The organism is Rathayibacter sp. AY1F2 (assembly GCF_002930885.1).
GTDB lineage: Bacteria > Actinomycetota > Actinomycetes > Actinomycetales > Microbacteriaceae > Rathayibacter.
In genome coordinates this window covers 1-55771 of record NZ_PSVG01000009.1, presented here as the reverse complement: position 1 = coordinate 55771, position 55771 = coordinate 1, and the positions used below count along the sequence as shown (strand labels likewise).

Here is a 55771-nt window from a genome sequence, read left to right as displayed (position 1 = left end):
GATCCGTCACGGACGGCCCGTGTGCCCCCGCCTCACGGGCCCCGGGTGACGGATCGGTCCGCCGGAGCGAGGGCCCCGTCGACGAGTCCGACGACGCGGTCGGCGTCGGCCAGCACGGCGGGGTCGTGCGAGACGCAGACCACCGTCGCGCCGCGGTCCGCCTCCGCGCGCAGGACCGACCGGATCCGCTCCGCACTCGCTGAATCGAGACCGGTGGTGGGCTCGTCCAGGAGCAGCAGGCCGGCCCCGCGGGCGAGCCCCTGGGCGAGGAGCGCCCGCTGCCGCTGACCGCCGGAGAGCACCGCGAAGGGCTCCCGGGCGAGCGCGGCGATCTCCATCCGCTCGAGCGCGGTGGCGATCGCGTCCGCCGCGCGCGCGTCGCTGCGGCGGAGGCGGCCGAGCCGACCCCAGGTGCCCACGGCGACCACGTCGCGCACCGTCACCGGGAGGCGGTCCGGGATCGACGCCCGCTGCGGCACGAAGGCGATCGCTCCGGTGACGTCCCGCGTGCCGGACGTCAGTGGACGCACTCCCGCGATCACCTCCAGAAGCGTCGACTTGCCGGCGCCGTTCGGCCCGGCGATCACGGTCAGCGAGCGCGCGGCGACGTCGAGATCGACCCCCGCGAGAGCGCGGCGGGAGCCGAAGTCGACGTGAGCGCCTCGGAGGCGGGCCGGGGGCTCGGGCAGGGGTGAGACGTCCATCCCGACGAGCGTACAGGAGTGATAACTGTTCTCATTATCGTGTACGGTCGGGCACCATGCCCAGCCTCCTCGCCGGAATCCTCGAGCCGTTCGCTCTCGACTTCCTCCAGCGCGCCCTCCTCGGCGGCGTCCTCGTCGCGGTCCTCTGCGGCGTCGTCGGCACCTGGGTGGTCCTCCGCGGGATGGCCTTCCTCGGCGAGGCGCTCGCCCACGGGATGCTCCCCGGCGTCGCCCTCGCGACGGTGCTCGGCGCGCCCGTCCTCGTGGGCGGCGCAGCCAGCGCGGTGCTGATGAGCCTCGGCATCGCGGCCCTGCAGCGGCGCGGACGACTGTCCTACGACACCAGCATCGGCCTGCTCTTCGTCGCCATGCTGGCGCTGGGGGTCATCGTGATCTCGCACTCGGGCAGCTTCGCCACGGACGCGACCTCGATCCTCTTCGGCGACATCCTCGCGATCACCCCCGTCGACATCGGGCTGCTCGCCGCCGCCGCCGGAGCCGGCCTCCTCGTCGCAGCGGCCTTCCACCGCCCGCTCGTCGCCCTGGCGCTGGATCCGCGCATCGCCGCGGTGCTCGGCCTCGGTCCGCGCTCGGCTCAGGCCGCGCTGGTCGGCCTGGTGACCCTCGCCGTCGTCGCCTCCTACCAGGCGGTCGGCTCGCTCCTCGTCGTCGGGCTCCTGCTGGCTCCCGCGGTGGCCGCCGGTCACTGGACCACGCGCATCCCGACCCGGATGCTGCTCGCGTCGATCCTCGGCGCGGCCTCCGTGCTCGTCGGCCTGCTCGTCTCCTGGCACGCGGCCACGGCCGCGGGCGCCTCGGTCGCCGGCACGGCCATCGCGGTCGCCGCGGTGTCCTGGGCGGTCCGCTCGGCCGCGTCGGCCCTCGCGTCCCGGTCGGGCCCTCAGCCGGTCGCCGCATGAGGCCCTGCCGGCACCGCTCCTCCCCCGCTCACCCTCGAAAGGACTCCGTGCACTCCCGAACCACCGCTTCCACCGTCCTCCTGGGCGCTCTCGCGCTGGGCCTGGCCGCCTGCTCGACCGATGCCTCCGCGCCGGCCGCGGACGACACGGGCTCCGGCCACGGCGCCGTCGCGAACGCCGCCGAGCTCGCCGAGCCGCGCCTGGGGCTGACGTCGATCGACCCGTCGGGCGCCGTGTCGCACCTCGACCTCCTCGACGAGACGGTCACCGGCCTCGGCACCATCGGCGCACCGAGCGCGATGACGACCGACGGCCGCTACCTCTTCGCCCAGACCGATGCGGGCGTCGAGATCGTCGACAGCGGCGTGTGGACCTGGGACCACGTCGACCACTTCCACTACTACCGCGCGGACCCCCGCCTGATCGGCACGGTCGAGGGCTCCGGGACGGCCGTCGTCGCCACGACGAACCTCTCGACCACCGGCGGAACCGGACTCTTCTTCCCCGACTCCGGCGAGGCGGTCCTCCTCGACACCGAGGCGCTGTCGAAGGGGGCGATCGTCGAGCGGTTCCGGAAGGACGTCGAGCCCGGACCCGGGATGGTCGTGCCCGTCGGCTCGTCCGCACTGGTGACCGAGGGGTCCGGATCCGGAGCGGCCGTCGCCGGCTACGACTCGGACGGCGAGCCGACGGGTCTCCGCGAGGCCTGCCCCGACCCCGCCGGGACGATCACCACCCGCGTCGGCGCCGTCATCGGCTGCTCCGACGGCGCACTCCTGGCGTCGATCGAGGACGAGGAGCTCATCGTCGAGCGGATCCCCTACCCCGCCGGCACCACCGCGCCACCCGCCGCCTCCTTCGACAACCGCGAGGGCCGCCCCACGGTCGCCGGCCTCGCCGGCGACGCGGGCATCTGGCTCCTCGACACCCGGGAGCGCTCCTGGAGCCTCCTCCCCTCTCCCGCCCCGCTGGCGCAGGTCACCGCGGTGGACGACGCGGACGAGACCGTCCTCGCCCTCGCCGCCGACGGCCGCGTGCTGGTTCTCGACGGCTCCGACGGTGCGGTCCTCGCCGAGACCGCGCCCCTCGTCGCGGACACGACCGCGGACGGCTCGCGGCCCGTCCTGATCGCCGACCAGCAGCGGGCCTACCTCAGCGCGCCCGCCGAGCGGAAGCTGCACGAGATCGACTACGCGGACGGCGCGCGCCTCGCCCGCACCTTCGAGACCGCCACCGAGCCGGCCTTCACGGCGGAGACGGGCCGATGAGGCGCGGCTGGGCCCTCGCCTCCGCCGCGGCGGTCCTGCTCCTGTCGGGCTGCACGTCCGCGGAGGAGGACGAGAGGCCCCTCGTCATCGTCTCCACCAACATCCTCGGCGACGTCGTGGGCGAGCTCGTCGGCGACGAGGCGCAGGTCGTCACGCTGATGAAGCCCGACGCCGACCCGCACTCCTTCGAGATCTCGGCGCAGGAGGCGGCGCGCCTGCGCTCCGCCGACCTCGTCGTCTCGAACGGGCTCGGACTCGAGGAGGGCCTGCAGCAGCACCTCGACGAGGCCTCCGGTGAGGACGTCCCCGCGTTCGTCGCCGGCGACGCCGTCGACGTCCTCGACTACAGTGAGGGCGACGCGGAGGGGAGCCCGGACTCGCACTTCTGGACGGACCCCGGCCGGATGATCGACGTCGTCGACTCCCTCGGGCCCGTGCTCGCCGCGCTCGACGGCGTCGATCCGGCCACCGTCCGGGACCGGACGGCCGGCTACCGCGCCGAGCTCGAGCGGCTCGACTCCGAGATGGCCGCGGCGTTCGCCGCGATCCCCGCCGAGCGCCGCGCCCTCGTCACCAACCACCACGTCTTCGGGTACCTCGCCGACCGCTTCGACTTCGACGTCGTCGGCGCCGTCATCCCGGGAGGCACGACCCTCGCGGCGCCGTCCGCCTCCGACCTCGCCGATCTCGTCGACGCGGTCGAGCAGACCGGCGTCCCCACGATCTTCGCGGAGTCCTCGTCTCCCGACCGCCTGGTCCAGGCGCTGGCGAGCGAGGCCGACATCCGCGTGGAGGTGGTCGAGCTGTTCACGGAGTCCCTGACGGGGCCCGAGGGCGGCGCTCCCGACTACCTCGCCATGATGCGCGTCAACACGCAGCGCATCGCCACCGGGCTCTCCCCGTGAGCCCTCAGATCCACCACCAGGAAGAAGAAGCACCCATGCAGAATCCCCACGTCCGGCGGGCGGGCCTCGGCCTGATCGCCGCCTGCTCGATCACGGTCCTCGCGGCCTGCTCGTCGAGCTCGACCCCGGCCGCCGAGTCCTCCGCGTCCACCGCGCCGGCCACCGAGGCCGCGGCGGCCGCCGGCGCCCGCGTCGCCGTCGCCTACGAGGGCGGCATCCTCGTCCTCGACGGCGAGACCCTCGAGACCGTCGCGGACCTGGACTCCGAGGAGTTCACCCGCCTCAACCCCGCCGGCGACGACCGCCACGTCATGGTCACCATGAGCGAGGGGTTCCAGCTCCTCGACACCGCCGCCGGCACCGGCGGCGAGCCGGAGCTGACGGACATCGTCTTCCCCGCGGACACCCCGGGCCACGTCGTCCGGCACGCCGGGAAGACCGTCCTCTACGCCGACGGCACGAGCGACACGACCGTCCTCGAGACCGCCGACCTGGCGTCCTCGGACGGGATGCCCGAGACCGAGACCATCCCGGGCGTCGAGGCGCACCACGGCGTCTCGATCGTCCTCGAGGACGGCACCTTCCTCACCACGGTCGGTGACGCCGACGGGCGCACCGGCATCGAGGTGCGCGACGCCGCCGGCGCCGTGACGGCCACGAACGACCAGTGCCCCGGTGTCCACGGAGAGGGCACGGCCGAGAACGAGGTCGTCGTCTTCGGCTGTGAGAACGGCGCCCTGGTCTACGACGGCGGCGAGATCACGAAGCTCGAGGCGCCGGACCAGCCGTACGGCCGCATGGGCAACGCCTGGGTCAGCGAGACCAGCCCGATCATCGTCGGCGACTACAAGGACGACCGCGACGCCGAGGGCTACCTCCTGCACCGCGTGGCGCTGATCGACACCGAGGCGAAGACCCTCGACGTCGTCGACCTGCCCGAGGGCGTCGAGTACACCTTCCGCGGCGTCGCCCGCGGCCCCGACGACCTGGCGTACATGATCGCCTCGGACGGCGCGATCCACGTCCTCGACCCCCAGACCGGCGAGCTGACCGCCTCCTACCCCGTCGTCGACGCCTGGGAGAGCCCGGTCGAGTGGCAGGACCCGCACCCCGCGATCACGGTCGCCGGGGACATCGCCTACGTGACCGACCCGGCCGCCGACAGCATCCACGCCGTCGACCTCACCACGGGAGAGGTCGTCGCCACGGGCGAGCTCGACGTCACGCCGAACGAGATCGCCGTCGCCGCGAGCTGACCATCGGCACGGAGGAGGGGCGCGGGGCCGTGGGCTCCGTGCCCCTCCTGTTCACCTGGAGGGGCCAGGATCTCCGCATGACGACCGACTTCGATCTCGACCAGGTGGTGCGCGACGTGACCGCGAACGTGCGCAAGAAGTTCCCCGACCACTCCGAGGAGCAGGTCGCGCCGCTCGTGCGCGAGGAGCTCGCGGACCTGCAGGACCGGCCCGTGCAGGACTACCTGACGGTGCTGACGGAGCGAGCGGTCAAGCGCCGCCTCAAGCGCGAGGCGCGCGGGGAGTAGACCGGGTCAGGCGAGCGCCCGCTCGATCGACGCCCGCAGCGCCGGAGCCGGCCGGAGCGCACCCGCCTCCTCTCCTTCGAGGAGCGCCTGCGCGTCCGCCGGGCTGTGCTCGCGGTACCAGCGGTCGACCGGGACGCCGTGCCCGGGCCGGCTCAGCACCTCGACGGCGTCGCCCGCCTCCACCGATCCGCGGTGCAGCACCCGCAGGTACGCGCCGGTGCGCCCCTCGTCGGCGAAGCGCTTCACCCACTGGGGCTCTCCGAGGGCCCGCTGGAACGTCGCGCACGGCGTCCGCGGCATCGTCACCTCGACCTCGACCGCCTCGCCGATCCGCCAGCGCTCGCCGATCACGGCTCCGCTCACGTCGAGGCCCGCGATCCGCAGGTTCTCGCCGAACATTCCCGCGGCCACCGGCCGCCCCAGGCGCTCCGCCCACCAGACCGCGTCCTCGTCGGAGTAGGCGTAGAGCGCCTTGTCGAGGCCGCCGTGGTGCGCGCGATCGGCCTGCACGTCGCCGTAGAGGCCCAGGTCGCGCACTCCGACGGGACCCTCGACCGGCCGCTTGTCGATCGCGGTCACGCCGACCGTGCCGGAGTCGGGCAGGAGGCGGGCGACGCGGCACACGGCGAGCAGGCGGGGCATGCCGCCATGGTGCCAGCACTAGGCTCGCCGCGTGCGCGACGCGACCGCTCCTCCCCGGCTCGACCCCCTCCTCCTCGACGGCCTCGCCGAGGGGTACGCCGGGGACACGGGCGCCCGGGAGCACGCCGAAGGGCTGCGCTTCGCCGGCACCGACCTCACCGGCGCCGATCTCACCGCGGCCTCCTTCAGCGAGTGCGCGCTGGAGGGAGTGGTCCTGGACGGCGCCCAGCTGCGGGCCGCGTCGATCGCGGAGTCGCGGCTCGAGCGGCTGGACGTCCCCGGGCTCTCGGCGCCGCGGAGCCGGCTCCGATCCGTCGAGCTGCTCGCCTCGCGGCTGGGCTCGGCCGAGCTCTACGAGAGCACCTGGGAGCAGGTGCGCGTGGCCGACTGCAAGCTCGGCTACCTGAACCTCCGCGGAGCCGCGGTGCGCGACGTGCTGGTCGAGCGCTGCACGATCGACGAGCTCGACCTGGCGGGTGCGACCGGCACGCGGCTGCGCCTGGTCGACTGCGACGTCCGCTCCCTCGATCTCTCCCGGGCCCGGATCGAGCACCTCGATCTGCGCGGCGCCGAGCTGCACGTGCTCACCGGGCTGGACGGCCTCCGCGGCGCCACCCTCTCCGAGCTGCAGCTCAGCCTGCTGCTGCCGCTGTTCGCGGAGCACTTCGGGGTGCGGGTGGGCTGAGCCGCCGGTCCGCCTAGCGCCGGCGGGCGATCAGCCGCGTCAGAGCGCGGCGGCCGAGGAGGAACACGGCCAGCACGACGGCCGTCACGATCACGAAGCTCCACTGCACGCCCTGCCCGGAGGCGATCCGCAGGAGCATCCCGCCCGCGACGGTCACCGCCCAGACGACGAGCCCGGCGGGCACGATCCGGTCCGGGGAGCGCCACGAGCGCGTGACGACCCAGCCGAGCAGGAGCGCCGCCAGGAACGGCCAGAGCGTGGTGAGCAGGCCGATCAGCGCCGACCCCTCGTCGTGGCTCCCGCGGCCGATCAGCACGAAGACCAGGACGAGCACGGCGTCGAGGGCGAGGCCGAGGCCCGCGTGCCGGGTCATGCGGGCTCCGTCACGAAGTCGATGAGCTGCTCGACCCGGCCCAGCAGCGCCGGCTCCAGGTCCTGGAAGGTGCGCACCCGGCCGAGGATGCGCTGCCAGGCGCGCGCGATGTCGGCCTGCTCCTCGTGCGGCCAGCCGAGCGCCTCGCAGATCCCGTGCTTCCACTCGGTTCCGCGAGGGATCTCGGGCCAGCGCTCCAGGCCGATCCGGCCGGGCTTCACGGCCTGCCAGACGTCGATGTAGGGGTGGCCGACGACGAGGACGTGGGCGCCGTGCGGACCGGCGGCGACCTGCTCGGCGATCCGCGACTCCTTCGAGCCGCGCACCAGGTGGTCGACGAGCACGCCGATGCGGCGCCCCGGACCGGGCCGGAACTCGCGCACCAGCTCGTCGAGGTTGTCGACGCCCTCGATGTACTCGACGACGACGCCCTCGACCCGCAGGTCGTGGCCCCAGACCTTCTCGACCAGCTCGGCGTCGTGCCGTCCCTCGACGTAGATGCGGCTGGGCAGGGCGACCCGCGCCTTCGCGTCGGCGACGTGGAAGGAGCCGGAGGCGGAGCGCGCGCGACCGAGACCGGCGTCGCGCTTCAGCCCGGGCGCCTTGAGCGACACGGGCTTCCCCTCGAGGAGGAACCCGGGCCCCAGCGGGAACACGCGGACCTTGCCGAACCGGTCCTCCAGCCGCACCATCCGCAGCTCCACGCCGAGCACGGCACCCACGAAGCCGGAGGCGACCTCCTCGACCACCAGATCGCGCTCGGCCTCGACCACCGCCACCTCGACCCTGCCGCGGGCGCGCCAGTCGCCGGCGAGCACGTCCTGCCCGTACCTGTCCTCGTCCATCGCACCGAGGGTAGCCGGAGGCGCGCGGGGCGCCGCGCGGACACGGCGCATGCATCTCTGCTTACATGAGCAGATGACCGAGGACCTCGAACCCGCCGCCGAGCTCTTCAAGGTGCTGTCCTCCTCCTCCCGGCTGCGCCTGCTCCGGGCCCTCGCCGAGGAGACGTCGACGGTCGGGCGGCTGGCCGAGGTGACCGGGCTCTCGCAGCCGCTGGTCTCGCAGCACCTGCGGATGCTGCGCACCGCCGGGCTGGTCGCGGTCGAGCGCGTGGGCCGCGAGGCGCACTACTCCGTCGCCGACACCCACGTCACGCACATCGTCGACGACGCTGTCCGGCACGCCCTGGAGGGGTGACCTCCGTCCTTGTCGGGAACGATGATCGCTCTCGATTAGGCGCATCCATTGCAATGCGTTTATGGATCTGGTCGACTGGAGCCCGTCGCGTCCGCGGCCCCCGCATCCGGAAAGGCAGCACCATGAGCACCACCGATCTCCACGCCGAGCACCCCGTCACCGAGCACGAGCACGGCGAGGGCTGCGGCCATCCGGCCGTGCAGCACGAGGACCACGTCGACTACGTCCACGGCACGCACCACCACGCCCTGCACGGCGACCACTACGACGAGCACGAGTCGGAGGCCGAGCACTCGACCGCCGACCACGAGCACGGCGACGCCTGCGGCCACGAGACCGTGCAGCACGACGACCACGTGGACTTCGTCCACGACGGCCACAAGCACGCCGCTCACGCCGGCCACTACGACGAGCACTGAGGCCGTGCGCGACGGGAGGGCTCGCACCCTCCCGTCGGCACTCAGCCCTGACGGGCCTTGAAGCGCGGGTTCAGCTTGTTGATCACGAAGACGCGGCCCCGGCGGCGGACCACCTGCGAGCCGGGCTGCGCCTTCATCGACCTGAGGGAGTTGCGGACCTTCACGGATGCTCCTGTCGTTAATGAGAACTGTTATCGATAGAGTAGCGGTCCATGGAGCCCCACTACCCCGCACCCCCCGTCCTCGCCGTCACCCTCGTCAGCGCGACCGACCCCCAGGACGCCGGGCGGACCGCCGCGCTCCTCGCCGGCAGGCCCGAGTCCCGGATCGCCTTCGAGGTCGATCCGCCCGGCGCCGACGGTCCCGCTCTCGCCGAGGAGCTCCACCGGCGCCTCGCGGCCGACGCCGACGACGGCCACCGCGGTCACACGGTCGTCGCCCTCGATGGCCAGGCCGACCCGCTCGAGATCGGACTCGTGCTCGAGCACCTCTGCGCGCAGCGGCATCCCGCCGACACCCGCATCGCGATCCTCGACGTGGTCGCCGTGACGTCGACGGAGGAGATCCTGCGCGTGCTCTGCGGCGGCGCGGGCCCCTCCTTCGACTCGGCGGAGCGCCTCGCCGCCCGCCTGGAGTTCTCGAGCCTCGTCGCCCTCGCCGAGCCCCTCTCCGCGAGCGACCCCGAGCGGACCGCACTCGTCCGCGACCTCCTGCGAGCACTCGCCCCCACCGCCGATCTCCTCCCCGCCGGTGAGCTCCCGGCGGCGCCACGGAGGCTCCACCCCCGGCGCGCGCACGCGATCGCCTCCTCGATGGGCTGGCAGTGCGCCCTCAACGGGACCTCGCGGCGCCGCGCCTCGGGCACGACCGTCGAGGAGTTCGTGTTCCGCGATCCGCTGCCCTTCCACCCCGGCCGCCTGAGCACGGCGGTCCACGGGGAGCTGGTGGCGGAGAAGGTGGGCCGCATCCTCCGCTCCCGCGGCCTGGTGCGCCTGGCGACGCGCGCCGACCGGGTCGGCTCGTGGTCGGTCGCCGGCGACGTGCTGACGCTGGACCCGACCAGCCTGCTCAGCTGGGACGAGGACGCGCCTCTCGGCCAGGAGCTCGCCTTCTTCGGGACGGGCCTGGACACCGGGAGGCTGACCGCCGTCCTGCAGAGCTGCCTGCTCACCCCCGAGGAGCTGCTGGCCGGCCCCGCCGCCTGGGCGGAGTACGCGGACCCCTTCCCGCGCTGGGTGGACGAGCACCGGCACTGAGCCGGGCGTCCTTTGCCGCGCGGGACTCGACGAGCGCGACCCGGCCCCTGCGTCCGAGCGCCGCCCGCCCCGCGCCAGCCGACCGTGCGCCGGGAGTGTGACGCGCGGAGGCTCCCGCCGGGCGGCGGGTGGGTAGGCTGACCGGACAGCACGTGCTCCGGGGTCGGTGGGAATTCCGAACCGGCGGTCACAGTCCGCGAGCCGCAGCCCCTCGAGAGGGGCGGCGGTTGACCTGGTGGAACTCCAGGACCGACGGTGAAAGTCCGGAGGAGAGGCAGCACGAGCGTCGCGCATCACCGCGCGATGCTGAGCGACGGTGCCCGCGCACCGTCGATCGAGACCCCGGAGTTCGGCGACGAACGGAAGAACCGGGAATGACGATCGACTACGAGCACGCGATGCGCCGGGCGCTGGCGCTCGCCGAGCGCGGGCCCGCCCGCGGACCCAACCCGCGCGTGGGCTGCGTGATCCTCGCGCCCGACGGCACCGTCCTCGGCGAGGGCTGGCACCACGGAGCCGGCACCGCGCACGCCGAGGTCGACGCCCTGTCGCACGTCGCGCCGGGCGCCGCCGAGGGCGCGACGGCCGTCGTCTCGCTCGAGCCGTGCGACCACACCGGGCGCACGGGTCCCTGCAGCCGCGCCCTGATCGAGGCGGGCGTCTCCCGCGTCGTCTACGCCGTGCCGGACCCGGGCGAGCGCTCGGCCGGCGGCGGTCGCACCCTCCGCGAGGCCGGCGTCGAGGTGATCGAGGGCGTGCTCGCCGAGGAGGGAGAGCAGTTCCTCCACCCGTGGCTCACCGCGACCCGCCTGCACCGCCCCTTCGTCACGCTCAAGTGGGCCTCGACCCTCGACGGCCGCACCGCGGCGGCGGACGGCAGCAGCCGCTGGATCACCGGAGCGGCGGCCCGTCAGCGCGTGCACGAGCAGCGTGCCGCGCACGACGCGATCCTCGTCGGCACCGGGACCGTCCTCGCCGACGATCCCGCCCTCACCGCCCGCGGCGACGGAGGCGAACTCCTCGCCCACCAGCCGGTGCCCGTCGTCGTCGGCACGCGCCCCGTGCCGCCGGGCGCCCGCCTGCACGAGCACCCCCGCGCCGTCGTGGTCGAGCGCACCCGCGACCTCGCCGCGGTCCTCGCGCACCTCTACTCCGCCGAGATCCGCAGCGTCTACGTCGAGGCCGGACCGACCCTCGCCTCCGCGCTCGTCGCCGCCGGACTGGTCGACGAGTACCTCGTGTTCCTCGCGCCCGCGCTCCTCGGCGGCCCCCGCCTCGCGCTCGGCGACCTCGGCGTGGAGAGCATCGGCGGGGCCCGGCGCCTCTCCCTCCGCTCGGTCGAGATCCTCGGCGACGACCTCTTCGTGACCGCGCGCCCCGACGTCCTCCCCGCGGGCGGTGCCGGCACCCCGGCCCGCCTCCCCCACGCCCTGCAGATGGAGACCCACTGATGTTCACCGGAATCATCGAGGAGAAGGGCGTCGTGACCGCTGTCGAGGCGGGCGCCGACGCGATCCGCCTCAGCATCCGCGGGCCCCTCGCCGTCGAGGGCGTGCGGCACGGCGACTCGATCGCGGTCTCGGGCGTCTGCCTCACCGTGGTCGAGCACACCGACCAGGGCTTCACCGCCGACGTCATGGCGCAGACCCTGCGGATGTCGACCCTCGACACCGTGGGCGTCGGCGACCCCGTGAACCTCGAGCGCGCCGCGCTGGTCGGCGACCGGCTCGGCGGCCACATCGTCCAGGGCCACATCGACGGCACGGCGACGCTGCTCGCGATCGCACCGGGCGAGGCCTGGCGGGTGCTGCGGTTCTCGCTGCCGGCGGAGATCGCTCCGCTCGTCGTCGACAAGGGCTCGATCGCGGTCGACGGCGTCTCGCTGACCGTCTCGGCGATCAGCCCCGCCGCCGAGCCGGAGCAGTGGTTCGAGGTCTCGCTGATCCCCGAGACGCTCGCCGTCACCACGCTGGGCGCGCGCGCGATCGGCGATCGGGTCAACATCGAGACCGACGTCCTGGCCCGCCACGTCGAGCGGATGCTCGCACTGCGCTCGATCGCGGAGGCCCGCTCATGAGCCTCGCCACCATCCCCGAGGCCGTCGAGGCGCTGCGCGCCGGGCGCCCGATCATCGTCGCGGACGACGAGGGCCGCGAGAACGAGGGCGACGTCATCGTCTCGGCCCAGCTCGCCAGCCAGGAGACGATCGCCTGGATGGTCCGCCACTCCTCCGGGTTCATCTGCGCGCCGATGACCAACGAGATCGCCGACCGCCTCGCCCTGCCGCTGATGGTGGTCGAGAACGAGGACCCGCGCGGCACCGCCTACACGCTGTCCGTCGACGCGGCCGACCGGCTCTCCACCGGCATCAGCGCCTCCGACCGCGCGCACACCCTCCGCGTGCTGGCCGACCCCGAGGCGACCCCCTCCCGCCTGAACCGCCCCGGCCACATCCTGCCGCTGCGCGCCGTCGACGGCGGCGTGCGCGAGCGCGACGGGCACACGGAGGCGGCGGTCGACCTGATGAAGCTCGCCGGCCTGTACCCCGTGGGCGCGATCTCCGAGATCGTCGCCGAGGACGGCGAGATGATGCGGCTGCCCGGGCTGATCGCTCTCGGCGAGCGCGAGGGCGTGCCGGTGACCACGGTCGCGGCCCTCATCGCGTACCTGCAGGAGTTCCACTGCGACGCGGAGGTGCCCGTCACGGTCGCGGTCCCGGAGAGCGCGCGGGTGAGCTTCGAGGTCGAGACCACGGTGCCGACCACCCACGGCCCGTTCCGGATCCGCGCCTACCGCGACCGGCAGACCGGAGCGGATCACGTCGCGATCCTCGCGGGAGAGGTCGCCGCGGGGCGGCCCGCACTGGTGCGCGTGCACTCCGAGTGCCTGACCGGCGAGGCGTTCGGCTCGCTGAAGTGCGAGTGCGGACCCCAGCTCGACGCCGCCCTCGACACGATCCAGCGGGACGGCGGCGTCGTCGTCTACCTCCGCGGGCACGAGGGCCGGGGCATCGGCCTGATCAACAAGCTGCGCGCTTACCGCCTGCAGGAGGACGGACTCGACACCCTCGACGCGAACCTCGCCCTCGGGCTCCCCGCCGACGCGCGGGACTACGGAGCGGCGGTCGGGATCCTCGAGGACCTCGGCCTCACCGAGGTGCGCCTGCTCACCAACAACCCCGAGAAGGTCCGCCAGCTCACCGACCGCGGCATCGTCGTCGCCGAGCGCGTGCCGCTCGTCGTCGGAGTCGGCGCCTTCAACGAGGGCTACCTCGAGACCAAGCGCGACCGCATGGGCCACACCCTCGACAGCGTCCTCGACCACGACCCCCTCGACGCCGGGATCTCCGGCCTCGCCCTCGACGCCGGGATCGCCGGCGCCACCACGAAGGAGTAGCAATGGCCGGTAGCGGCGCCCCCACCACCTCCCCTCTCGACGGCGCGGGACTGCGCGTCGTCGTCATCGCGGGGACCTGGCACGAGCAGATCAGCGACGGTCTGATCGCCGGAGCGGGCCGAGCCCTCGACGAGGCCGGAGCGTCCTGGTCGCTCGTGCGCGTGCCCGGCTCGTTCGAGCTGCCCGTCGCCTCGAAGGCGGCCCTGGAGGCGGGGGCCGACGCGGTCGTCGCCCTCGGCGTGATCATCCGCGGCGGCACCCCGCACTTCGAGTACGTCTCGGACGCCGCCACCTCCGGGCTCACCACCGTCTCGATCCTGACGGGCAAGCCGGTCGGCTTCGGCGTGCTCACCCTCGACACCGAGCAGCAGGGCATCGATCGCGCGGGCCTTCCCGGCTCGAAGGAGGACAAGGGGCGCGAGGCGGCCGAGGCGGCGGTCTCGACCGCTCTGCTCCTCCGCTCGCTGCGCAGCTGAACCACTGCGGGCGGCCCCCGTCCTGGGGCCGCCCGCACACGAACCTGGGAGAACACGGAGTAAAGTGGTCGGGTCGTCACGAGCGACCCCTCTCTCCTCCCCCTCGCCCCAGCGGTCCGCGACGCCCGATCGACGCCCCGCCCCGCCGGCTCAGGGGGAGTCGCCGTCCACACGGAGCCCCTCCCTCATGTCCTCTCCCGCCGTCTCCGACGCGCCAGCAGCCGCCCCGCAGAACTCCCGCGGCCGCGTCATCCTCGCCAGCCTCATCGGCACCTCGATCGAGTTCTACGACTTCTACGCCTACGCGACCGCCGCCGTCCTGGTCTTCCCGTCGCTCTTCTTCGTCAACGAGGACCCGGCCACGGCCCTCCTCGCCTCCTTCGCCGTCTTCGGCGTCGCGTTCATCGCGCGCCCGATCGGGTCGATCATCTTCGGCCACTTCGGCGACCGCGTCGGCCGCAAGGGCACCCTCGTCGCCTCGCTGCTCACCATGGGCGTCGCGACCTTCCTGATCGGCTGCCTGCCCACCGCGCTCACGCCCGGCTGGGAGTTCCTCGCTCCGTTCCTGCTCGTCGTGATGCGCTTCTGCCAGGGCCTCGGCCTCGGCGGCGAGTGGTCCGGAGCCGCGCTGCTCGCGACCGAGAACGCACCGGCCGGCAAGCGCGCCATCTACGGCACCTTCCCGCAGCTGGGCGCACCGATCGGCTTCATCGTCGCCAACGTCCTGTTCCTGGTGCTCGCGAGCACGATGAGCGACGAGACGTTCGCGGCCTGGGGCTGGCGCGTGCCGTTCCTGGCGAGCGCCGTGCTCGTGATCATCGGGCTCTACGTGCGGTTCAAGCTCGTCGAGACGCCCGCGTTCCAGAAGGTCGTCGAGAAGGGCGAGGTCGCCAAGCTGCCCCTCGCCCGCGTCTTCGTCACCAGCTGGCGCCCGCTCATCCTGGGCACCTTCATCATGCTGGCGACCTACGTGCTCTTCTACCTCATGACCACGTTCACGCTGACCTACGGCACCTCGCCCGTCGACGGCGCGGTTCCGGGCCTCGGCTACACGCGCAACGACTTCCTCGTCATGCTGATCGTCGGCGTCGTGTTCTTCGGGATCTTCACGCTCGTCTCCGGCCCGCTCGCGGAGCGCTTCGGCCGCCGGCGCACGCTGCTCGTGGTGACCGCGGCGATCCTCGTCTTCGGCCTGCTCTTCGTGCCCCTGTTCAGCGCCGGCTTCGCGGGCGTCATGGCGGTCCTGATCCTCGGCTTCACGCTGATGGGCCTGACCTTCGGCCCGATGGGCGCCGTCCTCCCCGAGCTGTTCCCGACCAACGTCCGCTACACCGGCTCGGCGATGGCGTACAACCTCGCATCGATCCTCGGAGCGGCCCTCGCGCCGATCATCGCGGTCGCGCTGTGGAGGGCGGCGGGCGGCAGCACCGTGCTGGTCGGCCTCTACCTCAGCGCCGCGGCCGTGCTGACGCTGATCGCGCTCCTGCTCTCCAAGGAGACGAAGAACGCGTCGTACCACGACAACGTCTCGTAGGACTCCCTGCAGAGGACGGCCCGACGGGATCCCCCGGCGGGCCGTCCGCGTCTCCGCTCCCTCCCTGAGCACCGGGCCCGCCCTCTGGCGGCCTGCTCGCAGCGACGACGGGGCAGAATGGACGGCGATGAGCACCACCACCTCCCGGCGCGGCGGACGACGACCCTCCCGCGACGACGGACCCCGCGCCTCCTTCTCGCAGCTCGTGCCCTACCTGCTCGAGCACCGCGCCATCCTCTCGGTCGTCGTGGTCCTCAGTCTGTTCGGAGCGGCGGCGAGCCTCGGCCAGCCCCTGCTCGTCGGCCAGGTCATCACCCGGGTCCAGTCCGGTCTCGATCTCGGCCCGCTCGTGTGGGCCCTCGTCGGCCTGGTCGTGGCCTCCGGGCTCATCTCGGGCTTCGCGCACTACCTGCTCCAGCGCACCGGCGAGGGGATCGTGCTCTCGAGCCGCCGCCGCCTCGTCGCACGGCTGCTGCGCCTCCCCATCCGGGAGTTCGACGCGCGCCGCACCGGCGACCTCGTCTCGCGCGTCGGCTCCGACTCCACGCTCCTGCGCGCGGTGCTGACCCAGGGGCTCGTCGACTCGATCGCGGGCTCCCTCGTTTTCGTCGGCGCGATCATCGCGATGGCCGTCATCGACTGGGTGCTGCTGCTGATCATCGTGGCGGTGGTGGCGGTGGCCCTCGGGCTCGCGCTGACCCTCGGCCGCGGCATCCGCACCGCCAGCCGCAAGGCGCAGGAGAAGGTCGGCGATCTGGCCGCGGCCGTCGAGCGCGCCATCAGCGCCGTCCGGACGATCCGTGCCGCCGGAGCCACCGATCGCGAGATCGCGGTCGTCGACCAGCACGCGACGGAGGCGTACCGCCTCGGGATCCGCGTCGCGCACGTCTCGGCCCTCGTGGTGCCGGTGGCGGGGATCGCCATGCAGGTCGCCTTCCTCGCCGTCCTCGGCGTCGGCGGCTACCGCGTCGCATCCGGCGCGATCGACATCGCCCAGCTGGTCTCGTTCATCCTCTTCCTCTTCATGATGGTGATGCCGCTCGGCAACTTCATCGGCGCCATCACCTCGGTGAACTCGGCGCTGGGCGCCCTCGGCCGCATCCAGGAGATCATCGACCTGCCGATCGAGGGCGACGGCGACGCCTCCGCGGGCGGCCTCGGCGCCGGCGTGGCGGAGGAGGCCATCTCCTTCGAGGACGTGGTGTTCTCCTACGAGGAGGGCGCCGTGCCCGACGCGGCGGCCGTAGCGGACGAGCGCGACCGCACCGTCCTGCGCGGCGTCTCCTTCACCGTGCCGCGTGGCAAGCGCACCGCCCTGGTCGGGCCGTCGGGAGCGGGCAAGAGCACGATCCTCGCCCTCATCGAGCGGTTCTACGACCCGGAGGCCGGCGTCGTCCGACTCGGCGGTGTCGACATCACGGCCATCGACCGCGACGCGCTCCGCGCGCAGATCGGCTACGTCGAGCAGGACGCCCCGGTCCTGGCCGGCACCATCCGCGAGAACCTCGTCCTCGGCCGCCCCGACGCCGACGACGCCGACTGCCTCCGGGTGCTCGAGGCGGTGAACCTGACCGACGTGCTCGAGCGCAACCCGCTCGGCCTGCACGCGCCGGTGGGCGAGAGCGGAGTGATGCTCTCGGGCGGTGAGCGTCAGCGCCTCGCGATCGGCCGCGCGCTCCTGGCGGCCCCGCCGATCCTGCTGCTGGACGAGTCCACGTCGAGCCTCGACGGACTCAACGAGCAGCGCCTGCGCCTGGCGATCGACGCGGTCGCCGAGAACCGGACCCTGCTGGTGATCGCGCACCGCCTGTCGACGGTGGTCGATTCCGACCGCATCGTCGTGCTGCAGAAGGGCGAGGTCGTGGGAGTCGGCACCCACTCCGAGCTCGTCGAGTCGACGCCGCTGTACCGGGACCTCGCCAAGCACCAGCTGCTCGTCTGACGGACGCTGCAGCGGCGTCTCGCGACCGGCGCTGCCTCATGCCGGTCGACCAGCCGCGCAGCGGCGTCTCGAGACGCCCGCACGTCTCGACCAGCAGCCTGCGCCCGCTCGTCCCTCAGCGCGGCGGCAGCCGCAGGGCCCCGTCGAGCCGGATGGTCTCGCCGTTGATCATGGGGTTCTCGACGATGTGCCGCACCAGGGCCGCGAACTCCTCGGGGCGTCCGAGGCGGGCCGGATGCGGCGTCGCCGAGCCGAGCGCCTCGCGGGCCCTGTCCGGCAGCCCGGCGAGCAGGGGCGTGTCGAACGTGCCCGGTGCGATCGACACCACGCGCACGAGCCGGGCCGCGAGCTCGCGCGCGAGCGGCAGGGTCATCGCCGCCACGGCTCCCTTCGACGCGGCGTAGGCCGCCTGCCCGATCTGCCCCTCGAAGGCGGCGACGGAGGCGGTCGTGACGAGGACTCCCCGCTCCCCGTCGACCGGCTCCCGCTCGGCGATCGACGCCGCGGCGAGGCGCAGCACGTTGAGCGTCCCGGTCGTGTTGATCCGCAGCACCTGCTCGAACTGCTCGAGCGGCAGCGGCCCGTCGCGTCCGAGCAGCCGCCCGGGTGTGGCCACGCCCGCACAGCTCACGGCGACGCGCAGCTCCCCCGCCGCCTCCACGGCGCGCGAGACGGCGTCCGGATCGAGGACGTCCCCGGCGATCAGCTGCACGGAGGCGGGCAGACGCGCGGCCTCCACCGCGTGCGGCAGGTCGAGCACGACCACGTGCGCTCCTGCGGCGTCGAGCGCCGTCGCCGTCGCGGCTCCCAGTCCGGATGCTCCCCCCGCGATCAGCGCGGACGTCCCCTCGAGTCGCACGGTCAGCCCGCCGGAGCGGGGGTGGAGTCGGCGTCGGGCTCGTCGGTCGGCTCGCTGCCGGGCTCCCCCGTCGGATCACTGCTCGGCTCTCCGGACGCGAGCGCCTGCGCCGAGCAGTCGGTCAGGGTGGCGTCGTAGGCGTCACGGGCGCGCTGCGCCGCCAGGCGGACCTCCTCCTCCGCGAGCGGGCTCGCGAGCGGCGGCCGGTCGCTCAGGCCGTAGCGGGCGAGGCAGTCGCTGATCAGGCGGGTCATGCGCGCGCCGCTCTCGGGATCGGCTGTGCCGGTGGGCGCCGGGGCGGCGGTCGCGACGGAGCCCGAGTCGCGCACGGACCCGTCCGGCACCTCCGCGGCGGGACCGGAGCAGGCGGTGAGGCTCAGTGCGAGCGCGACTCCGACGAGCAGCGCGACGGGCGGGCGGAGCGTCGTGCGCAGGAGCATGGACGACCTCGTTCGTGACGGCTGCGGGCGGGAGTGCGGCCACGGTAGCGCAGTCGACGCTTCCGGCGAGCGCTGGGCGCGCTCTCACGCCTCAGTGGCACCCCAAACGGGGCGCAGTCGCACCTCTCAGGAGGGCTCGGCGAGCGCCCACATCGCGACCGCCGACGCCGCAGCGACGTTGAGCGAGTCGATCCCGTGCCGCATCGGGATCTGGACGGCGACATCGGCGGCGGCGAGCGCTTCGGCGGTGAGACCCTGCCCCTCGGTGCCGAGCACGAGGGCGATGCGCTCCGGAGCGCGGGCGGCGAAGTCCCGCAGGGGCACCGCCTCCGGGGTCAGAGCCATCGCCGCGATCGTGAAGCCCGCGCCGTGCAGGAGCCGCTGCGTCGACGGCCAGTCGCCCACGCGCGTCCAGGGCACCTGGAGGACCGTTCCCATGCTCACGCGGATGGCGCGGCGGTAGTACGGATCGGAGCAGCGCGGCGTCACCAGCACGGCATCGGCTCCGATGGCCCCGACGGAGCGGAAGATCGCGCCGACGTTCGTCGGGTCGACCACGTCCTCGAGCACGACGACGCGGCGCGCTCCCGCGAGCAGGTCGGACGGGTCGGGCAGCACGGGCCGGTCCATCGCCGCGATCAGGCCGCGGTGCAGGGTGTACCCGGTGAGCTCGGCCAGGAGCTCACCCGGGCCCGTGAAGACGGGGACGTCGAAGCGGCCGACCAGGCGCTCGGCCTCGCCTGCCGATCCGCCGAGGGCGAGCACCGAGCGCGGCCGGTGCCCGGCGGCGAGCGCACGCTCGAGCACGAGCGCCGACTCCGCGATGTACAGGCCGTGCGGGCCGCGGGCGTTCTTCAGCGCGACGTCCGTGGCGTGGGCGTAGTCGCGCAGCCTCGGGTCGTCGAGCGCGGTGACCTCGATCCGCTCCACAGGATCAGGCGAAGGGGTCGGGGGTGAGCGTGTACTTGGTGCTGAGGTACTCGTGGATCCCCTCGAGTCCGCCCTCGCGGCCGAGGCCCGACTGCTTCACCCCGCCGAAGGGCGCCGCCGCGTTCGACACCACGCCGACGTTGAGGCCCATCATCCCGGTGGCGAGCCGCTCGATCATCCGCTGACCGCGGGCGAGGTCGCGCGTGAAGACGTAGGACACCAGTCCGTACTCGGTGTCGTTGGCGAGCTCGACGGCGTCGTCCTCGTCGGTGAACGGCACGATCGCGAGCACCGGGCCGAAGATCTCCGTGCGCAGGATCTCGCTCTCCCGGTCGACCCCCGCGAGCACGGTCGGCCGGTAGAAGTGGCCGGCCCCCTCGATCCGATCGCCGCCGGTGAGCAGGCGCGCGCCGCGGGAGACGGCGTCCTTTACCAGCGCGGACGCCTTCTCGACCGCGCGCTCGTCGATCAGCGGGCCGATGGTCACCCCGTCCTCGGTGCCGCGGCCGACGCGCAGAGCGCGCACGCGCTCCACGATCCGCGCGGCGAACTCCTCGGCGATCGACTCGTGCACGAAGAAGCGGTTGGCGGCCGTGCAGGCCTGGCCGATGTTGCGGAACTTCGCGAGCATCGCGCCCTCGACCGCCCGGTCGAGGTCGGCGTCCTCGAACACGACGAAGGGCGCGTTGCCGCCCAGCTCCATCGAGGTCCGCAGCACGTTCTCGGACGCCTGCTGCAGCAGCGTGCGCCCGACGGGAGTGGAGCCGGTGAAGGACACCTTCCGCAGGCGGGGATCCGACAGGATCGGAGCCGACACGGCTCCCGCCGAGGACGTGGTGACCACGTTGAGTACGCCGTCGGGGAGCCCCGCCTCGGCGAGCAGCGCCGCGAAGGCGAGCGTGGTGAGCGGAGTGAGCTCGGCCGGCTTCACGACGACGGTGCAGCCCGCCGCCAGCGCCGGAGCGATCTTCCGCGTCGCCATCGCGAGCGGGAAGTTCCAGGGGGTGATCAGGTAGCAGGGGCCCACCGGGTGCTGCGAGACGATCATCCGGCCGCTGCCCTCGGGCGAGACACCGTAGCGTCCGCTGATGCGCACCGCCTCCTCGCTGAACCAGCGGAGGAACTCGCCGCCGTACACGACCTCGCCCCTCGCCTCCGCGACCGGCTTGCCCATCTCGAGCGCCATCAGGAGCGCGAACTCCTCGGTGCGCTCCTGCAGGAGGTCGAACGCCCGCCGGAGGATCTCGCCCCGCTTCCGCGGCGCCGTCGCGGCCCACGACGGACCGGCGGCGACGGCGGCGTCGAGCGCCCGGACCCCGTCCTCCGGAGTCGCGTCGGCGATCGAGACCAGGACCGCTCCGGTGGCCGGGTCCTCGACGTCGATCGAGCCGCCGCCGGAGGCGTCCACCCACTCACCGCCGATCAGCAGCTGCGTGGGGATGCGGGCGAGCAGAGCGGTCTCGGCGGCGCGGGACGCGACGGAATCAGTCACAGGAGGGAACCACTTCTTCGGATCGGAGCGCGCAGACCGCGCCGGGAGGAGCTTCTCGTCCTCCCAGTGTAGGACGGGCGATCGCTCCGGGGGCGGGGTCGCCGGGAGCCGCGAGGACCTGCGCCTCCGTGAGCCCTGTGGAGGGACGAGCCCTCAGACGGACCGCTCGACGCGGACTCCCGCCTCCGTCAGCTCGCGCAGCGCCGCGGCACTCGCCTCCTCGGAGACGCCTGCGACCAGGTCCTGGAGCACGCGGACCTCGAGCCCCGCCCGTCGCGCGTCGAGCGCCGAGGCGCGCACGCAGTGGTCGGTCGCGAGTCCCACGACGTCGAGCGCAGTGACGCCCCGCTCCGCGAGCACGGCGCCGAGCTCCTCGCCCGCCTCCGTCGTGCCCTCGAAGGCCGAGTAGGAGGGGCGGCCCTGCCCCTTGAGGATCTGCACGTCGATCAGAGCGGTGTCCAGGGCCGGGTGGAACCGCGCGCCGTCCGTGCCGGCGACGCAGTGGACGGGCCAGCTGTCGACGAAGTCCGGCTCCACCGCGAAGTGGCCGCCGTTGTCGGAATCGCCCTCGTGCCAGTCGCGGGAGGCCAGCACCGCGGAGTAGCGGTCGGCGTGCGCCGCCAGATGCTCGGTGATTCCCCGGGCGACGGCCGCGCCGCCTGTGACGGCGAGCGCGCCGCCCTCGGTGAAGTCGTTCTGCACGTCGACGATCAGGAGTGCGGTGGTCATCGTGGGCCTTCCGGGAGGAGGTGGCGAGGAGGAGCGGGAGGTCGACCCGCCCGGGTCAGGAGTCGGAGAGCGAGGATCCGCAGCGGTAGACGCCCGTCACGAGAGTGTCGATCGCGGTCTTCGCCGAGTCGGAGACGTCGCCGAGAGCGTAGACCGCGAAGGTCAGCTCGGTGCCGTCCGCCGCGGTGACCACGCCGGCCAGGGTGTAGCCGGTGTCGATCCAGCCCGTCTTCGCCCGCACCGCGCCGTCGGCCGCGGCGTTGTCGCCGGCGAAGCGGTCGGAGTAGGAAAGCGAGCCCGTCCGGCCCGACACCGGCAGGCCGTCCAGGAGGATCCCCAGCTGCCCCTCGCGGGCCTGCACCTTCCGGAGCAGCTCGGTGAAGTACGCCGGCGCGACCGCGTTGTCGTCGCTCAGGCCGGAGCCGTCGACGATCGCGATCCCGGACGTGTCGACGCCGTAACCGGCGAGCCCCTGCAGCACACCGGCCTGCTCGGCAGCGAAGTCGCTGCCCGCGCCGGTGCGGATCGCGACGAGTCGCGCGAGCATCTCGGCGATCGCATTGTCGGAGACGAGCAGCATCTGCTGCACGAGCGTGCCGACCGGGGCCGACTCCACCGTGCCGAGAACCGCCGCGCCCGCGGGAGCCGTCCCGGTGGAGACCACGGGCGAGCCGTCCAGCTCATCGGCGAACGCCCCTCCGGCCCGGCCGACCGGATCCGTGCCGCGCTCGGAGGTCGAGGCCGTGGGGTCCTCGCGATCGCCGTCCACCTGGAGCGCCGTGATCTCGGGCATGTAGCCGTCGACCTGCTCCTTGCGGTTCCAGCTCGGCTGCCAGGTCTCGCCCGAGTAGAGGGAGGAGTCGAGCACCAGCGACGTGATCGGCGTCCCGGCGGTGGAGGGGTCCGCCTCCCAGGCGCTCTCGACCTGCGCCGCGAGGTCGTCGAGGTGGGCCGCTCCGGCGTAGGTCGACTCCCGGCCGGTCGGGAGCCGGGTCAGGGTGAGGTCTCCACCGCCGACGAGGACGACGCTTCCGGGCTCGCTCCCGCGGACCACGGTGGTGGCGATGCGCGTGTCCGGGCCGAGGACCGCGAGCGCCGACGCGGCCGTGAGGATCTTGAGGGCGGAGGCGGTGCGGGACGCGGTCCCGCCCCCGCGGTCGAACAGGACCTCGCCCGTCGCGGCGTCGACCACATGCGCCTGCATCGAGCCCAGGCGCGGGTCGGCGGCGAGCCCCGCCACCGAGCAGGTGCGGAGCGCCTCGGCCGCCGCTTCGGCGGTGGGCCGCGCCGTGGCCGTCGGCGTCGGTGCGGGAGTCGCGGTGGCGGTCGGGGTCGAGACGACGGGCAGCGCCCCGGGCTCCGCGGCGCTGCCGAGAGCCGTCCCCACGCCGAAGGCACCGCCACCGAGCACGGCGGCCACGAGCACCGCGGCGACCACGAGGGTGCGGCGACGGCGGGGAGGAGGCGTGTCGGTCATCCGCAACAGGGTAGCGACGCGAGTTCGACGCGACCTGGACGCCGCGGATCCGGACGGGAACTCATGGATCCGGCTTGGACGTCGAGGATGACGGGAGAGGGAGCCGCCTGTGGGAATCGAACCCACGACCTTCTCATTACGAGTGAGACGCTCTGCCGACTGAGCTAAGGCGGCGTGCACGCGGGGCCTGAGCCCCGGACACGATTACACAGCATAGCCTGCTCGCGCCCCCGGGCGTGAATCAGGACGGCGCGGTCGAGCAGAGGCCCCGCGACGGCGGCGGCTACCGCTGCGCTCGGCTCAGGCGAGCGCGCCGCGGAGCTCCTCGAAGGAGCGGGCGATCCGTCCGGGCAGGGCCTCCCGGCCGTCGTGATCGACCCAGGCCGCCCAGGCGTGGCGGACGGCGGCGAGCCCGAGGAGCGTCAGCATCCGCGCCCGGCTGCGCACCCGCTCCGCGTCGTCGTCCTCCTGGCCGAGACGCTCGGCGACGAGCCCCTCGACCGCGAGCTCGAACTCGCGCATGCCCGCGATCTTCAGACCGACCAGATGCGGGTGCTCGCGGAAGAGCGCGCGGCGGAGGACGTGCAGCTCCCGGTCCTCCTCGAGCGGCTCCTCCATCGCGGCGACGAAGACCCGCTGCAGGTCCTCGAGCACGGCGCCCCGGCCCGTGACGAACGCCGCCGCCGTCTCGTCGGCGATGACCGGGAGCCCGCCGACCAGCGCGTCCTCCTTCGAGGCGAAGTAGTTGAAGAAGGTGCGCGTGGAGACGTCGGCGGCGCGCGAGACGTCCTCGATGGTCACCCGCTCCGGCCCGCGCTCGCTCGCCAGGCGGAGGACGGCGATCTCGATCGCCCGCCGCGTGGCCAGGCGCTTGCGCTCGCGGAGCCCGGGCTGCTGCTCGCGGGGCCGCTCCTGCTCGGTCAGCACTTCGGGTCCACCTCCGGGACGGTCCCCTCGAGCAGGTACGCGTCGACCGCGTCGTTCACGCAGGACGTCGACTTGTTGTAGGCCGTGTGGCCCTCGCCGTCGTAGGTGACCAGGTGACCGGCGGAGAGCTCGCCCGCGAGCGCCTGCGCCCATACGTAGGGCGTCGCGGGATCGTTCGTGGTGCCCACGACCAGGATGGGCGCCGAGCCCTCCGCGGTGATCGGCTCGCGGGAGCCCTCGAACGCCGCCGGCCACTCGCTGCAGAGGATGTCGCCGTAGGCCATGTAGCGGCCGATCGTCGGCGCGGCCTGCTCGAGAGCGGCCTCGTCGGCGCGCATCGAGGCGGTGTCGGCGTCGTAGGAGTAGTCGACGCAGTTGATCGCGAGGAACGCCTCGGTGGTGTTGTCCGCGTACCGGCCGTCCGCGTCGCGCCCGTTGTAGGCGTCCGCGTACTGGAACGCGACCGCGGGGTCGCCCCGGCGGACGCCGGCCAGCATCTCGCTCAGCGCTCCCCACGCCGTGGCGTCGTAGAGCGGGTAGACGATCGCGGTGAACAGCGTGCTCGCGCCGAGCTCACGGCCGTCGGCGGCCCGGATCGGCGAGGCGTCCACGTCCTCGAGCATGCGCTTCAGCTGGGCCATCCCCGCGTCGACGGTGCCGGTGAACGGGCAGTCGTCCGAGCGGAGGCAGTCGGAGAGGTAGGCGCGCAGTGCGCTCTCGAACCCCTTCGCCTGCTCGCGCACCACGTCGAACGAGGTGGCCGCCGGGTCGATCGCGCCGTCGAGGACGAGGCGGCCGACCCGGTCCGGGAACAGCCCGGCGTAGGTCGCTCCGAGGAACGTGCCGTAGGAGTAGCCGAGGTAGTGCAGCGTCTCGTCGCCGAGCGCCGCGCGCAGCACGTCGAGATCACGGGCGGCGCTCGGGGTGCCGACCTCGGGCAGCAGCGGCCCGCTACGCTCCTCGCAAGCGGCGGCGAACGCGGCAGCGGTCGTGCGCTGCGCCTGGATCCACTCGTCGCTGCCCCGCTCCCCCGGCGTGATGTCGTAGAGGTAGGAGTCGAGCCCCGCGGCGTCGAGGCAGGAGACCGCGGTGGAGGCGCCCACCCCGCGCGGATCGAAGCCGACGACGTCGTACCGGGCGGCGAGCGCGGAGTCGACCGCGTAGTCGGCGCTGTCGCGGACGAAGTCGACGCCCGACGCTCCCGGTCCGCCCGGATTCACGAGCAGGGAGCCGATCGCCGGGCCCTTCGTCGCGGGTCGGCGCACCAGAGCGATCGACGCGATCTCCCCCGAGGGGTCGTCCCAGTCGAGCGGGACGGTCGCGTCGGTGCAGAGAGCGCCGTCGCCGCAGTCGTCCCAGACCAGCACCTGCGAGTAGTAGCGCTCCAGGGAGTCGTCGACGGTCTGCGGATAGGGGGTGGAGGTCCGGTCGACGCTCGGGCCGGGCGCGAAGCAGCCGGTCAGGAGGGACGCGGCCGCGACGAGCGCGACGACGACGGCCGACCGGCGCCCCCGCCTCACGCGGCCACCGGGCGGCGCGCCGCGACGACGAGCAGCGCCTCGAGAGCGAGGACCGGGGAGACGTTCGCGTCGATCCGCTGCCGGGCGGTCGCGATCGCGTCGAGGACGGCGAGCGTGCGGTCGGGCGGAGTCGCGTCGGCGAGCGCGGTCATCTCGGTCCGGACCTCCTCGTTGATGACGCCGCCGGGCGCTCCGAGCTGGAGGCGCACCACGTCGCGGTAGAGGGAGAGCAGGTCGACGAGGATCCGGTCGAGGCCGTCGCGGAGGCTCCGCGTCGCGCGTCGCTTCTGATCCTCCTCGAGCGCCCGCAGCTGCGAGCGGAGCTGCGCGGGCACGGTGCCCCCGGGCTCGACGCCGAGCGAGCGCAGCGCCTGCTGCCGCTCGGCCTCGTCGCGCTCGAGGGTGATCGCCTTGGCGTCCTCGGTCGCGACCTCGATCATCCGCGCAGCGCCGAGGACCGCGTCCGAGACGCCGCGGAGGCGCAGGGCGATGCGGAGCGTCTCCTCGCGGCGCTCGCGCGCGTTCGCGTCGGTCGCCAGGCGGTGCGCCATCCCGATGTGGCTCTGAGCCTGGCGGGCGGCGCGCTCGGCGGTCTCGGGGTCGACCCCGTCGCGGCGCTCGAGGAGACCGGCGACGTCCTCGACGCTCGGCACGCGGAGCCGCACGGAGCGGACGCGGGAGCGGATGGTGGGGAGCAGATCGGCCTCGCTCGGGGCGCACAGGATCCAGACCGTGCGCTCCGGCGGCTCCTCGAGCGCCTTCAGCAGCACGTTGGACGTGCGCTCGCTCATCCGGTCGGCGTCCTCGATGACCATGACGCGGTAGCGCGACACCGAGGGCGAGTACTGCGAGCTGCTGACCAGCCGCCGCACCTCGTCGATCGAGATGATCACGCGCTCGGTCGTCAGCACGGCGAGGTCGGGATGGGAGCGGGCGGCGACCTGGCGGCAGTCGGGGCACTCCCCGCAGCCGCCGTGGCGGCAGAGCAGTGCGGAGGCGAACGCGTAGGCGAGGTTCGAGCGGCCGGACCCGGGAGGGCCGGTGATGAGCCAGGAGTGCGTCATCGACGACGACTCCCGGCCACGGTCGTCCCGGGGCGTCGAGGCGTCCTGCAGGGCGCCGATGGCGTGCTCCTGCCCGACGAGCTGGCTCCAGACGGTCATGCCACCAGGCTAACCGCGAGCACCGACAGCCGACGCGCCGTCGAGGAGGACGGCGACCCGCTCCCGCACCGCGGCCGCGATCTCCTCGACGGGGAGAGCGGCGTCCAGGACGAGGAAGCGCTCGGCGTCCGTCTCGGCGATCGCCAGGAACGCCTCGCGCACGCGCCCGTGGAACTCCGCCTTCTCGGCCTCCAGCCGGTCGAAGCGGGTGCGGGCCGCGTCGAGCCGGCCCCGCGCGACGGCGGGGTCGAGGTCGAGCAGGACGGTGAGGTCGGGCCTCAGGTCGTGGGTGGCCCACTCCGAGAGCCGCCGGACCTCGACGGCGTCGAGGACCCGCCCGGCTCCCTGGTAGGCGACGGAGGAGTCGATGTAGCGGTCCTGCACGACGACCTCGCCGCGCTCGAGCGCCGGTCGCACGAGCGTCCCGATGTGCTGGGCGCGGTCCGCCGCGTAGAGCAGGGCCTCGGCCCGCGGATCGATCTCGCCGCGGTGGTGCAGAACGATCTCGCGGATCTGCAGGCCCACCTCGGTGCCCCCGGGCTCGCGGGTGCGGACGACGGTCTCGCCCCGCGTGCCCAGCCACTCCTCGAGCAGCCGGGCCTGCGTGGTCTTGCCCGCGCCGTCCCCGCCCTCGAGGGTGACGAACAGCCCGGTCACGACTCGGTCGCGTCCGACGTCTCGGCGGCGGCCGCCGCGGCCGCGCGGCTCGCGGCGGTGGCGCGGGGCGTGGCGGGCTTCTTCGCTGCGGTCGTCTTCTTGGCGGCCGCGGCCGTCTTGGCCGCGGTCGTCTTGGCCGCCGTCGTCTTGGCCGCCGTCGTCTTGGCCGCCGTCGTCTTGGCCGCCGTCGTCTTGGCCGCCGTCGTCTTGGCCGCCGTGGTCTTGGCCGCGGTCGTCTTCGCCGCGGGCTTCCTGGCCGGCGCGCGCTTGGCCGGAGCCTTCTTGGCCGGGCCCTTCGCGCGCTTGTCGGCGAGCATCTGGACCGCCTGCTCGAAGTCGATCTCCTCGATCGTCAGGCCCTTGGAGATCGTGACGTTGGTCTCGCCGTCGGTCACGTAGGCGCCGAAGCGTCCGTCGCGGATCCGGATCGGCTTGCCGCTGACGGGGTCCGCCTCGAACTCCTTCAGCGCGCTCGACGCGCGTCGCGCCCCGTACTTCGGCTGAGCGAAGATCTCGAGCGCCGTCGGCAGGTCGACCTCGAAGATCTGGTCCTCGCTGGTGAGCGACCGGCTGTCGGTGCCCTTCTTGATGTACGGGCCGTACCGGCCGTTCTGAGCCGTGATCGGCTCGCCGCTCTCGGGGTCGTCACCGACCGTGCGCGGCAGGTCGAGCAGGCGCAGCGCCGTCGCCAGGTCGATCGACGCGACGTCCATGGACTTGAAGAGGGAGGAGGTGCGCGGCTTCACGACAGCGGGCTTCTTCGCGCCGCGCTTCGCGGGCGCGGGCTCGACGACCTCCCCGGTGGCGGGATCCGCCGTGGTCTCCGGCTCCGGATCGACCTCGGTCACGTAGGGGCCGAAGCGCCCGTCCTTGACGACGACGGTCTTGCCCGAGTCGGGGTTGCTTCCCAGCACGCGGTCGGTCTGCACCGGGGCGTCGACGAGCTCCTGCGCCTTGGCGGGCGTGAGCTCGTCGGGAGCCAGCTCGAGCGGCAGGTTGACGCGACGCGGCGTCTCCTGCCCCTCCTCCTGGGCCACCTCGAGGTAGGGGCCGTACTTGCCGATGCGCAGGGTGATGTCGTCGGTGATCCGGACGGAGTTGATGCTCTTCGCATCGATCTCGCCGAGGTTGTCCACGACGTGTCGGAGCCCGGGGTGCGTGCCTCCGCCGAAGTAGAAGCGGTTGAGCCAGGCGACGCGGTCCTCCTCGCCGCCGGCGATGCGGTCGAGGTCGCCCTCCATCTCGGCGGTGAAGTCGTACTCCACCAGGTCGGAGAAGAAGTCCTCGAGCAGCCGGACCACCGAGAAGGCGATCCAGTTGGGCACGAGGGCGGTGCCGCGCGGAGTGACGTAGCCGCGGTCGACGATGGTGGAGATGATCGACGCGTAGGTGGAGGGCCGGCCGATGCCGAGCTCCTCGAGCGCCTTGACCAGGCTCGCCTCCGTGTAGCGCGGGGGCGGCGAGGTCTCGTGGCCCTTGGCCTCGACCTCGGCGACGACCAGGCTCTGGCCGACCTCGAGCACCGGCAGCTTGGCGTCCTTCTCGTCGCGGGCGCCGTGACGCTCCTCGTCGCGCCCCTCCTCGTAGGCGAGGAGGAATCCGCGGAACGTGATGACGGTTCCGGAGGCGGTGAACTCGGCGGTCTTCGCGACGTCGCCGGCCGGCTCGGCGAGCAGCGTCACGGTGGCGGTCGAGCCCTTGGCGTCGGCCATCTGCGAGGCGACGGTGCGCTTCCAGATGAGCTCGTAGAGGCGGAGGTCGTTGCCGCGGAGGGTGCCCGAGAGCTGATCCGGGGTGCGGAAGGTCTCGCCCGCGGGCCGGATGGCCTCGTGCGCCTCCTGCGCGTTCTTGTTCTTGCCGGAGTACAGCCGGGGATTGTCCGGGACGGTCTCGGCTCCGTAGAGGGACGCGGCCTGGGTGCGTGCGGCGTTCAGCGCCTGCTGCGAGAGCCCGGGCGAGTCGGTCCTCATGTACGTGATGAAGCCGTTCTCGTAGAGCGACTGCGCGACGCTCATCGTCTGGCGCGCCGAGAAGCGGAGCTTGCGCGCCGCCTCCTGCTGGAGCGTGGACGTGGTGAACGGGGCGGCGGGGCGGCGCGAGTACGGCTTGGACTCGAGGTTCGAGACCCGGACCGTGGTGGCGGGGTCACGCAGGGCCTCGGCGAGGGCACCGGCGGTGGACTCGTCGAGGACGGTGACGTCGCCCTTCAGCTGACCGCGGTCGTCGAAGTCGCGGCCGCTTCCGATCCGCTTGCCGTCGAGCCGAGCCAGGCGGGCGTCGAAGCCCGCCGCGGCGTCCGACTCGGGCGCCAGCACGGTGGCGAGGTCCCAGTAGCTCGCCGACACGAACGCCAGGCGCTCCCGCTCGCGGTCGACCACCAGGCGGGTCGCGGCCGACTGCACCCGGCCGGCCGAGAGCCCGGGGCCGACCTTGCGCCACAGCACGGGCGAGATCTCGTAGCCGTAGAGGCGGTCGAGGATGCGGCGGGTCTCCTGGGCGTCGACCAGGGAGGTGTCGATGTCCCGGGTGTTGTCGCGCGCCTTCTGGATCGCGTCCTTCGTGATCTCGTGGAAGACCATGCGGTGCACGGGGACCTTGGGCTTGAGCTCCTCGAGGAGGTGCCACGCGATGGCCTCGCCCTCGCGGTCCTCATCAGTGGCGAGGTAGAGCTCGTCGGCGTTCTTCAGCGCGCGCTTGAGGTCGGCGACCGTCTTCTTCTTCTGGTCGGACACGACGTAGTAGGGCTCGAAGCCGTTGTCGACGTCGACGGAGAACTTGCCCAGCGGGCCCTTCTTCAGCTCCGGGGGGAGGTTCTTCGGCTCGATGAGGTCGCGGATGTGCCCGACGGAGGCGAGCACCTCGTAGCCGTCGCCCAGGTACTGGGCGATGGTCTTGGCTTTCGCCGGCGACTCGACGATCACCAGCTTCTTCGTGCCGGACACAGTTCTCCTCGATTGGTGCTGTCGGGTCGGACGACCAGTGGTCCGACGTCCCCTGCTGCGGGGAGACGGTGCGCGGCGACGTGGTGCGGGGAACGGCGACGCGTCCCCATCGGCGGGGGCGCCCGACAGGCACACCATACACACTGACCCCGGACGTGCTGCCCCCTCCCGAGGACACGGGGACCTCGGGAGGACGCTGGACACGGCCTCGGAGCCGCCTGCCCGGCCTGCCGTCGACGGGGGTGACGCGCGGCGCCGATCGGCGCATGATGAGGCATGGCAACGACGCACACCACCACGACCTCCGCCTACACGGCCAAGCTCCTCGACGGACCGCTGGAGGGCAAGACCCTCCGCCGGGGATACGGCGACGATCAGGCCCCCGCCGCACGCCTCGAGATCCCCGGGGCGAGGGCGGGCTCCCGCTACATCTACCTCCTCGCCGGCGGCCTCGAGCACGACGAGGGCGCGGGCGCCCTGCCGACCGCCGCCGCGTACCGGTACCAGCGACTCTCCTCCGACTGACGCGCTCCCGCGGCGTCGTCCGAACCTCGGTCCGGACGACGCCCGCTGCTGCCCCCGCCCTCAGGGCGGCGGGCCGGCCCTCGACCGCGCCGTGAGGGAGAGCGGACCCGCGGCGACGGCCGCCTCCGTTCTCGCGACGCCGCCGTCGACGTCGCAGAGGACGAGCTCGGCGCCGTTCGCGCGGGCCACGGCGGCGGCACGTCCGCACGGATCCCCGGCCAGCAGGCCGGAGGCGACGTCGGCCGCTGCCAGGGACGAGGCGTCCGCGGCGGCGACCGCTCGCTGGTGCCCGACGACTCCTGCGCAGCCGGCGAGCACGGCGGCCGTCACCAGGATCGTGCCCGCGACGACTCCGATCGCCACGACCGCGGCCGAGCCCTCCTCCCGGTCGCGGACAGCCCCGGGGAGTCGGCGGATCATCCGCCCCCGCCCAGCGCGCAGGACCGGACCGAGACCGGGAGCGACACCGCCGGGAGCGGGCGCAGCCGGGCCGCGACGTCGACGCAGACCAGTCCGTCCTGCTCCCCCGCCGTGAGCGACGCCCCCGTCACCCGGGCGAGCGGCGCGCGGGGGTCGTCGCCCCGGGCCGCGGACCGGGCCGCGTCGGCGGCCGCGTCGACGAGCCGGACGTGCTGCGCCGAGGCCGCCACCGACCCCAGGCACAGCGCCAGCACCGCGACCACCGCCGGGAGCACGAGCGCGAGCTCGGCAGTGGCCGAGCCCTCCTCCTGGACGAGCCGCCCGCGCAGCAGCGGAAGGCCTCTCATCCCGCCGCGGTGAGCGCGCGGGTCACCAGGTCGGTCAGGATGCTCCGCACCTCGTCGCCCTTGAGGATGACCACCAGCAGCCCGGCGAAACCGACCGCGGCCATCGTCGCGATCGCGTACTCCGCCGTCGCCGACCCCTCCTCGTCGCCCAGAGCGCCGAGACCTCCCCACCCGGGTCGGCGCCACTCGACGCGCCCCGCGGAGACGTCGATGCCCGTTCCTCCGCCGGACGCCGCACCTCCGCCGCTCCTCGAGCCCCGGCTCGTTCCGGGCACACCACTTCCCGCATCCCTGCTCCTACCGAGTCCTCGACTCCGGGAGACTCCCCCGCCGCTGATCGCCGTGTCACTTCTCATCCGTCCTGCTCCATTCCGCCCCGCTCCGTGCCCCTCCTCCGAGGATCGCTGACTCCCGATCCCACCGATCGACCCTCCGGCCGATCCGTGGAGACGCCTCCCGATCCCGCCCCTGTGGAGGAGCGGTCGACCGCGTCACGCCGCCACCGAGAACGTCGAGAGCAGCACCGAGACGACCATCGGAGCCACTCCGAGCAGCAGGAACGCCGGCAGCACGCAGATCCCGAGCGGCAGCATCAGGGTCACGCCGAGCCGAGCGGCTCGCTCCCGCGCCCCGGAGGACGCCCGTGCCCGGACCAGAGCCGCCTCGCTCCGGAGCAGGCGTCCGGCCGGCACGCCCGCCGCCGCGGAGAGGGCGAGCACCGGGTCCGCGTCGGAGAGCACGCGCTCGCCCGAGTCGAGCCCGCACTCGGCGAGCGCCGCCACGACCCGGGCGCGCGACGACTCGATCGAGCCGCCACCGGCCAGCGCCACCGAGAGGAGGTCGAGCGCGAGCCCGGGCGCCGGATCGGCCGGGGCCGCGCTTCGGACGAGGCGCCGCGTCCACGCGTGCGCGGCCGCCATCAACCCGGCTCCCCCGACCAGGCAGACCGCACCGGGCACCGTCCCGAGGAGCACGCCGACCACGTCGAAGCCCAGCAGTGCCCCCAGACCCAGCGCCGCCAGCGGCAGCGCGCTCACGACCCTCCCGGTGGCGGAGGGACCGGCCAGAGCCACCTCGATGTCCCGGCGGGCGCGCGCCAGCTCGCGCAGGGACTCCGCCAGCTCGCCGAGAGCGGCGGCGACCGGCGCGCCGGAGTCGGCGGCCACCCGCCACGCGGCGGCCAGCGCCGCCCACGCGGTCGCCTCACCGGTGTCCGGCGCTCGCCGTCGCGGCCGCTTCCGCTCCGAGCCGCTCCGCCGCGAAACCGGCGTCCCGCGCAGCAGCGCCTCCGTCACGTCGCCCCCGCGGCCGGCCTCCTCCGACACCGCCCGGAGCAGTCGCCGCCGCCGCGCGTCCCCGCTGTCCGCCCCCTCCGCCCCCGCGAGATGCCCGAGGGCCGACGCGGGAGCCACTCCCGCCGCGAGGAGGACGGCCAGTCGGTGCACGACGGCCGCGACCTCGTCCAGCCCGTCGCGGCCCGTCACGCGCTCGACCTCGAGGCGCTCGGGAGCGACCCGTCCTCGACCCTCAGGCGGCAGGCCGCGTCGAGCGCGAACGTCCCGAATGCCGCCAGCCGCCGCCGCCCGTCGCGGCGCTCGAGGTGGAGCACCAGGTCGATCGCGCTGACCGTCTGGCGGGCGATCGCCTCGGGCCCGAGTCCCGCGAGGACCCCGAGCGCCTCGAGACGCGCGGGCACGTCCTCGAGGGAGTTCGCGTGGAGGGTCCCCGCACCGCCGTCGTGCCCGGTGTTCAGCGCGGACAGCAGCTCGCGCAGCTCGACGCCGCGGCACTCGCCGAGGACCAGGCGGTCCGGACGCATCCGCAGCGCCTCCCGCACGAGCCGGTCCAGGCCCACGGCACCGGCGCCCTCGAGGTTGGGCTGCCGCGCCTCGAGCGAGACGACGTGCGGGTGCGCCGGCCGGAGCTCGCCGACGTCCTCGATGGCCACGATCCGCTCGGTCGGCGCCGCGCACCCGAGCAGGGCGCCGAGCAGGGTGGTCTTGCCTGATCCACCGGCTCCCGTGATCAGCAGGTTCCACCGCTCGCGGACCGCCCGGCGCAGAAGCCGCACTCCGTCGTCGTCCAGCATCCCGGCCGCCTGCAGCTCCCCGAGCGTCCAGGAGTCCGACCGCGGCACCCGCACCGACACGAGCGCTCCCCCGGTCGCCACCGGCGGCAGCACGACGTGCACGCGGACCCCGTGGCGGAGCCTGACGTCCACGCACGGGCTCGCCTCGTCGACGTGCCGTCCACCGGCCGCGACCAGCGCGACGGCCAGCCGCCGTGCTCCGGCGGCGTCGAGCGTCCACTCCGGAACCCGCTCCGCACCACCGCCCCGGTCGATCCAGAGGCCCGCGCCGCCGTTCACGAAGAGGTCGGTCACCGCGGGATCCGCGGCGTGCGGCGCGAGCAGCCCGAGACCGGCGGCGGCGGGCCGCACCGGCAGCGGGTCGCGGCGGTGCTCGGCGGGGACGAGGGGGACGAAGTCGCGGGTCATCCCGGCACGCTAGGAGCCCGTTCCGCGCGCCGGGGCGCTCCCTGCCCGATCGGAGGAGAGACGCCCGCGTCGGCGCCTGTGGAGGAACGACCCGGGCCGGACGCGCGCGCAGGGGCGGCCCGGAGCTCTCGGCAGGGAGCCGCTCCGAGGAGGGGCCCCACGGCGCAGAGAAGCCCAGTCGACGAGGAGACGTCCCGGCAACGCGGAAACGCCCCCGCGAGCAGGGCTCGAGCGGGGGCGTCCCTCCGCCGGATCCGGCGGGAAGAAGGGGGCGGCACCCATTGGGGGGAACAGGTGCCGCCTCGGCGGCGCTGGATTGGGGGGAATCACTTGCGCCGCTGGGCCGAAGTTCATTCGGCCGTATGCAACTGTAGGGGACGGATCGCGATTCGCCAAGCCCGGATCCTGTTCTCTGCGGACTCTTATCCGACACCCGCCCCGCACCCAGCTTGCGGCGCTCGGCGATCCCCGCTGGAGGCGGGCGCTACGGTGGTGCGACGCCGACCGCGCGGGCCGGCGAACGTCTCACTCGCGAAGGAGCGAATCGCAGATGTCCACTCCCCCCGACGCCCCGGCTGCCGACCGGAACGCCATCGACAACCTCCTCCACGAGACCCGCCGGTTCCCGCCGCCGGCCGATCTCGCCGCCGGAGCGGTCGCGACCGCCGCGCTCTACGACGAGGCCGCGGCCGACCGCCTCGCCTTCTGGGCCGACCGGAGCCGAGAGCTCCTGCACTGGCACCGACCGTTCACGCGCACCCTCGACTGGAGCGAGCCCCCGTTCGCGAAGTGGTTCGACGACGGTGAGCTGAACGTGGCCTACAACTGCCTCGACCGCCACGTCCTGGCCGGCCACGGCGACCGCGTCGCCCTGCACTGGGAGGGCGAGCCCGGCGACTCCCGCTCGATCACCTACGCCGAGCTCACCGCCGAGGTGAAGCGCGCCGCGAACCTGCTCACGAGCCTCGGCGTCCGCGCCGGCGACCGCGTCGCGATCTACCTGCCCATGATCCCCGAGGCGGTCATCGCGATGCTGGCCGTCGCCCGGCTGGGGGCGGTCCACTCCGTCGTCTTCGGCGGCTTCAGCGCCGAGAGCCTGCGCGCGCGCATCGACGACGCGGAGGCGACACTCGTCATCACCGCCGACGGCGGCTGGCGCAAGGGCGCCGTCTCGCCCCTGAAGCCGGCGGTCGACGCCGCGCTCGCCCTCGGCGGCGAGTCCAGCGTCCAGCACGTCCTGGTCGTGCGCCGCGGAGGCAACGAGGTCGCCTGGCACGAGGGGCGCGACCTCTGGTGGCACGAGGAGATCGTGGCGGTCGACGCCGACCACGTCGCGAAGCCGTTCCCCGCCGAGCAGCCCCTCTTCATCCTCTACACGAGCGGCACGACCGGGAAGCCCAAGGGCATCCTGCACACCAGCGGCGGATACCTCACCCAGGTCGCCTTCACGCACCGCGCGGTCTTCGACCTGCACCCCGAGTCGGACGTCTACTGGTCGACCGCGGACGTGGGCTGGATCACCGGGCACAGCTACGTCGTCTACGGCCCGCTCGCCAACGGCGCCACCCAGGTGATGTACGAGGGCACTCCCGACAGCCCGCATCCCGGCCGCTGGTGGGAGATCGTCGAGAAGCACGGCGTGACGATCCTCTACGCGGCTCCCACGGCGATCCGCTCCTTCATGAAGCTCGGCCGGCAGATCCCGCAGCGCTTCGACCTCTCGAGCCTGCGCCTGCTCGGATCGGTCGGCGAGCCGATCAACCCGGAGGCGTGGGTCTGGTACCGCGACGTCATCGGCGGCGGCCGCACCCCCATCGTCGACACGTGGTGGCAGACCGAGACCGGCGCGATGATGGTGTCCCCCCTGCCCGGGGTGACGACTCTCAAGCCCGGGTCCGCGCAGGTCGCTCTGCCGGGGATCTCGATCGACGTGGTCGACGACGCCGGGACGCCGGTCGGCGCCGACGAGGGCGGACTGCTCGTGATCACCGAGCCCTGGCCGGCGATGCTGCGCGGCATCTGGGGCGACCCGGAGCGCTACATCGAGACCTACTGGTCGAAGTTCGGCGACCGCTACTTCGCGGGTGACGGAGCGCGTCGCGACCAGGACGGCGACCTCTGGCTCCTGGGGCGCGTGGACGACGTGATGAACGTCTCCGGCCACCGCCTCTCGACCGCCGAGATCGAGTCGGCCCTCGTCTCCCACCCGGTCGTCGCCGAAGCGGCCGTCGTGGGAGCCGCGGACGAGACCACCGGCCAGGCCGTGGTCGCGTTCGTGATCGCGAAGGCGAGCCAGGCTGAGGCGCTGGCCCACGGACACGATGAGCTCGAGGCCACCCTGAAGGCGCACGTCGCCGAGCACATCGGCGCGATCGCCCGCCCGAAGCGGATCTTTGTGGTGCAGGAGCTGCCCAAGACCCGCTCGGGGAAGATCATGCGCCGGCTGCTGCGCGACGTTGCGGAGGGACGCGCCGTGGGCGACACGACGACGCTCGCGGACACGCAGGTCATGGCGGTGATCTCCTCCGCGATCGCCGCGGACTGACCGGGCGCCGCCCCCTCCCGCCGCGTGGGCCGGAGGGGGCGGTGCGTCAGTCGAAGGCGACGATCAGCTCGACCTCGACGGGAGCGCCGAGGGGCAGCTCCGCCACCCCGACGGCCGAGCGCGCGTGACGGCCGGGCTCGCCGAACACGTCGCCGAGCAGCTCCGAGGCGCCGTTGATCACGCCGGGCTGCCCGGTGAAGCCGGAGGCGGACGCGACGAAGCCGGTGAGCTTCACGATCCGCGTCACCCGGTCGAGCGATCCGATCGCGTCGGCGACGGCCGCGAGCGCGTTGAGGGCGCAGGTGCGGGCCAGCTCCTTCGCCTGCTCGGGCGACACCTCGTCGCCGACCTTGCCGACCAGCGGCAGAGCGCCGTCGACGAAGGGGATCTGCCCCGCCGTGTAGACGAGGCCGCCGTGCACGACGGCGGGGACGTAGGCGCCGGCGGGGACCGCGACCGCGGGCAGCTCGACGCCGAGCTCCGCGAGGCGCTCGGCGATCACGCGCCGGCCTCGGCGACGGGGCGCTTGAGGTACGCGACGAGGCCGCCCTCGGGACCGGTCACGATCTGGACCAGCTCCCAGCCCTCGGATCCCCAGGTGTTCAGGATCGCCGTGGTGTTGTGGATCATCAGCGGGGTGGTGATGTACTCCCAGCGCGGGACGGACATGGCTCTCCTCGGGTGCGGCCGGTGCGGGACGACTGCTGAGCGCCGCGCGTCGGCGGGATGAGCGCCGCGGCTCGTCCGAGCGCGGCGACTACGCTGATTCTATGTCGGGGCAGGGCGGGACCAGAGTCGTGAAGACCATCGGGGGCGCCGTCGGCGGTCTGATCGGCATCGTCGCCATGAGCGTCGTCGCGGGAGTTCTGGTGGCCGCCTCGGTGACGCCGGCGATCGCGCTGAGCGGCATGGCCGCCGGCAACACGGTGGAGATGTTCGACAACCTCCCCGAGTACCTCGAGATCGGCACGCTCGCCGAGAAGAGCGACGTGTACGCGAAGGACTCCTCCGGCGGCGACGTGCTGCTCGCCTCCTTCTACGCCCAGAACCGCGTCGAGGTGGGCTGGGACGAGATCTCGCCGTTCGTGAAGGACGCCGTGGTCGCCTCCGAGGACCCCCGCTTCTACGAGCACGGCGGCATCGATCTGCTCGGCACCGTCCGCGCGGCCGCGACGACGGCCATGGGCGGGGACGTCCAGGGCGGCTCCTCCATCACGCAGCAGTACGTCAAGAACGTGCTCGTGCAGAAGGCGGAGGCGCTCAGCGATCCGATCGAGCGCGACGCGGCCTACCGCGAGGCCACGGAGACCACTCCGGAGCGCAAGGTCGCCGAGATGCGCCTCGCCATCGGGCTCGAGAAGGAGTACCCGAAGAACGACATCCTGCTGGGCTACCTCAACATCGCCCTGTTCGGCGGCACCGTCTACGGCGTCGAGGCGGCCGCCCGCTACTACTTCGGAGTGAGCGCGAAGGACCTCTCGCTCGCGCAGTCCGCCGCGCTCGTCGCGATCGTGAACAACCCCGAGAAGTTCCGCTTCGACCGGCCCGGCGACCCGGCGAACCCCGCCGCGGAGGGCTACCCGCAGACCCGGGACCGGCGCGACTACATCGTCACCCGCATGGACCTCGAGTCGAAGGTGACGTCCGAGCAGGCGCAGGCGGCCGTCGCCGAGCCCGTGACGCCGAACATCACCGAGCCGAGCACCGGCTGCCAGACGGCCGGAGTCGCGGCCTTCTTCTGCGACTACGTCACCTGGGTCATCAAGAACGACGACGCGTTCGGTGCGAGCCAGGACGAGCGCGACGCCACCTTCAAGCGCGGCGGCTACCGGATCTACACGACCCTCGACTCCGACCTGCAGCAGGCCGCCGTCTCGGCCACCGACGACTGGGTGCCCAAGTCGATGGCGAACGTGAACATCGGCAGCGCGAGCGTCTCGGTCGAGGTCGGCACCGGCCGCATCCTCGCGATGACCCAGAACAAGGACTACTCCAACGATCCGGACCTGACGGGCCCCAACTACACGAGCGTCAACTACAACACCGACTTCGGGTACGGCGGCTCCTCGGGATTCCAGGTCGGCTCGACCTACAAGGTGTTCACCCTCGCGGAGTGGCTGCAGGAGGGGCACTCGCTCGGCGAGAGCGTCGACGGCACCCGCCGCGCCTACACGACCTTCCGTGACAGCTGCGAGCCCGACGGCGTCTACTACGGCGAGTCCTGGAACCCCGGGAACGACGAGGGCGGCAACGGAGGAGTGACCACGGCCCTGCAGGCCACGACCGGCTCGATCAACACCTCGTTCGCCGCCATGGCCCAGCAGCTGGACCTCTGCGGCATCCGCAACACGGCGCTGGCGATGGGCGTGCACCGTGCCGACGGGACCGAGCTGCAGAAGCTCGCGCCGACCATCCTCGGCACCAACGAGATCGCTCCGCTCACGATGGCCACGGCCTTCGCCGGCTTCGCGAACAAGGGCACCGTCTGCACGCCCATCGCGATCGACCGGATCGTCGACCGCACGGGCGCGGACGTCGCGCCGCCCGCCTCCGAGTGCAGCCAGGGGATGTCCGAGGAGGTTGCCGCGACCGCCGGCTACGCCCTGCAGCAAGTGGTGACGGGCGGCACCGGCGCCCCCTCCAACCCCCGCACCGGGGTGCCGCACATCGGCAAGACCGGCACCACGGACGACGCGCTGCACACGTGGATGGTCGGCGCGAGCACCGAGGTCGCCACCGCCACCTGGGTCGGCAACGTGACCGGCTTCACCTCCATGCGCGGATTCAGTCTCAACCGGGTGAACGCCGGTCAGGTGCGCCACCAGATCTGGCCGCGCATCATGCGCGTCGCCGACGCGAAGTACGGTGGGACGGCGTTCCCGGCTCCCGTCCGCTCGCTCCTCGACGCTCCGCAGGAGGCCGTGCCCCAGGTCACCGGCCAGAGCCCCTCTGCGGCGGCCGCACGCCTGCGCTCCGTCGGCTTCACGGTCCGCGTCGACACTTCTCCGGTCCCCTCCGACCGCCCGGCAGGGACGGTCGCGCAGACGAACCCGCCCGCCGGGTCGCGCGTCTCCCGGGGCGCGGAGATCACCCTGCAGATCAGCGCCGGACCGGGCGCCCCGCCCCGCGCGGGCTGAGCCCCTGCACCCCCGGCTGCTCCCGAGGGAGCGTCCGGCAGAATGAACGCGGCCGCGCTCGCGGCCGACGTGCGAGAGAAGGACCCATGACCGGACGCACCCGTCGCCCCCTCACCACCGCCCTCGCGACCGTCGCCGCGGCCGGAGCCGTCGCCGCGGCCTGGGGCATCGGCGTCGAGCGGACGCTGTTCACCGTCCGGCGCACGTCGTTCCCGGTGCTGCCCGCCGGTTCCGAGCCGATCCGCGTCCTGCACGTGTCGGACCTGCACATGGCCCCGTGGCAGACGAAGAAGCAGGAGTGGATCCGCTCGCTCCTCGCCCTGGCGCCCGACGTCGTGGTCGACACCGGCGACAACCTCGGCCACCGCGACGGCGTGCTCGGCATCCGCCGGGCCCTGGAGCCCTTCGCCGCGATCCCCGGCGCCTTCGTCAACGGATCCAACGACTACTTCGGCCCTCGGATCAAGAACCCGCTCCGCTACTTCGTCGGCCCCTCCAAGAACCCCAAGCAGCACGAGGCCGATCTCGAGACCGACGGGCTGACCGGCTTCTTCTCGGACGGGCTCGGCTGGGTGGACCTCAACAACCGCGCCGAGAGCATCACGGTGAAGGGGACGCGCATCGAGTTCTTCGGCGTCGACGACCCGCACATCGGCCTCGACCGCATCGACCTCGTCGCCGGAGCCGTGGACGAGCTGCGCGGCGCGGAGGACGGACCGGCCGGGGTCAGCATCGGCGTGGCGCACGCGCCCTACCAGCGCATCCTCGACGACTTCGTCGCCCGCGGCGCCGAGGTGATCCTCGCCGGGCACACGCACGGCGGGCAGGTCTGCGTCCCGGGCTTCGGCGCCCTCGTCACCAACTGCGACATCCCGCGCGACAAGGTCGCCGGCTCGACGACGTGGGACAACGGACTGCGCAGCTCGTACCTCAACGTGTCCGCCGGAGTCGGCACCTCGATCTACGCACCGGTGCGCTTCGCCTGCCGGCCCGAGGTGACCCTCGTCACGCTCACTCCGGCGGCCTGACGAGGGGTGTCCGACGGCGGTCCGGAAATCGGCTACTATTGTCGAGGCTCGTGAGCGGTTCTCCGTGATGAGCACACCGGGGTGTGGCGCAGCTTGGTAGCGCGCCTCGTTCGGGACGAGGAGGTCGTGGGTTCGAATCCCGCTACCCCGACCGGTGAGAAGCCCGGCCAGGATCGATGATCCGGCCGGGCTTCGTCGTTCCCGGGGCGTTCTCGGAATTCTGCTGTGGCGGGGCTCGCCCGCAGGCGGAGGCTCGCCCGGGCCGGAGCCCGGTCGACGACGGAGCCGGCGCGATCACCGCCCCGCGCTCTCCGGCTCGAGCACCCCTGTCGGCGTCCCGAGCGTCCTGCGCACGGGCGTGCCTCCAGCCCACTCCCCCGCGCCTCCCGGCCCGATCCCAGCAGCCGGGAGCGAGACTGTTCTTCCGCCGTCGTCGCCGCCCCCGCCCGACGACCGACGAGAGGAGCACCGTGACCCGGTCGCTCACCCGCCTCACCCTCGCCATCGGCGTGCCCTACGTGGTCGCTCTCGCAGCGATCGCCTTCTGGCCGACGCCCGTCGATGCGGGAGTGCGGGGGGATCTCGGCCGGGTGACCTCCTGGTTCGCCCGGCACGGCCTCCCGATGGTCGACTACGCGTTCATCGAGTCGACTGCCAACATCGCCCTGTTCGTGCCCCTGGGGCTGCTCCTGGCCCTCAACCTGCGGCTCCGGAGGGCGTGGGTCGCCGTCGCCGTCGGCGCCGTCGTGAGCTCGCTCATCGAGGCGGGCCAGCTGCTCTTCCTCTCGGCGCGCTTCGCCACCGTCGACGACGTCGTGATGAACACCTCCGGCGCCCTCCTCGGCGCGGTCGCCGGCGTACTGCTCCGGATGGTCGTCCGCGCACGACGACGCCGGAGGGCGGCGGAGTGGGACGACGCCTTCGCGCACATCCCCCTCCGCGGCACCTCCGGCGTCGTGGCGGACCAGCCGAGCCGCGTCCGCTGAGACGACGGCTCTGCCGCGTCAGCGGCCGAGGCCGCGGTACTCCCAGCCGGCCGCACGCCAGGCGGCGGGGTCGAGGCAGTTGCGACCGTCGACGAGGAAGGTGTTGGCCACCTTCGCCGCCGTGGCCGCGGGGTCGAGGGCGCGGAACTGCTTCCACTCCGTCACGACGACCACGGCGTCGGCACCGGCCAGCGCCTCGTCGACGTCGGTCGTATAGGTGATCTCGGGGTAGCGGCGGCGCGAGTTCTCGATCGCCTCGGGGTCGGTCGCGACCACGGTCGCACCGAGGTCGTGCAGGCGGGCGGCGACGTCGAGCGACGGCGAGTCGCGGATGTCGTCCGACTCCGGCTTGAACGCCAGACCGAGCACCGCGATGCGGCGGCCCGCGACGGAGCCGCCCAGGCCCTCGGTGACGAGGTCGACGACGCGCTGGCGGCGACGCAGGTTGATCGCGTCGACCTCCTTGAGGAAGGCCACGGACTCGCCGACGCCGAGCTCGTCGGCGCGGGCCGAGAAGGCGCGGATGTCCTTCGGGAGGCAGCCGCCTCCGAAGCCGATGCCCGCGTTCAGGAAGCGGCGGCCGATCCGCACGTCGTAGCCGATCGCGTCGGCGAGCTGCGTGACGTCCGCGCCGGTGACCTCCGCGATCTCGGCGATCGCGTTGATGAACGAGATCTTGGTCGCGAGGAAGGCGTTGGCCGAGACCTTCACCAGCTCGGCGGTGGCGTAGTCGGTGACCACGAGCGGGGTCTCGGCCGCGAGCGCCGTCGCGTAGACCTCGTCGAGGGTCGCCTTCGCCGCTGCTCCGGCCTCGCCCGCGGGCACGCCGTAGACGAGCCGGTCGGGGCTGATCGTGTCCTTGACCGCGAAGCCCTCGCGGAGGAACTCGGGGTTCCAGGCGAGGGTCGCACCGGAGGAGGCGATGCGGTCGGCCAGGCGGGCGGCGGTGCCGACGGGGACGGTCGACTTGCCGACGACGAGGGAGTCCTCCTCGAGGTAGGGCAGGAGACCGTCGATCGCCGAGTCGACGTAGGTCATGTCCGCGGCGTTCTCGCCCGGCTTCTGCGGGGTGCCGACGGCGACGAAGTGCACGGCCGCACCGGCGGCGTCGGCCATGTCGGTCGAGAAGCGCAGACGCCCGGAGGCGACGCCGGAGGACAGCAGCTCCGGGAGGCCGGGCTCGAAGAACGGCGCGGTGCCGGCGGCCAGGGCGTCGATCTTCTTCTGGTCGACGTCGATGCCGATGACGTCGTGGCCGAGCTCGGCCATGGCGGCAGCGTGGACGGCACCGAGGTAGCCGCAGCCGATGACAGAAAGCTTCACAGGGGTTCTCCGAATCGTGGCGGGTTCGTGTCGCGGTCGCGACGGTGAGGAGGAGCGATGCGATGCGGCGAGGCGTCAGCGCGCCCGCGGACGCGCGACTACCGCCGCGCCAATGCTCTCAGATCGCGGGAGACGTCGGCGACAGCCGCCGCGATCTGCGCCGCCACGCGCTCGTGCACGGCCTCGCTGCGGCCGATCGGGTCCTCGATGTCGTCGCCGCCCTCGCCCCGCGGGGCGCGCCCGCGGTGGGCGGCGGCGAGCCGCACGACGGCGCGGAGCCGCGCGGCGGGGTCCTCGACCGTCGGCAGCGGCACCTCCCGCAGCACGAACGGCAGCACGCGGGCGAACTCGAGCAGCGTGAAGCCGCGGAGGAGGAGCGACGGGAAGCGCCGGGAGGCGTCGACCAGGTGGTCGCGCGTCATCGTGAGCAGGAGGTCGGCGTCGCCCACGATCGCGTCGCCGAGCACCGCGCTCGTGTGCGCGGCCGGGTCTCCCCCGTGCTGAGCCGAGAAGCGGGCCGAGACCGGGTCCATCGGCAGTCCGTCGCGCGTCCTCACTCCGGCGCTCGTGAACGCGAAGAGCGGACCTCCCGCGGGTGATGTCGCGTCGGCGAGTGCGGCGCGCAGCAGCTGCTCCGCCATCGGCGACCGGCAGATGTTGCCGGTGCAGACCGAGAGCACGGTGAAGACGGGGGCGGCGGAGGCGGCGACCGGTTCGTCCGGTCGCCAGCTCCGGCGGGCGGGGCGGGCGGAGTCGTCTCCCGGGAAGATCATCGCGGGGCGCTCAGGCCGAGGTCGACGCGGGCTCGGGCTCGACGGCCGTGTCCGGGCGGGCACCCGATCGCTCGGAGCCGTAGTAGCTCGTGTAGTAGTAGCCGTAGCCCCGGCCGACCTGGCCGCGCGCGGGCACGCGGTTGAGGATCACGCCGAGGGTGTGGCCGCTGACCCGCTCGAGGTTCTGGATCGCCTTGCCCAGCTCGTCGGTCGTCGTCCTGCCCGCGGAGATGACCACGAGCGCGCCGTCGGTGCGGGCGGTGAGGATGGCGCCGTCCGTGACGGGCAGGAGCGGCGGCGCATCGACGAGCACGATGGCCTCGCGAGCGATCTCGTGCAGGAGGATGTCCATGCCGTTGGAGCCGAGCAGCTCGGACGGGTTCGGCGGGATCGACCCGGCTCCGAGCACCCAGAGGTTGCCGGACGGGCCCCACGGCTGCAGGACGTCCTGCAGTTCCGCCTTGCCGATCAGCAGGTCGGTCAGGCCGACGCCGGGAACGAGGCCGAACGACTTGGCGACGGTGGGCTTGCGGAGGTCGCCATCGACGACGACGGTCCGCTGGCCGGAGGCGGCGAGCGTCACCGCGAGGTTCGCGGTCACCGTCGACTTGCCGTCCGAGGGCAGCGGGCTCGTCACGACGATGATGCGCGGCGGGCTGTCGATGTTCATGAACTGCAGGTTCGTGCGGAGCTCGCGCAGCGCCTCGGCGAGTGCGTGCTTGCCGTCGGCCTTGATGTAGTCGGTCGTGTCGGCCTCGGGGACGATGCGGTTGGTCTCGCTGAGGCGCTTGTCGACGGGGAGGGTGCCGACCACGGGGAGGTCGAACAGGCGCTCGACCATCTCGGCGGTGCGGATGCGCCGGTCCAACGTGTTGCGGACGAACGCGTAGACGAGACCGAGGACGAGGCCCGCGAGCGCGCCGACCGCGAGGACGAGGCGCAGGTTCGGGAACGCCGGCGAGGACGGGAGCGCCGCGGCCTGCAGAACGGTGAGGGAGACCGTGTCGCCGACGCCCGTCTCCTGGTTGACCTGCTGCACCTTGGTGGCGATGGCCGCGACCCAGGCGTCGGCGAGCTTCTGCGCGCCCTCGGGGGTGGAGGCGGTGGCGCTGACCTTCATCACCGGGGCGACCGTGTCGGCCTGCACCGTGATCGCCGAGATCAGCGTGGCGGGCGAGACGTCGAGGCCGAGGCTGTCGATCGCGATCTGCGCCACGTCGCGCGAGGTGGCGATCGGGACGTACGTGGCGAGGCTCGACTTGGCGACGGACTGCGCGATCTGCTGCGTGTAGATCGCCTGGCTGTCGTCGGCACCGGTGGTGGCGACGGAGACCAGGCCCTGCGAGTCGGCGACGTACCGCGGCTTCTGCGTCAGCGACCAGCCGAAGGCGACGAGAGTGCCGAGGAGGATCGCCGCGACGATCGGGATCCAGTGGTCGCGCAGCAGCCGGAGGACGTCTCGAAGTTCCACAGAGTCAGATTTCCTTCGCTGGTACGGATCACGCGGCGGGCGCCGGCGACGGGTTCTTCCGAATTCTGACACAGCGCTTCCGCGCCCTCGGCGCCAGGCGCGTCAACCGTGCCACCCGTCGGGGGTGGGCTGCGGCGGAGTCCCTCTCGTGATCACTCCGCGGCCCTCGAGCTCGACGACCGCCGACTCGACGACCGCCTCCGCATCGACGCCGGCGGGCGGCGGGCCCGCCTCCTCGAGCACCGCGGCGACGAGACCGGGCAGATCGGAGCCCCGGCCGGCGTGGCGCCAGATCGTCGGGCCGATGCCGGACAGTCGCACGAGGGTGCCGCCGCAGAACACGAGCAGCTGGCCGTCGGCGAGCTCCACCGCGTCGTCCGCAGGGGTGCGCAGGACGGTGCCGGGCAGGGCCTCGCCCACAGGGTCGAGCTGCACGGAGACCACCTCGGACCAGGCGGACGGGGCCTCGGCGCCGAGGGACGCGAAGACCTCCTCGACCAGGTGCACCACGCTCGCGGCCTCGGAGTAGACCAGTCGCCGGACGCCGCCCAGCGCCGAGAGGGTGCGGACGAGATCGGCGATCGGCCGCGGTCGGGCCGAGAGGTACGAGGTCTGCGGCACCAGATCCTCGATCGCGTCGACCGGGTCGACGTGCTCGAGGAAGGGCGTCCCGACGCCGTCGCGGCGCTCGAGCAGGAGGACGCCCGCCAGACGCAGGGGCGCCTCCGGGACCGGTCGGAGGGCGAGCGACCCGGGGGCCAGCTGCGCCTTCGGCGCCGATCCGGTCAGCGGCTTCACCGACAGCGGCTTGGGATAGGGCAGGACGCGCCCCTCCGGGGTCACGCCGACCGTCTCGTCGGTGACGTAGCCGAAGCGGGACCCGAGCGTCCGGGCGATGGTGGTCTTGCCGGTCCCGGAGGCGGCGACGAAGGCCAGCACGCGGCCGGACTCGTCGGAGATCCCGCAGGCGTGGAGCATCAGCAGGTCGGCGCGCCGGGCGCCGATCGCCTCGAGGGTCAGGGTCGAGGTCAGGGACTCCTCGAGCTGCGCGAGCGTGGCGCTCGAGACCCGGGGCGAGCCGTCGACCGGGACGGAGGGATCGTGCCCCACCTCGGCGAGGACGTCGCGTGCTCCCGCGTCGGGCTCGGACGCGCAGGCGGCCCAGCTGTCGGCGATCCGCGCCGCGTCCTCGTCGCCGACGCCGCGTCCGAAGACCACGCGGAACGGGGTCTCGAGGACCGAGACGGACAGGGTGCGGGGCTCGGCGCCCCTCCCCCCGGCGATCAGTACGCCCCGTCGCGGGCGAGGACGGCGCGCGCGGTCTTGAAGAGGATGACGATGTCGCCGGTCATCGACCAGTTCTCGACGTAGTACAGGTCGAGGCGGACGGTGTCCTCCCACGAGAGGTTCGAGCGTCCGCTGACCTGCCAGAGCCCGGTGATGCCCGGCTTCATCAGGAAGCGGCGGTGCACGTGCTCCTCGTACTGCTCGACCTCGCGGGCCAGCGGCGGGCGGGGGCCGATCAGGGACATGTCGCCGCGGAAGACGTTCAGGAACTGGGGCAGCTCGTCGAGGCTGAAGCGCCGGAGGATCGCGCCCACCCGGGTGACGCGCGGGTCCTTCGCCATCTTGAAGAGGATCGAGTTCCCCTCCGCACGCTGCTGCGACGCGAGAGCCGCCAGTCGCGCCTCCGCGTCGACGACCATCGAGCGGAACTTCAGCATCTCGAAGGTCGCGCCGTTCAGGCCGATGCGCTCCTGCCGGAAGAGCACGGGCCCGGGGCTGGTGACCTTGACCAGCACGGCGACGACGACGAGCACCGGCGCGCTGAGGATGATCAGCATGGTCGACGCCAGGATGTCGAAGAGGCGCTTGGCGAACCGCTGGCGGCCGTCGAAGCGCGGGGTCTCGACGTGGATCAGCGGAAGGCCCGCGACGGGGCGGGTGTGGATGCGCGGACCGCCGATGTCGGTGAGGCTCGGCGCCACGACGAGGTGCTCGCGCCCGGGCTCGAGCGTCCAGCTCAGCTCGCGGATCCGCTGCGGCGCCAGCTCGTCGGAGCTCGTGACGACCACCGTGTCGGCACCGGTGGCGTCCATCACGGCGCGGACGCCGTCGATCCCGGTGAACCCGTGGACCGCGAGGCCCGAGAGCTCCTGCTCGCTCCGCAGCGCGTCCGCACCGCCGACCGAGGTCGAGACGGCGCCGACGAGCTTGTAGCCGGCCTCGGTGCCGCGACGCAGCTCGCGCGCGGTGTGCAGGACGCTCGCGCGGGAGCCGAGGAGCACGACCTGGCTCGAGAAGCGGCCCGCCCGGCGCTGCCGGGTGAGCCAGGAGCGCCAGACCAGGCGGCCGACGCAGATCAGCACGATCCCGGCGGGGAACGCCGTGATGATGTAGCCGCGCGCGAGCAGGATCTGGAGCAGGTAGGCGATGATCGCGACGATGCCGAAGAGCCAGATGGAGGCGTCGACGACGCGGCGGTACTCGACGTAGCCGGTGCCGACGATCCGGCGGTCGCGCGTGTCGAAGACCTGGAGGGCAAGGAGCCAGCCGACCGACAGGGCGAAGGACACCCAGGTGTAGCTGACCGCGATGTCGGCGGGGTTCTTGAACCCCAGATCCGAGTTCAGGTTCAGGTCGAACCAGAAGAGCTGCGTGCCGAAGACGGAGAGGACGATCGCGACGACGTCCGTGATGAGCAGCCGTCGCCGGTAGTCCTGCTCCCACGACGGCCGACGCCTCAGCGGTGCCCCTTGCGCCGTCATCGTTTCCCCCGACCTTTCCTGCTGCTTCGAAAGGCGTAATTCCGTTTCCGGTGTTGTCACGTCGTCAGGCTACCCACTTCCTCGTTTCGGAGGGGTGTCGCACCGGTGAGGAACGCTCGACCGGTCAGCCGCGGAGCCGGCCGCGGCTCTCCTGGAGGTAGCACGCGCCGCACAGCGACTCGTAGGTGACCGCCGTTCCGTCGATCGCGACCTGATCGCCGTCGAACACGAAGCGGCCGTCCACGACGCGCCCGTTGAAGATCGCTTTGCGCCCGCACCGGCAGATCGTCTTCAGCTCCTCGAGGCTGTGGGCGATCTCCAGGAGCCGCCTGCTTCCCGGGAACGCGGCGGTGCGGAAGTCCGTGCGGATGCCGTACGCCAGGACGGGCACGTTCTCGAGGATGGCGATCCGGAGCAGATCGTCGACGTGCGACTCCGGCAGGAACTGCGCCTCGTCGACGAGCAGAGCACTCACGTCGCGCTTCGACTCGGCCAGCACGCGGGCCCGGGCGGCGGTGAAGACGGCCACCGGGTCCCCGTCGGGCTCGAACAGGATGTCCACCGGACGGGTCACGCCGAGCCGCGACACGATCAGCTCCTCGCCCTTCGTGTCGACGGCCGGCTTGGCCAGCAGCACCCGGTGCCCGCGCTCCTCGTAGTTGTGCGCGGCCTGCAGGAGCGACGTGCTCTTCCCGCTGTTCATCGCTCCGTAGCGGAAGTACAGCTTGGCCATCAGGTCTCCTCGGGGCGGGTCCGGAGGCGGGGCCCCCGGGGTGAGCAGGGGCCGGTCACGGGAGGAACCCGTCCTCGCCGGCGCGGCGGATCAGATCGGCCCGGCGGCTCGCGGGCCTGCCGACGGCGACGTACTTGCGGCGCACGCGCTGCAGGTAGGTCTTCGCGGTCTCGAACTGCACGTTCATCTTGGCGGCGACCTCAGGGGTGCTCGATCCGGACGCGTAGAGGCGCAGCGCCTCCAGCTCGCCGGCGCTGAGCCGCGGGCGCTGCTGCGCCGCGACCCCGGACGGCAGGGGCCGCCACTGCGCGGACGAGACGTCGGCCGAGCGCATCTCGAGAGCGGCGCGGGTCTGCTCCATCACCTCAGCGAGCGGGCGCGACTTCGCCAGGTGCCGCACGGCTCCGGCCTTCAGAGCGCGCTCGCGGACCTCGTCGTCCTCGCTCGCGGAGAGCGCCACGACCGCGGCTCCCGCCGCCCGGCAGGTCCGGATCCGCGCCTCGATCGAGATCGGCTCGCGCAGCTCGACGTCCATCACGACCGCCTGGGTGGGGAAGACATCGCTCGTCACCAGGTCGTGCCAGGTGGAGGCGGCCACGACGACATCGAAGTCCGGGGCGTGGGTGCGGATCCACGCGCTCGTCGCCGCGAGCAGGTCCTCGCGCGGGTCGAGCAGGCCGAGCCGGACCGCACGGGGTGGCGCGTCGCGGGCGCTCCGGGCGGAGGAGCCCGAGGGCTCACCGGAGCGGGTGACCATGCGGACGATCCTAGCCGCGGCCGGGCCCGCCCCCGGCTCAGAACAGCGTCGGCTGCCCGACGCCGGGCAGGATCGCGGCGCGCTCCGGCCCGAGCTCCCCGACCAGCAGCCCGTCGTGCTGGAGGGAGCGCCGCTCGCCGCCGAGGGTCCGCAGCGTTCCGAGCGAACCGAGGGCGGAGGACTTGACGGAGCCGGTGGCCGGGTCCTCCTCGCCGCGCTCGAGCCCGTGCGCGCGCATCAGCGGGCGGATGCGCGCCGAGAGCCAGCGCCGGTACTCGAGAGGCGCGTAGGCGTCGCGGCCCGGGTAGAGCGCTCGGTACTTGTCGACCAGCTCGGGGTGCTCCTGCCCGAGCCACTGCAGGAACCACTCCTTCACCCCGGGCTTGAGGTAGAGGGTCGAGTACATGATCGTGCTGGCGCCCGCCTCGCGGCAGGCCCGGAGCGACTCGTCGAGGTGCGCCCGGGTGTCGGTGAGGAACGGCAGGATCGGCATCAGGAACACCGAGCAGTCGAAGCCGGCCTCCCGTGCCGCGGTGACCGTCGCCAGCCTGGCCGCCGCGGTCGGCGCACCCGGCTCGACGGAGCGCTGGAGGCCCTCGTCGTAGACGGCGATCGACACTCCGAGGTCGACCGGGACGTGCTCGGCGGCCTCGCGGAGCAGCGGCAGGTCTCGCCGCAGCAGCGAGCCCTTCGTGAGGATCGAGATCGGGGTGCCCGAGGCGGCGAGCGCGGCGATGATGCCCGGCATCAGCCGGTAGCGGCCCTCGGCGCGCTGGTACGGATCGGTGTTGGTGCCGAGTGCCACGGGGTGCCGCTCCCAGCTCGGCTTCGCGAGCTCCCGGGTGAGGACCTCGGCGACGTTCACCTTCACGACGATCTGCGAGTCGAAGTCGCGGCCGCCGTCGAACTCGAGGTACTCGTGCGTGGGCCGGGCGAAGCAGTAGGTGCAGGCGTGGGTGCAGCCGCGCATCGGGTTGATGCTCCAGCCGAACGGCATCTTCGAGGAGGTGTGCACGCGGTTGAGCGCCGACTTCGCGAGCACCTCGTAGAAGGTGATGCCCTCGAACTCCGGCGTGCGCACCGTCCGCACCAGGTCGGTGAGCTTGACGAGCCCGGGCAGCTCGGCCTTGTCGGCCGTGCCGATCGACTGCCCGCTCCACCTCATGGAGCCATTAGAACATACGTTCGAGCTGGTCGCAGCCGATCAGACCGAGGCGGACAGCTCCAGCGTCTCGGCGGTCGCGGTGACCGTCTGCTCGGCCTTCTCGGGCGCGTCGTTGAGTGTCGAGCCGTAGCTCGGCACCAGCGCGCGGATCCGCGGCTCCCAGGCCTTCATCCGGTCGGGGAAGCACTTCTGCACGATGTCGAGCATGATCGGCACGGCGGTCGAGGCTCCGGGCGAGGCGCCGAGCAGGCCGGCGATCGTGCCGTCCCCTCCGGTGATGACCTCGGTGCCGAACTGCAGCACGCCGCCCTTCTTCTCGTCCTTCTTCATCACCTGGACGCGCTGGCCGGCGGTGATCAGGTACCAGTCCTCGTCGCGGGCGGTGGGCAGGAACTCGCGCAGGGCCTTCATCTTCTTGCCACGGCCGGCGAGCACCTCGCCGATCAGGTACTTCATCAGGTCGAGGTTGTCGCGGGCGACCGCGAGCATCGGGCCGATGTTGTGCGGCCGGATCGACAGGGGCAGGTCGAGCCACGAGCCCCGCTTCAGGAACTTGGGCGTGAAGCCCGCGTAGGGGCCGAAGAGGAGGGACGACTCGCCGTCGACGACGCGCGCATCGAGGTGCGGCACCGACATCGGGGGCGCGCCGACCGCGGCCTTGCCGTAGACCTTCGCCTTGTGCCGGGCGACCAGCTCGGGGTTGTCGGTGCGGAGGAACTGGCCCGAGATCGGGAAGCCTCCGAAGCCCTTGATCTCGGGGATGCCCGACTTCTGCAGGAGGTGCAGCGCACCGCCGCCGGCGCCGACGAAGACGAAGCGGGCGGTCACCGACTGGGGCGTGCCTCCGACGACCTGCTTGAGGTCGAGGCGCCAGGTGCCGTCCTTCTGCCGGGTGATGTCGGTGACCTCGCGGCCGGTGTCGAGCGTGCCGCCGTGGGCGACGACGTGGTCGAACAGCTGGTGGGTCAGCGAGCCGAAGTCGACGTCGGTGCCGGCCGGCATGCGCGTCGCCGCATAGGGGCCGCCTCCGGCGGGACGCTGCTCCATCAGCAGGGGCGCCCACTCGTGGATGGTCTTGACGCTCTCGGTGAACTCGATGCCGGCGAACAGCGGCTGGTCCTTGAGTGCCTCGTAGCGCTTCCGGAGGTACTCGACGTTGGCCTCGCCGTGCACGAAGGTCATGTGCGGCGCCGGGTTGATGAAGCTGGAGGGCTCGCGGATGTCGCCCGACTCCACCAGGCTCGACCAGAACTGGCGCGAGATCTGGAACTGCTCGTTGATCTGGATCGCCTTGGCCGGGTCGACGGAGCCGTCGGCCGCCTCGGGCATGTAGTTCAGCTCGCAGAGGGCCGCGTGACCGGTGCCCGCGTTGTTCCACGGGTTCGACGACTCCTGCGCCACGTCGCCGAGGCGCTCGTAGGCGGCGATCGTCCAGTCGGGCTGCAGCTGGGTGATGAGGGCGCCGAGCGTGGCGCTCATGATGCCCCCACCGATGAGGGCGACGTCGACCGGTTCCGAGGAGTTCACGAGAGTCGAGTTTACGCTCGCCCGCGGACGCCGCGGCGGGGAGGGGCCCCGCTCCCCCATCAAATTCGCGGCTTTTCCACCCGGAAGGGGCCGGAGCGCTCGGCGCCGGCCCCGTCCACGCCGGTCAGGAGACGGGCTGCTTCGCCGCGATGAGCTCGGCGATCTGCACGGCGTTCAGGGCCGCGCCCTTGCGGAGGTTGTCGTTGCTGATGAAGAGCGCGAGGCCGCGTCCCTCCGGGGCGCCCTCGTCGGCGCGGATGCGGCCGACGAAGCTCGGGTCCTTGCCCGCCGCCTCCAGCGGAGTCGGCACCTCGCGCAGCACGACGCCGGGCGCGTCGGCCAGCAGCTCGCGAGCACGCTCGGGGCTGAGGGCGGAGGCGAACTCGGCGTTGACGGAGAGCGAGTGGCCGGTGAACACGGGGACGCGCACGCAGGTGCCCGAGACCAGCAGCTCCGGGAGCTCGAGGATGCGGCGGCTCTCGTTGCGGAGCTTCTTCTCCTCGTCGGTCTCGTTCGAGCCGTCCTCGACCAGGCTCCCCGCGAAGGGGATGACGTCGAAGGCGATCGGGGCGACGTACTTGTCCGGCGCGGGGAAGTCGACCGCCGAGCCGTCGTGCACCAGGTCGAGCAGGTGCTCGTCGGCGACGGCGGCGCGGACCTGGCCGGCCAGCTCGTTCGCTCCGGCCAGTCCGCTGCCGGACACGGCCTGGTAGGTGCTGACGATCAGGCGCGTGAGCCCCGCCTCGCGGTCGAGGACCTTGAGGATCGGCATCGCGGCCATCGTGGTGCAGTTGGGGTTGGCGATGATGCCCTTGACCGCCTGGTCGATGGCGTGGGGGTTCACCTCGCTGACGACCAGCGGGACCTCGGGGTCCATCCGCCAGGCGCTGGAGTTGTCGATCACGGTGACGCCGGCCGCGGCGAAGCGGGGCGCCTGCGCGCGCGAGCCCGTGGCTCCGGCCGAGAACAGGGCGATGTCGAGCCCCGACGGATCGGCGGTCTCCACGTCCTCGACCACGACGTCCTCGCCGCGGAACGGCAGCGTCGTGCCCGCCGAGCGGGCGGTGGCGAAGAAGCGGATGGACGCGATCGGGAAGTCGCGCTCCTCGAGGAGGCGGCGCATCACCTTCCCGACCTGGCCGGTCGCGCCGACGACGCCCACGTGGAGGGGGGTGCTGCTCATGCTGTGCTCTTTCGTCCGTGCGGCGCGCGGGCCGCTCGTGGCGGGGGGATCGAGGGAGAGGGTACCGGTCGCTCCGGCCGCTCGGGAGGAACGGCCGGATCGCGAGGGTGTCCGGCCGTCAGCGGCCGGTGCCGGCGTAGACGACGGCCTCGTCCTCGGCGTCGAGCCCGAAGGCGGTGTGCACGACGCGCAGAGCCTCGTTCACGGTGTCGGCGCGGGTGACGACCGAGATGCGGATCTCGCTCGTGGAGATCATCTCGATGTTGATCCCGGCCTCGTAGAGGGAGCGGAACAGCTTCGCGGAGACACCGGCGTTGGTGCGCATCCCGGCGCCCACGAGCGCGAGCTTGGCGATCTGGTCGTCGTACTGCAGGGACTCGAAGCCGACCTCGTCCTTCTCGGCGTTGAGAGCCATGAGGACCGTCTGGCCGTCGGCCTTGGGCAGGGTGAACGAGATGTCGGTGCGGGCGGTGGCCGCAGCCGACACGTTCTGCACGATCATGTCGATGTTGGAGCCGGTCTTGGCCACGATCGTGAAGATCTGCGCGGCCTTGCCCGGGATGTCGGGGACTCCGACGACGGTGATCTTCGCCTCGTTCAGGTCGGCGGCGACTCCGGCGATGATGGGCTCTTCCACGGCTTGTCCGTTCTGCTCGGCGCCGGCGGTCTCGGCGTTGTAGACGATGGTGCCCTCGTTGGGGCTGAAGGAGGAGCGCACGTGGAGCGTGACTCCGTGGCGGCGGGCGAACTCGACGGCGCGGATGTGCAGCACCTTCGCTCCCGCGGCGGCCAGCTCGAGCATCTCCTCGCTGGTGATGCGGTCGAGCTTGCGGGCCTTCTTGACGACCCGCGGGTCGGCGGTGAAGACGCCGTCGACGTCGGTGTAGATCTCGCAGGTGTCGGCGCCGAGTCCCGCGGCGAGCGCGACGGCGGTGGTGTCCGAGCCGCCGCGGCCGAGGGTGGTGATGTCCTTCGTGTCGCGGTTGAAGCCCTGGAAGCCCGCGACGATGACGACGGCGTTCTCGTCGAGCGCCTCGCGGAGGCGGACCGGGGTGATGTCGACGATGCGGGCGGCGCCGTGCTGCGCGTCCGTGATCATGCCGGCCTGGCTGCCGGTGAAGGAGCGGGCGTCGAAGCCCATGCTCTTGATCGCCATCGCCAGCAGCGCCATCGAGATGCGCTCGCCCGAGGAGAGCAGCATGTCGAGCTCGCGGGGGGCGGGGATGGGCGTGACCTGGTGGGCGAGCTCGAGCAGGTCGTCGGTGGTGTCGCCCATGGCCGAGACGGCGACGACCACGTCGTTGCCCGCCTGCTTGGTGGCGACGATCCGCTTCGCGACCCGCTTGATGCTCTCCGCGTCGGCGACGGAGGACCCGCCGAACTTCTGGACGATCAGGCTCACGTGCTGCTCCCGTGTCGGTGGCTGGACCGCCGTCGCGACCCGACGGGCGAGTCTACCGGTCGACCGCATGCCGGAGCGGTCATGCGACTCCGGCGGCCGCGTCAGTTCTCGACGAGCCGGCGGCCCTCGAAGGCGCGGCCGAGGGTGATCTCGTCGGCGTACTCGAGGTCTCCGCCGACGGGCAGCCCGGAGGCCAGGCGGGTGATGCGGATGCCGAGGGTGCTGAGCATGCGCGAGAGGTAGGTCGCCGTCGCCTCGCCCTCGAGGTTCGGGTCGGTCGCGATGATGACCTCCTGCACCTCGCCGTCCGCGAGCCGCTGCAGCAGCTGGCGGATGCGGAGCTGATCCGGGCCGATGCCGTCGATCGGGCTGATCGCGCCTCCGAGCACGTGGTAGAGCCCGCGGAACTCGCGGGTGCGCTCGATCGCCGGGACGTCCTTCGCCTCCTCCACGACGCAGATGACGGCGCGGCTGCGGCGCGGATCGCGGCAGATCCCGCAGGTCGCCTCCTCCGCCACGTTCCCGCAGATGTCGCAGAAGTGCACACGGCCGCGCAGCTCGAGCAGGATCTCGGCGAGCCGGGTGACGTCGAACGTCTCGGTCTGCAGGATGTGGAACGCGATGCGCTGGGCGGACTTCGGGCCGATGCCGGGGAGCCGGCCGAGCTCGTCGATCAGCTCCTGGACGATGCCTTCGTACATGCGGTCGCCTCCTCTCGGGTGGGGCGGACGGCGAGCGCGTCGATCCCGGCGACCGCGAGCAGGGCGAGGTGCGCGGGAGTGAGG

The 55771-nt window shown here is 73.0% G+C and carries 55 protein-coding genes, 2 tRNA genes and 1 riboswitch; of the genes, 21 read left to right on the top strand and 36 right to left on the bottom strand.

The window, feature by feature from the left end:
- Positions 1–32: 32 nt before the first annotated feature.
- Positions 33–704, bottom strand: coding sequence for a zinc ABC transporter ATP-binding protein AztA (aztA, locus tag C5C54_RS09100; RefSeq protein WP_104288199.1), 672 nt, complete (start codon positions 702–704; stop codon positions 33–35).
- Positions 705–760: 56 nt separating this feature from the next.
- Between aztA and aztB the strand changes: the two genes are divergently transcribed.
- The 5 genes from aztB (at position 761) to C5C54_RS09075 (ending at position 5340) form a co-directional block, all read left to right on the top strand.
- Positions 761–1624 carry a zinc ABC transporter permease AztB gene (gene aztB, locus C5C54_RS09095; protein ID WP_104288198.1) on the top strand — a complete coding sequence of 288 codons (864 nt, stop codon included), beginning with the start codon at positions 761–763 and terminating at the stop codon, positions 1622–1624.
- Positions 1625–1671: 47 nt separating this feature from the next.
- Complete coding sequence (locus C5C54_RS09090) at positions 1672–2892, top strand: ABC transporter (protein ID WP_104250618.1); 1221 nt, start codon at positions 1672–1674, stop codon at positions 2890–2892.
- The gene (gene aztC, locus C5C54_RS09085; RefSeq protein WP_104288197.1) at positions 2889–3797 is read left to right on the top strand and encodes a zinc ABC transporter substrate-binding protein AztC; all 909 of its coding nucleotides are present in this window, start codon (positions 2889–2891) and stop codon (positions 3795–3797) included. The genes C5C54_RS09090 and aztC overlap by 4 nt, the downstream gene beginning before the upstream one ends.
- A 35-nt stretch (positions 3798–3832) precedes the next feature.
- Positions 3833–5053: a zinc metallochaperone AztD gene (gene aztD, locus C5C54_RS09080; protein ID WP_104288196.1), complete on the top strand. Its 1221-nt coding sequence runs from the start codon at positions 3833–3835 to the stop codon at positions 5051–5053.
- A gap of 77 nt (positions 5054–5130) precedes the next feature.
- On the top strand, positions 5131–5340 hold the full coding sequence (locus C5C54_RS09075; RefSeq protein WP_104262881.1) for a three-helix bundle dimerization domain-containing protein: 210 nt from the start codon (positions 5131–5133) through the stop codon (positions 5338–5340).
- A gap of 6 nt (positions 5341–5346) precedes the next feature.
- Here the strand turns inward: C5C54_RS09075 and C5C54_RS09070 are convergent, their stop codons facing one another.
- Positions 5347–5982, bottom strand: a complete 636-nt coding sequence (locus tag C5C54_RS09070) for an MOSC domain-containing protein (RefSeq protein ID WP_104288195.1) — start codon at positions 5980–5982, stop codon at positions 5347–5349.
- Between the two features lie 31 nt (positions 5983–6013).
- Here C5C54_RS09070 and C5C54_RS09065 point away from each other — a divergent pair, with 31 nt between their 5' ends.
- On the top strand, positions 6014–6667 hold the full coding sequence (locus tag C5C54_RS09065) for a pentapeptide repeat-containing protein (protein ID WP_104288194.1): 654 nt from the start codon (positions 6014–6016) through the stop codon (positions 6665–6667).
- 13 nt (positions 6668–6680) lie between these two features.
- On the opposite strand, the gene C5C54_RS09060 is transcribed toward C5C54_RS09065, so the two are convergent.
- The gene (locus C5C54_RS09060) at positions 6681–7040 is read right to left on the bottom strand and encodes a DUF3054 domain-containing protein (protein ID WP_104233715.1); all 360 of its coding nucleotides are present in this window, start codon (positions 7038–7040) and stop codon (positions 6681–6683) included.
- A complete protein-coding gene (locus C5C54_RS09055; protein WP_104226898.1) occupies positions 7037–7885 on the bottom strand; it encodes a DUF3097 domain-containing protein in 849 nt (282 codons plus the stop codon). The genes C5C54_RS09060 and C5C54_RS09055 overlap by 4 nt, the downstream gene beginning before the upstream one ends.
- Before the next feature lie 73 nt (positions 7886–7958).
- On the opposite strand from C5C54_RS09055, the gene C5C54_RS09050 reads away from it, so the two are divergent.
- Positions 7959–8240, top strand: a complete 282-nt coding sequence (locus C5C54_RS09050) for a helix-turn-helix transcriptional regulator (RefSeq protein WP_104222235.1) — start codon at positions 7959–7961, stop codon at positions 8238–8240.
- A gap of 122 nt (positions 8241–8362) precedes the next feature.
- Positions 8363–8659, top strand: coding sequence for a hypothetical protein (locus C5C54_RS18320; RefSeq protein WP_104222233.1), 297 nt, complete (start codon positions 8363–8365; stop codon positions 8657–8659).
- Between the two features lie 41 nt (positions 8660–8700).
- Here the strand turns inward: C5C54_RS18320 and ykgO are convergent, their stop codons facing one another.
- Positions 8701–8823, bottom strand: a complete 123-nt coding sequence (ykgO, locus tag C5C54_RS09040; RefSeq protein WP_104226896.1) for a type B 50S ribosomal protein L36 — start codon at positions 8821–8823, stop codon at positions 8701–8703.
- A 48-nt stretch (positions 8824–8871) separates the two neighbouring features.
- Here ykgO and C5C54_RS09035 point away from each other — a divergent pair, with 48 nt between their 5' ends.
- The 7 genes from C5C54_RS09035 (at position 8872) to C5C54_RS09005 (ending at position 17263) form a co-directional block, all read left to right on the top strand.
- A complete protein-coding gene (locus tag C5C54_RS09035) occupies positions 8872–9915 on the top strand; it encodes a GTP-binding protein (protein WP_104288193.1) in 1044 nt (347 codons plus the stop codon).
- 150 nt (positions 9916–10065) lie between these two features.
- Positions 10066–10198, top strand: a riboswitch (FMN riboswitch).
- A 91-nt stretch (positions 10199–10289) separates the two neighbouring features.
- The gene (gene ribD, locus C5C54_RS09030; RefSeq protein ID WP_258063281.1) at positions 10290–11366 is read left to right on the top strand and encodes a bifunctional diaminohydroxyphosphoribosylaminopyrimidine deaminase/5-amino-6-(5-phosphoribosylamino)uracil reductase RibD; all 1077 of its coding nucleotides are present in this window, start codon (positions 10290–10292) and stop codon (positions 11364–11366) included.
- Positions 11366–11992 carry a riboflavin synthase gene (locus tag C5C54_RS09025; RefSeq protein ID WP_104288192.1) on the top strand — a complete coding sequence of 209 codons (627 nt, stop codon included), beginning with the start codon at positions 11366–11368 and terminating at the stop codon, positions 11990–11992. The genes ribD and C5C54_RS09025 overlap by 1 nt, the downstream gene beginning before the upstream one ends.
- Complete coding sequence (ribA, locus tag C5C54_RS09020) at positions 11989–13311, top strand: GTP cyclohydrolase II (RefSeq protein WP_104222225.1); 1323 nt, start codon at positions 11989–11991, stop codon at positions 13309–13311. Before C5C54_RS09025 ends, ribA begins: the two co-directional genes overlap by 4 nt.
- Before the next feature lie 2 nt (positions 13312–13313).
- On the top strand, positions 13314–13787 hold the full coding sequence (gene ribH, locus C5C54_RS09015) for a 6,7-dimethyl-8-ribityllumazine synthase (RefSeq protein ID WP_104222223.1): 474 nt from the start codon (positions 13314–13316) through the stop codon (positions 13785–13787).
- A gap of 187 nt (positions 13788–13974) precedes the next feature.
- Positions 13975–15321, top strand: a complete 1347-nt coding sequence (locus C5C54_RS09010) for an MFS transporter (protein ID WP_104222221.1) — start codon at positions 13975–13977, stop codon at positions 15319–15321.
- 127 nt (positions 15322–15448) lie between these two features.
- Positions 15449–17263, top strand: a complete 1815-nt coding sequence (locus C5C54_RS09005; RefSeq protein ID WP_104288191.1) for an ABC transporter ATP-binding protein — start codon at positions 15449–15451, stop codon at positions 17261–17263.
- A gap of 115 nt (positions 17264–17378) precedes the next feature.
- Here C5C54_RS09005 and C5C54_RS09000 read toward each other — a convergent pair whose 3' ends face one another.
- The 12 genes from C5C54_RS09000 to topA all read right to left on the bottom strand — a co-directional run bounded on the left by C5C54_RS09000 (position 17379) and on the right by topA (position 30399).
- Positions 17379–18122, bottom strand: coding sequence for an SDR family NAD(P)-dependent oxidoreductase (locus tag C5C54_RS09000; RefSeq protein ID WP_104247335.1), 744 nt, complete (start codon positions 18120–18122; stop codon positions 17379–17381).
- 2 nt (positions 18123–18124) lie between these two features.
- Positions 18125–18562, bottom strand: coding sequence for a hypothetical protein (locus C5C54_RS08995; protein ID WP_104233723.1), 438 nt, complete (start codon positions 18560–18562; stop codon positions 18125–18127).
- Positions 18563–18688: 126 nt separating this feature from the next.
- Positions 18689–19492 (bottom strand): RNA methyltransferase, encoded by an 804-nt coding sequence (locus tag C5C54_RS08990; protein ID WP_104288190.1) that lies wholly within the window; start codon positions 19490–19492, stop codon positions 18689–18691.
- Between the two features lie 4 nt (positions 19493–19496).
- Complete coding sequence (locus C5C54_RS08985) at positions 19497–20984, bottom strand: NAD-dependent succinate-semialdehyde dehydrogenase (RefSeq protein WP_104288189.1); 1488 nt, start codon at positions 20982–20984, stop codon at positions 19497–19499.
- 153 nt (positions 20985–21137) lie between these two features.
- A complete protein-coding gene (locus C5C54_RS08980; protein WP_104262888.1) occupies positions 21138–21713 on the bottom strand; it encodes an isochorismatase family protein in 576 nt (191 codons plus the stop codon).
- 55 nt (positions 21714–21768) lie between these two features.
- Positions 21769–23190, bottom strand: coding sequence for a D-alanyl-D-alanine carboxypeptidase/D-alanyl-D-alanine-endopeptidase (gene dacB, locus C5C54_RS08975; protein WP_104288188.1), 1422 nt, complete (start codon positions 23188–23190; stop codon positions 21769–21771).
- Between the two features lie 101 nt (positions 23191–23291).
- Positions 23292–23364, bottom strand: a tRNA-Thr gene (locus C5C54_RS08970).
- A 126-nt stretch (positions 23365–23490) separates the two neighbouring features.
- Entirely contained in the window at positions 23491–24117 is a 627-nt protein-coding gene (locus C5C54_RS17935) for a TetR/AcrR family transcriptional regulator (RefSeq protein ID WP_181127868.1), read from the bottom strand.
- Entirely contained in the window at positions 24111–25637 is a 1527-nt protein-coding gene (locus C5C54_RS08960) for an alpha/beta hydrolase (RefSeq protein WP_104222205.1), read from the bottom strand. Before C5C54_RS08960 ends, C5C54_RS17935 begins: the two co-directional genes overlap by 7 nt.
- Complete coding sequence (locus C5C54_RS08955) at positions 25634–26800, bottom strand: DNA polymerase III subunit delta' (protein WP_104222203.1); 1167 nt, start codon at positions 26798–26800, stop codon at positions 25634–25636. Before C5C54_RS08955 ends, C5C54_RS08960 begins: the two co-directional genes overlap by 4 nt.
- 9 nt (positions 26801–26809) lie before the next feature.
- Positions 26810–27457, bottom strand: coding sequence for a dTMP kinase (gene tmk, locus C5C54_RS08950; RefSeq protein ID WP_104237717.1), 648 nt, complete (start codon positions 27455–27457; stop codon positions 26810–26812).
- On the bottom strand, positions 27454–30399 hold the full coding sequence (gene topA / locus C5C54_RS08945; protein ID WP_104288187.1) for a type I DNA topoisomerase: 2946 nt from the start codon (positions 30397–30399) through the stop codon (positions 27454–27456). Before topA ends, tmk begins: the two co-directional genes overlap by 4 nt.
- 276 nt (positions 30400–30675) lie before the next feature.
- On the opposite strand from topA, the gene C5C54_RS08940 reads away from it, so the two are divergent.
- Positions 30676–30924 (top strand): hypothetical protein, encoded by a 249-nt coding sequence (locus C5C54_RS08940; RefSeq protein WP_104222197.1) that lies wholly within the window; start codon positions 30676–30678, stop codon positions 30922–30924.
- A 60-nt stretch (positions 30925–30984) separates the two neighbouring features.
- On the opposite strand, the gene C5C54_RS08935 is transcribed toward C5C54_RS08940, so the two are convergent.
- The 5 genes from C5C54_RS08935 to C5C54_RS08915 all read right to left on the bottom strand — a co-directional run bounded on the left by C5C54_RS08935 (position 30985) and on the right by C5C54_RS08915 (position 34188).
- Complete coding sequence (locus C5C54_RS08935) at positions 30985–31344, bottom strand: Rv3654c family TadE-like protein (RefSeq protein ID WP_104222195.1); 360 nt, start codon at positions 31342–31344, stop codon at positions 30985–30987.
- Positions 31341–31691, bottom strand: coding sequence for a TadE family type IV pilus minor pilin (locus C5C54_RS08930; protein ID WP_104288186.1), 351 nt, complete (start codon positions 31689–31691; stop codon positions 31341–31343). The genes C5C54_RS08935 and C5C54_RS08930 overlap by 4 nt, the downstream gene beginning before the upstream one ends.
- Complete coding sequence (locus tag C5C54_RS08925; RefSeq protein WP_244229600.1) at positions 31688–31966, bottom strand: DUF4244 domain-containing protein; 279 nt, start codon at positions 31964–31966, stop codon at positions 31688–31690. Before C5C54_RS08925 ends, C5C54_RS08930 begins: the two co-directional genes overlap by 4 nt.
- 216 nt (positions 31967–32182) lie before the next feature.
- A complete protein-coding gene (locus C5C54_RS08920; protein ID WP_104227249.1) occupies positions 32183–33175 on the bottom strand; it encodes a type II secretion system F family protein in 993 nt (330 codons plus the stop codon).
- Entirely contained in the window at positions 33172–34188 is a 1017-nt protein-coding gene (locus C5C54_RS08915) for a TadA family conjugal transfer-associated ATPase (protein ID WP_104288185.1), read from the bottom strand. Before C5C54_RS08915 ends, C5C54_RS08920 begins: the two co-directional genes overlap by 4 nt.
- A gap of 550 nt (positions 34189–34738) precedes the next feature.
- Between C5C54_RS08915 and acs the strand changes: the two genes are divergently transcribed.
- The gene (gene acs, locus C5C54_RS08910) at positions 34739–36733 is read left to right on the top strand and encodes an acetate--CoA ligase (protein WP_104288184.1); all 1995 of its coding nucleotides are present in this window, start codon (positions 34739–34741) and stop codon (positions 36731–36733) included.
- Positions 36734–36779: 46 nt separating this feature from the next.
- Here acs and C5C54_RS08905 read toward each other — a convergent pair whose 3' ends face one another.
- Together C5C54_RS08905 and C5C54_RS17930 are read right to left on the bottom strand one after the other, a co-directional pair.
- Positions 36780–37235: a RidA family protein gene (locus C5C54_RS08905; protein WP_219812178.1), complete on the bottom strand. Its 456-nt coding sequence runs from the start codon at positions 37233–37235 to the stop codon at positions 36780–36782.
- A complete protein-coding gene (locus tag C5C54_RS17930) occupies positions 37232–37402 on the bottom strand; it encodes a hypothetical protein (protein WP_164861113.1) in 171 nt (56 codons plus the stop codon). Before C5C54_RS17930 ends, C5C54_RS08905 begins: the two co-directional genes overlap by 4 nt.
- A gap of 101 nt (positions 37403–37503) precedes the next feature.
- Between C5C54_RS17930 and C5C54_RS08900 the strand changes: the two genes are divergently transcribed.
- The 4 genes from C5C54_RS08900 (at position 37504) to C5C54_RS18315 (ending at position 41884) form a co-directional block, all read left to right on the top strand.
- Complete coding sequence (locus tag C5C54_RS08900; protein WP_104268854.1) at positions 37504–39870, top strand: transglycosylase domain-containing protein; 2367 nt, start codon at positions 37504–37506, stop codon at positions 39868–39870.
- An 86-nt stretch (positions 39871–39956) separates the two neighbouring features.
- Positions 39957–40898 carry a metallophosphoesterase gene (locus C5C54_RS08895; RefSeq protein ID WP_104288183.1) on the top strand — a complete coding sequence of 314 codons (942 nt, stop codon included), beginning with the start codon at positions 39957–39959 and terminating at the stop codon, positions 40896–40898.
- 77 nt (positions 40899–40975) lie between these two features.
- Positions 40976–41049: transfer RNA gene (locus C5C54_RS08890), tRNA-Pro, on the top strand.
- 319 nt (positions 41050–41368) lie between these two features.
- Positions 41369–41884 (top strand): VanZ family protein, encoded by a 516-nt coding sequence (locus tag C5C54_RS18315; RefSeq protein WP_244229599.1) that lies wholly within the window; start codon positions 41369–41371, stop codon positions 41882–41884.
- A gap of 18 nt (positions 41885–41902) precedes the next feature.
- On the opposite strand, the gene C5C54_RS08880 is transcribed toward C5C54_RS18315, so the two are convergent.
- From C5C54_RS08880 to recR, 12 genes are all read right to left on the bottom strand, one after another.
- Positions 41903–43207 (bottom strand): UDP-glucose/GDP-mannose dehydrogenase family protein, encoded by a 1305-nt coding sequence (locus tag C5C54_RS08880; protein ID WP_104288182.1) that lies wholly within the window; start codon positions 43205–43207, stop codon positions 41903–41905.
- 98 nt (positions 43208–43305) lie between these two features.
- On the bottom strand, positions 43306–43980 hold the full coding sequence (locus C5C54_RS08875) for a low molecular weight phosphatase family protein (RefSeq protein ID WP_104227254.1): 675 nt from the start codon (positions 43978–43980) through the stop codon (positions 43306–43308).
- Positions 43981–43990: 10 nt separating this feature from the next.
- On the bottom strand, positions 43991–45451 hold the full coding sequence (locus C5C54_RS08870) for a polysaccharide biosynthesis tyrosine autokinase (RefSeq protein WP_181127754.1): 1461 nt from the start codon (positions 45449–45451) through the stop codon (positions 43991–43993).
- Positions 45452–45553: 102 nt separating this feature from the next.
- Complete coding sequence (locus tag C5C54_RS08865) at positions 45554–46669, bottom strand: hypothetical protein (protein ID WP_104267502.1); 1116 nt, start codon at positions 46667–46669, stop codon at positions 45554–45556.
- A gap of 65 nt (positions 46670–46734) precedes the next feature.
- Positions 46735–48219 (bottom strand): sugar transferase, encoded by a 1485-nt coding sequence (locus C5C54_RS08860; protein ID WP_104288181.1) that lies wholly within the window; start codon positions 48217–48219, stop codon positions 46735–46737.
- 124 nt (positions 48220–48343) lie between these two features.
- Entirely contained in the window at positions 48344–48952 is a 609-nt protein-coding gene (locus tag C5C54_RS08855) for a thymidine kinase (RefSeq protein ID WP_104227256.1), read from the bottom strand.
- Between the two features lie 55 nt (positions 48953–49007).
- On the bottom strand, positions 49008–49709 hold the full coding sequence (locus C5C54_RS08850; protein WP_146078814.1) for a LuxR C-terminal-related transcriptional regulator: 702 nt from the start codon (positions 49707–49709) through the stop codon (positions 49008–49010).
- 37 nt (positions 49710–49746) lie between these two features.
- Positions 49747–50874: an Rv2578c family radical SAM protein gene (locus C5C54_RS08845; RefSeq protein ID WP_104288180.1), complete on the bottom strand. Its 1128-nt coding sequence runs from the start codon at positions 50872–50874 to the stop codon at positions 49747–49749.
- A 39-nt stretch (positions 50875–50913) separates the two neighbouring features.
- The gene (locus C5C54_RS08840) at positions 50914–52461 is read right to left on the bottom strand and encodes a malate:quinone oxidoreductase (protein ID WP_104288179.1); all 1548 of its coding nucleotides are present in this window, start codon (positions 52459–52461) and stop codon (positions 50914–50916) included.
- A gap of 64 nt (positions 52462–52525) precedes the next feature.
- The gene (locus C5C54_RS08835; protein ID WP_104227259.1) at positions 52526–53584 is read right to left on the bottom strand and encodes an aspartate-semialdehyde dehydrogenase; all 1059 of its coding nucleotides are present in this window, start codon (positions 53582–53584) and stop codon (positions 52526–52528) included.
- Positions 53585–53702: 118 nt separating this feature from the next.
- Positions 53703–54986 (bottom strand): aspartate kinase, encoded by a 1284-nt coding sequence (locus C5C54_RS08830; protein ID WP_104288178.1) that lies wholly within the window; start codon positions 54984–54986, stop codon positions 53703–53705.
- A gap of 101 nt (positions 54987–55087) precedes the next feature.
- Positions 55088–55687, bottom strand: a complete 600-nt coding sequence (gene recR, locus C5C54_RS08825; protein WP_104222157.1) for a recombination mediator RecR — start codon at positions 55685–55687, stop codon at positions 55088–55090.
- Positions 55688–55771 lie beyond the last annotated feature (84 nt).

What these genes read in the sequence shown, in the direction of transcription:
- aztA (WP_104288199.1), bottom strand. Translation starts at nt 704, where the DNA reads ATGGACGTCTCACCCCTGCCCGAGCCCCCGGCCCGCCTCCGAGGCGCT.
- aztB (WP_104288198.1), top strand. Translation starts at nt 761, where the DNA reads ATGCCCAGCCTCCTCGCCGGAATCCTCGAGCCGTTCGCTCTCGACTTC.
- aztC (WP_104288197.1), top strand. Translation starts at nt 2,889, where the DNA reads ATGAGGCGCGGCTGGGCCCTCGCCTCCGCCGCGGCGGTCCTGCTCCTG.
- aztD (WP_104288196.1), top strand. Translation starts at nt 3,833, where the DNA reads ATGCAGAATCCCCACGTCCGGCGGGCGGGCCTCGGCCTGATCGCCGCC.
- C5C54_RS09075 (WP_104262881.1), top strand. Translation starts at nt 5,131, where the DNA reads ATGACGACCGACTTCGATCTCGACCAGGTGGTGCGCGACGTGACCGCG.
- C5C54_RS09070 (WP_104288195.1), bottom strand. Translation starts at nt 5,982, where the DNA reads ATGCCCCGCCTGCTCGCCGTGTGCCGCGTCGCCCGCCTCCTGCCCGAC.
- C5C54_RS09060 (WP_104233715.1), bottom strand. Translation starts at nt 7,040, where the DNA reads ATGACCCGGCACGCGGGCCTCGGCCTCGCCCTCGACGCCGTGCTCGTC.
- C5C54_RS09055 (WP_104226898.1), bottom strand. Translation starts at nt 7,885, where the DNA reads ATGGACGAGGACAGGTACGGGCAGGACGTGCTCGCCGGCGACTGGCGC.
- C5C54_RS09050 (WP_104222235.1), top strand. Translation starts at nt 7,959, where the DNA reads ATGACCGAGGACCTCGAACCCGCCGCCGAGCTCTTCAAGGTGCTGTCC.
- C5C54_RS18320 (WP_104222233.1), top strand. Translation starts at nt 8,363, where the DNA reads ATGAGCACCACCGATCTCCACGCCGAGCACCCCGTCACCGAGCACGAG.
- C5C54_RS09035 (WP_104288193.1), top strand. Translation starts at nt 8,872, where the DNA reads ATGGAGCCCCACTACCCCGCACCCCCCGTCCTCGCCGTCACCCTCGTC.
- ribD (WP_258063281.1), top strand. Translation starts at nt 10,290, where the DNA reads ATGACGATCGACTACGAGCACGCGATGCGCCGGGCGCTGGCGCTCGCC.
- C5C54_RS09025 (WP_104288192.1), top strand. Translation starts at nt 11,366, where the DNA reads ATGTTCACCGGAATCATCGAGGAGAAGGGCGTCGTGACCGCTGTCGAG.
- ribA (WP_104222225.1), top strand. Translation starts at nt 11,989, where the DNA reads ATGAGCCTCGCCACCATCCCCGAGGCCGTCGAGGCGCTGCGCGCCGGG.
- ribH (WP_104222223.1), top strand. Translation starts at nt 13,314, where the DNA reads ATGGCCGGTAGCGGCGCCCCCACCACCTCCCCTCTCGACGGCGCGGGA.
- C5C54_RS09010 (WP_104222221.1), top strand. Translation starts at nt 13,975, where the DNA reads ATGTCCTCTCCCGCCGTCTCCGACGCGCCAGCAGCCGCCCCGCAGAAC.
- C5C54_RS09005 (WP_104288191.1), top strand. Translation starts at nt 15,449, where the DNA reads ATGAGCACCACCACCTCCCGGCGCGGCGGACGACGACCCTCCCGCGAC.
- C5C54_RS08995 (WP_104233723.1), bottom strand. Translation starts at nt 18,562, where the DNA reads ATGCTCCTGCGCACGACGCTCCGCCCGCCCGTCGCGCTGCTCGTCGGA.
- C5C54_RS08980 (WP_104262888.1), bottom strand. Translation starts at nt 21,713, where the DNA reads ATGACCACCGCACTCCTGATCGTCGACGTGCAGAACGACTTCACCGAG.
- dacB (WP_104288188.1), bottom strand. Translation starts at nt 23,190, where the DNA reads ATGACCGACACGCCTCCTCCCCGCCGTCGCCGCACCCTCGTGGTCGCC.
- C5C54_RS08955 (WP_104222203.1), bottom strand. Translation starts at nt 26,800, where the DNA reads ATGACCGTCTGGAGCCAGCTCGTCGGGCAGGAGCACGCCATCGGCGCC.
- C5C54_RS08940 (WP_104222197.1), top strand. Translation starts at nt 30,676, where the DNA reads ATGGCAACGACGCACACCACCACGACCTCCGCCTACACGGCCAAGCTC.
- C5C54_RS08935 (WP_104222195.1), bottom strand. Translation starts at nt 31,344, where the DNA reads ATGATCCGCCGACTCCCCGGGGCTGTCCGCGACCGGGAGGAGGGCTCG.
- C5C54_RS08930 (WP_104288186.1), bottom strand. Translation starts at nt 31,691, where the DNA reads ATGAGAGGCCTTCCGCTGCTGCGCGGGCGGCTCGTCCAGGAGGAGGGC.
- C5C54_RS08915 (WP_104288185.1), bottom strand. Translation starts at nt 34,188, where the DNA reads ATGACCCGCGACTTCGTCCCCCTCGTCCCCGCCGAGCACCGCCGCGAC.
- acs (WP_104288184.1), top strand. Translation starts at nt 34,739, where the DNA reads ATGTCCACTCCCCCCGACGCCCCGGCTGCCGACCGGAACGCCATCGAC.
- C5C54_RS17930 (WP_164861113.1), bottom strand. Translation starts at nt 37,402, where the DNA reads ATGTCCGTCCCGCGCTGGGAGTACATCACCACCCCGCTGATGATCCAC.
- C5C54_RS08900 (WP_104268854.1), top strand. Translation starts at nt 37,504, where the DNA reads ATGTCGGGGCAGGGCGGGACCAGAGTCGTGAAGACCATCGGGGGCGCC.
- C5C54_RS08895 (WP_104288183.1), top strand. Translation starts at nt 39,957, where the DNA reads ATGACCGGACGCACCCGTCGCCCCCTCACCACCGCCCTCGCGACCGTC.
- C5C54_RS08875 (WP_104227254.1), bottom strand. Translation starts at nt 43,980, where the DNA reads ATGATCTTCCCGGGAGACGACTCCGCCCGCCCCGCCCGCCGGAGCTGG.
- C5C54_RS08860 (WP_104288181.1), bottom strand. Translation starts at nt 48,219, where the DNA reads ATGACGGCGCAAGGGGCACCGCTGAGGCGTCGGCCGTCGTGGGAGCAG.
- C5C54_RS08855 (WP_104227256.1), bottom strand. Translation starts at nt 48,952, where the DNA reads ATGGCCAAGCTGTACTTCCGCTACGGAGCGATGAACAGCGGGAAGAGC.
- C5C54_RS08850 (WP_146078814.1), bottom strand. Translation starts at nt 49,709, where the DNA reads ATGGTCACCCGCTCCGGTGAGCCCTCGGGCTCCTCCGCCCGGAGCGCC.
- C5C54_RS08845 (WP_104288180.1), bottom strand. Translation starts at nt 50,874, where the DNA reads ATGAGGTGGAGCGGGCAGTCGATCGGCACGGCCGACAAGGCCGAGCTG.
- C5C54_RS08840 (WP_104288179.1), bottom strand. Translation starts at nt 52,461, where the DNA reads ATGGGGGAGCGGGGCCCCTCCCCGCCGCGGCGTCCGCGGGCGAGCGTA.
- C5C54_RS08835 (WP_104227259.1), bottom strand. Translation starts at nt 53,584, where the DNA reads ATGAGCAGCACCCCCCTCCACGTGGGCGTCGTCGGCGCGACCGGCCAG.
- recR (WP_104222157.1), bottom strand. Translation starts at nt 55,687, where the DNA reads ATGTACGAAGGCATCGTCCAGGAGCTGATCGACGAGCTCGGCCGGCTC.